The sequence below is a fragment of the Arthrobacter ginsengisoli genome, assembly GCF_031456935.1.
In the GTDB taxonomy this organism is placed as follows: Bacteria; Actinomycetota; Actinomycetes; order Actinomycetales; family Micrococcaceae; genus Arthrobacter; species Arthrobacter ginsengisoli.
This window is the reverse complement of record NZ_JAVDVQ010000002.1, coordinates 288120-343048: the sequence shown is the minus strand read 5'-3', so window position 1 is coordinate 343048 and position 54929 is coordinate 288120. Positions and strand designations below refer to the sequence as shown.

Annotated in this window: 56 protein-coding genes (2 of these 56 cut by a window edge); 16 read left to right on the top strand and 40 right to left on the bottom strand. The window is 66.5% G+C overall.

Translation table 11 applies throughout. The features are described from left to right. On the top strand, positions 1-99 hold the 3' end of the coding sequence (locus tag J2X01_RS03670) for a ScyD/ScyE family protein (protein WP_310050653.1). It extends 1050 nt beyond the left edge of the window; 99 of the gene's 1149 nt are visible here — the last part of the coding sequence; its start codon lies off the left edge, out of view; the stop codon is at positions 97-99. A gap of 75 nt (positions 100-174) precedes the next feature. Here the strand turns inward: J2X01_RS03670 and rbfA are convergent, their stop codons facing one another. The 5 genes from rbfA to rimP all read right to left on the bottom strand — a co-directional run bounded on the left by rbfA (position 175) and on the right by rimP (position 6199). Further along, on the bottom strand, positions 175-684 hold the full coding sequence (gene rbfA, locus J2X01_RS03665; RefSeq protein WP_310050651.1) for a 30S ribosome-binding factor RbfA: 510 nt from the start codon (positions 682-684) through the stop codon (positions 175-177). 244 nt (positions 685-928) lie between these two features. Then, the gene (gene infB / locus J2X01_RS03660) at positions 929-3853 is read right to left on the bottom strand and encodes a translation initiation factor IF-2 (protein ID WP_310050649.1); all 2925 of its coding nucleotides are present in this window, start codon (positions 3851-3853) and stop codon (positions 929-931) included. Positions 3854-4005: 152 nt separating this feature from the next. After that, positions 4006-4338 carry a YlxR family protein gene (locus J2X01_RS03655; protein WP_310050938.1) on the bottom strand — a complete coding sequence of 111 codons (333 nt, stop codon included), beginning with the start codon at positions 4336-4338 and terminating at the stop codon, positions 4006-4008. Positions 4339-4601: 263 nt separating this feature from the next. Beyond that, positions 4602-5582, bottom strand: a complete 981-nt coding sequence (nusA, locus tag J2X01_RS03650) for a transcription termination factor NusA (protein WP_310050647.1) — start codon at positions 5580-5582, stop codon at positions 4602-4604. Further along, positions 5582-6199, bottom strand: coding sequence for a ribosome maturation factor RimP (gene rimP, locus J2X01_RS03645; protein WP_310050645.1), 618 nt, complete (start codon positions 6197-6199; stop codon positions 5582-5584). Before rimP ends, nusA begins: the two co-directional genes overlap by 1 nt. Positions 6200-6305: 106 nt before the next feature. On the opposite strand from rimP, the gene J2X01_RS03640 reads away from it, so the two are divergent. From J2X01_RS03640 to J2X01_RS03630, 3 genes are all read left to right on the top strand, one after another. Then, positions 6306-7493: a DUF4439 domain-containing protein gene (locus J2X01_RS03640; protein WP_310050643.1), complete on the top strand. Its 1188-nt coding sequence runs from the start codon at positions 6306-6308 to the stop codon at positions 7491-7493. A 108-nt stretch (positions 7494-7601) separates the two neighbouring features. Further along, the gene (locus tag J2X01_RS03635; protein ID WP_310050641.1) at positions 7602-8333 is read left to right on the top strand and encodes a VIT1/CCC1 transporter family protein; all 732 of its coding nucleotides are present in this window, start codon (positions 7602-7604) and stop codon (positions 8331-8333) included. 711 nt (positions 8334-9044) lie between these two features. Beyond that, the gene (locus J2X01_RS03630) at positions 9045-10163 is read left to right on the top strand and encodes an aminoglycoside phosphotransferase family protein (RefSeq protein WP_310050638.1); all 1119 of its coding nucleotides are present in this window, start codon (positions 9045-9047) and stop codon (positions 10161-10163) included. Between the two features lie 37 nt (positions 10164-10200). Here the strand turns inward: J2X01_RS03630 and J2X01_RS03625 are convergent, their stop codons facing one another. From J2X01_RS03625 to J2X01_RS03590, 8 genes are all read right to left on the bottom strand, one after another. Beyond that, positions 10201-11628, bottom strand: a complete 1428-nt coding sequence (locus J2X01_RS03625; protein WP_310050636.1) for a pyridoxal phosphate-dependent decarboxylase family protein — start codon at positions 11626-11628, stop codon at positions 10201-10203. 91 nt (positions 11629-11719) lie between these two features. Further along, positions 11720-12514 (bottom strand): sulfite exporter TauE/SafE family protein, encoded by a 795-nt coding sequence (locus J2X01_RS03620; RefSeq protein ID WP_310050634.1) that lies wholly within the window; start codon positions 12512-12514, stop codon positions 11720-11722. A gap of 18 nt (positions 12515-12532) precedes the next feature. After that, positions 12533-14344 (bottom strand): proline--tRNA ligase, encoded by a 1812-nt coding sequence (locus J2X01_RS03615; protein WP_310050633.1) that lies wholly within the window; start codon positions 14342-14344, stop codon positions 12533-12535. Between the two features lie 379 nt (positions 14345-14723). After that, the gene (locus J2X01_RS03610; RefSeq protein WP_310050936.1) at positions 14724-15611 is read right to left on the bottom strand and encodes a GNAT family N-acetyltransferase; all 888 of its coding nucleotides are present in this window, start codon (positions 15609-15611) and stop codon (positions 14724-14726) included. Then, positions 15574-16740 carry a flavodoxin-dependent (E)-4-hydroxy-3-methylbut-2-enyl-diphosphate synthase gene (ispG, locus tag J2X01_RS03605; RefSeq protein WP_310050631.1) on the bottom strand — a complete coding sequence of 389 codons (1167 nt, stop codon included), beginning with the start codon at positions 16738-16740 and terminating at the stop codon, positions 15574-15576. The genes J2X01_RS03610 and ispG overlap by 38 nt, the downstream gene beginning before the upstream one ends. A 38-nt stretch (positions 16741-16778) precedes the next feature. Further along, positions 16779-17072 carry a YciI family protein gene (locus J2X01_RS03600; RefSeq protein WP_310050630.1) on the bottom strand — a complete coding sequence of 98 codons (294 nt, stop codon included), beginning with the start codon at positions 17070-17072 and terminating at the stop codon, positions 16779-16781. Between the two features lie 46 nt (positions 17073-17118). Continuing rightward, entirely contained in the window at positions 17119-17607 is a 489-nt protein-coding gene (locus J2X01_RS03595; RefSeq protein WP_310050628.1) for a hypothetical protein, read from the bottom strand. Then, positions 17604-18368, bottom strand: a complete 765-nt coding sequence (locus J2X01_RS03590; protein WP_310050627.1) for a MarR family transcriptional regulator — start codon at positions 18366-18368, stop codon at positions 17604-17606. Before J2X01_RS03590 ends, J2X01_RS03595 begins: the two co-directional genes overlap by 4 nt. Positions 18369-18625: 257 nt before the next feature. On the opposite strand from J2X01_RS03590, the gene J2X01_RS03585 reads away from it, so the two are divergent. The 3 genes from J2X01_RS03585 (at position 18626) to J2X01_RS03575 (ending at position 19739) form a co-directional block, all read left to right on the top strand. Beyond that, the gene (locus J2X01_RS03585) at positions 18626-18754 is read left to right on the top strand and encodes a hypothetical protein (RefSeq protein WP_310050624.1); all 129 of its coding nucleotides are present in this window, start codon (positions 18626-18628) and stop codon (positions 18752-18754) included. After that, positions 18751-18969 (top strand): hypothetical protein, encoded by a 219-nt coding sequence (locus tag J2X01_RS03580; protein WP_310050622.1) that lies wholly within the window; start codon positions 18751-18753, stop codon positions 18967-18969. The genes J2X01_RS03585 and J2X01_RS03580 overlap by 4 nt, the downstream gene beginning before the upstream one ends. Before the next feature lie 419 nt (positions 18970-19388). Further along, on the top strand, positions 19389-19739 hold the full coding sequence (locus J2X01_RS03575) for a hypothetical protein (protein ID WP_310050620.1): 351 nt from the start codon (positions 19389-19391) through the stop codon (positions 19737-19739). Between the two features lie 73 nt (positions 19740-19812). Here J2X01_RS03575 and J2X01_RS03570 read toward each other — a convergent pair whose 3' ends face one another. Beyond that, positions 19813-20232 carry a hypothetical protein gene (locus J2X01_RS03570; RefSeq protein WP_310050618.1) on the bottom strand — a complete coding sequence of 140 codons (420 nt, stop codon included), beginning with the start codon at positions 20230-20232 and terminating at the stop codon, positions 19813-19815. Positions 20233-20282: 50 nt separating this feature from the next. On the opposite strand from J2X01_RS03570, the gene J2X01_RS03565 reads away from it, so the two are divergent. After that, positions 20283-20432 (top strand): hypothetical protein, encoded by a 150-nt coding sequence (locus J2X01_RS03565; protein ID WP_310050617.1) that lies wholly within the window; start codon positions 20283-20285, stop codon positions 20430-20432. A 120-nt stretch (positions 20433-20552) separates the two neighbouring features. Here the strand turns inward: J2X01_RS03565 and J2X01_RS03560 are convergent, their stop codons facing one another. Beyond that, a complete protein-coding gene (locus J2X01_RS03560; RefSeq protein ID WP_310050615.1) occupies positions 20553-21002 on the bottom strand; it encodes a hypothetical protein in 450 nt (149 codons plus the stop codon). A 367-nt stretch (positions 21003-21369) separates the two neighbouring features. Here J2X01_RS03560 and J2X01_RS03555 point away from each other — a divergent pair, with 367 nt between their 5' ends. Then, on the top strand, positions 21370-21705 hold the full coding sequence (locus J2X01_RS03555; protein WP_310050614.1) for an SGNH/GDSL hydrolase family protein: 336 nt from the start codon (positions 21370-21372) through the stop codon (positions 21703-21705). Here J2X01_RS03555 and J2X01_RS03550 read toward each other — a convergent pair. The 11 genes from J2X01_RS03550 to dxr form a co-directional block, all read right to left on the bottom strand. Continuing rightward, on the bottom strand, positions 21702-22964 hold the full coding sequence (locus tag J2X01_RS03550; protein WP_310050613.1) for an SGNH/GDSL hydrolase family protein: 1263 nt from the start codon (positions 22962-22964) through the stop codon (positions 21702-21704). The two genes, J2X01_RS03555 and J2X01_RS03550, sit on opposite strands and share 4 nt — an antisense overlap. Positions 22965-22967: 3 nt before the next feature. Then, positions 22968-23111 (bottom strand): hypothetical protein, encoded by a 144-nt coding sequence (locus J2X01_RS03545; RefSeq protein WP_310050612.1) that lies wholly within the window; start codon positions 23109-23111, stop codon positions 22968-22970. Positions 23112-23396: 285 nt separating this feature from the next. Continuing rightward, positions 23397-23561 carry a hypothetical protein gene (locus J2X01_RS03540; RefSeq protein ID WP_310050611.1) on the bottom strand — a complete coding sequence of 55 codons (165 nt, stop codon included), beginning with the start codon at positions 23559-23561 and terminating at the stop codon, positions 23397-23399. Between the two features lie 16 nt (positions 23562-23577). Beyond that, positions 23578-24207 (bottom strand): hypothetical protein, encoded by a 630-nt coding sequence (locus J2X01_RS03535; protein WP_310050609.1) that lies wholly within the window; start codon positions 24205-24207, stop codon positions 23578-23580. Between the two features lie 3 nt (positions 24208-24210). Further along, positions 24211-24399 carry a hypothetical protein gene (locus J2X01_RS03530; protein WP_310050607.1) on the bottom strand — a complete coding sequence of 63 codons (189 nt, stop codon included), beginning with the start codon at positions 24397-24399 and terminating at the stop codon, positions 24211-24213. Further along, complete coding sequence (locus J2X01_RS03525) at positions 24396-24659, bottom strand: hypothetical protein (protein ID WP_310050605.1); 264 nt, start codon at positions 24657-24659, stop codon at positions 24396-24398. The genes J2X01_RS03530 and J2X01_RS03525 overlap by 4 nt, the downstream gene beginning before the upstream one ends. A gap of 357 nt (positions 24660-25016) precedes the next feature. Further along, entirely contained in the window at positions 25017-26405 is a 1389-nt protein-coding gene (locus J2X01_RS03520; RefSeq protein WP_310050603.1) for a DNA primase family protein, read from the bottom strand. A 315-nt stretch (positions 26406-26720) separates the two neighbouring features. Then, positions 26721-26912, bottom strand: coding sequence for a DNA-binding protein (locus tag J2X01_RS03515; RefSeq protein ID WP_310050602.1), 192 nt, complete (start codon positions 26910-26912; stop codon positions 26721-26723). A gap of 814 nt (positions 26913-27726) precedes the next feature. Then, a complete protein-coding gene (locus J2X01_RS03510; protein WP_310050600.1) occupies positions 27727-29073 on the bottom strand; it encodes a recombinase family protein in 1347 nt (448 codons plus the stop codon). Positions 29074-29087: 14 nt separating this feature from the next. After that, positions 29088-30419: a M50 family metallopeptidase gene (locus J2X01_RS03505; RefSeq protein ID WP_310050599.1), complete on the bottom strand. Its 1332-nt coding sequence runs from the start codon at positions 30417-30419 to the stop codon at positions 29088-29090. An 18-nt stretch (positions 30420-30437) separates the two neighbouring features. Next, positions 30438-31622 (bottom strand): 1-deoxy-D-xylulose-5-phosphate reductoisomerase, encoded by a 1185-nt coding sequence (gene dxr, locus J2X01_RS03500; protein ID WP_310050598.1) that lies wholly within the window; start codon positions 31620-31622, stop codon positions 30438-30440. 176 nt (positions 31623-31798) lie between these two features. On the opposite strand from dxr, the gene J2X01_RS03495 reads away from it, so the two are divergent. Further along, positions 31799-33286: a lipase maturation factor family protein gene (locus J2X01_RS03495; protein ID WP_310050596.1), complete on the top strand. Its 1488-nt coding sequence runs from the start codon at positions 31799-31801 to the stop codon at positions 33284-33286. A 674-nt stretch (positions 33287-33960) separates the two neighbouring features. Here the strand turns inward: J2X01_RS03495 and J2X01_RS03490 are convergent. From J2X01_RS03490 to J2X01_RS03460, 7 genes are all read right to left on the bottom strand, one after another. Beyond that, the gene (locus J2X01_RS03490; protein ID WP_310050594.1) at positions 33961-34794 is read right to left on the bottom strand and encodes an HpcH/HpaI aldolase/citrate lyase family protein; all 834 of its coding nucleotides are present in this window, start codon (positions 34792-34794) and stop codon (positions 33961-33963) included. Next, the gene (locus J2X01_RS03485) at positions 34791-35387 is read right to left on the bottom strand and encodes a MaoC family dehydratase (protein WP_310050592.1); all 597 of its coding nucleotides are present in this window, start codon (positions 35385-35387) and stop codon (positions 34791-34793) included. The genes J2X01_RS03490 and J2X01_RS03485 overlap by 4 nt, the downstream gene beginning before the upstream one ends. Further along, complete coding sequence (locus J2X01_RS03480; protein ID WP_310050590.1) at positions 35384-36145, bottom strand: CoA transferase subunit B; 762 nt, start codon at positions 36143-36145, stop codon at positions 35384-35386. Before J2X01_RS03480 ends, J2X01_RS03485 begins: the two co-directional genes overlap by 4 nt. Before the next feature lie 3 nt (positions 36146-36148). Continuing rightward, the gene (locus J2X01_RS03475; RefSeq protein WP_310050589.1) at positions 36149-36958 is read right to left on the bottom strand and encodes a CoA transferase subunit A; all 810 of its coding nucleotides are present in this window, start codon (positions 36956-36958) and stop codon (positions 36149-36151) included. 39 nt (positions 36959-36997) lie between these two features. Next, positions 36998-38161, bottom strand: a complete 1164-nt coding sequence (locus J2X01_RS03470) for an acyl-CoA dehydrogenase family protein (protein WP_310050588.1) — start codon at positions 38159-38161, stop codon at positions 36998-37000. A gap of 103 nt (positions 38162-38264) precedes the next feature. Continuing rightward, the gene (locus J2X01_RS03465) at positions 38265-40475 is read right to left on the bottom strand and encodes an ATP-binding protein (RefSeq protein ID WP_310050586.1); all 2211 of its coding nucleotides are present in this window, start codon (positions 40473-40475) and stop codon (positions 38265-38267) included. A 5-nt stretch (positions 40476-40480) separates the two neighbouring features. Then, positions 40481-42088 (bottom strand): carboxyl transferase domain-containing protein, encoded by a 1608-nt coding sequence (locus J2X01_RS03460; RefSeq protein WP_310050584.1) that lies wholly within the window; start codon positions 42086-42088, stop codon positions 40481-40483. 151 nt (positions 42089-42239) lie between these two features. Between J2X01_RS03460 and J2X01_RS03455 the strand changes: the two genes are divergently transcribed. After that, positions 42240-42872, top strand: a complete 633-nt coding sequence (locus J2X01_RS03455; protein WP_310050583.1) for an SACE_7040 family transcriptional regulator — start codon at positions 42240-42242, stop codon at positions 42870-42872. Between the two features lie 72 nt (positions 42873-42944). Here J2X01_RS03455 and J2X01_RS03450 read toward each other — a convergent pair whose 3' ends face one another. Genes J2X01_RS03450 through pdhA form a run of 3 tightly spaced genes read right to left on the bottom strand, consistent with a single transcriptional unit; the run spans position 42945 to position 46545 of the window. Beyond that, positions 42945-44360, bottom strand: coding sequence for a dihydrolipoamide acetyltransferase family protein (locus J2X01_RS03450; protein ID WP_310050582.1), 1416 nt, complete (start codon positions 44358-44360; stop codon positions 42945-42947). Beyond that, the gene (locus tag J2X01_RS03445; RefSeq protein ID WP_310050580.1) at positions 44357-45367 is read right to left on the bottom strand and encodes an alpha-ketoacid dehydrogenase subunit beta; all 1011 of its coding nucleotides are present in this window, start codon (positions 45365-45367) and stop codon (positions 44357-44359) included. Before J2X01_RS03445 ends, J2X01_RS03450 begins: the two co-directional genes overlap by 4 nt. After that, the gene (pdhA, locus tag J2X01_RS03440; RefSeq protein WP_310050578.1) at positions 45367-46545 is read right to left on the bottom strand and encodes a pyruvate dehydrogenase (acetyl-transferring) E1 component subunit alpha; all 1179 of its coding nucleotides are present in this window, start codon (positions 46543-46545) and stop codon (positions 45367-45369) included. The genes J2X01_RS03445 and pdhA overlap by 1 nt, the downstream gene beginning before the upstream one ends. Positions 46546-46739: 194 nt before the next feature. On the opposite strand from pdhA, the gene J2X01_RS03435 reads away from it, so the two are divergent. Then, complete coding sequence (locus J2X01_RS03435; RefSeq protein WP_310050577.1) at positions 46740-47213, top strand: Lrp/AsnC family transcriptional regulator; 474 nt, start codon at positions 46740-46742, stop codon at positions 47211-47213. A 99-nt stretch (positions 47214-47312) separates the two neighbouring features. Here the strand turns inward: J2X01_RS03435 and J2X01_RS03430 are convergent, their stop codons facing one another. Further along, positions 47313-48929, bottom strand: a complete 1617-nt coding sequence (locus J2X01_RS03430) for a monocarboxylic acid transporter (protein ID WP_310050576.1) — start codon at positions 48927-48929, stop codon at positions 47313-47315. Continuing rightward, positions 48926-49306 (bottom strand): DUF485 domain-containing protein, encoded by a 381-nt coding sequence (locus J2X01_RS03425; RefSeq protein ID WP_310050575.1) that lies wholly within the window; start codon positions 49304-49306, stop codon positions 48926-48928. The genes J2X01_RS03430 and J2X01_RS03425 overlap by 4 nt, the downstream gene beginning before the upstream one ends. A 230-nt stretch (positions 49307-49536) precedes the next feature. On the opposite strand from J2X01_RS03425, the gene J2X01_RS03420 reads away from it, so the two are divergent. Genes J2X01_RS03420 through J2X01_RS03405 form a run of 4 tightly spaced genes read left to right on the top strand, consistent with a single transcriptional unit; the run spans position 49537 to position 53356 of the window. Beyond that, positions 49537-50754, top strand: a complete 1218-nt coding sequence (locus J2X01_RS03420; protein WP_310050574.1) for a sensor histidine kinase — start codon at positions 49537-49539, stop codon at positions 50752-50754. 34 nt (positions 50755-50788) lie between these two features. Next, positions 50789-51508 carry a LytR/AlgR family response regulator transcription factor gene (locus tag J2X01_RS03415; protein WP_310050572.1) on the top strand — a complete coding sequence of 240 codons (720 nt, stop codon included), beginning with the start codon at positions 50789-50791 and terminating at the stop codon, positions 51506-51508. Beyond that, positions 51505-51882, top strand: coding sequence for a DUF485 domain-containing protein (locus J2X01_RS03410; protein WP_310050570.1), 378 nt, complete (start codon positions 51505-51507; stop codon positions 51880-51882). The genes J2X01_RS03415 and J2X01_RS03410 overlap by 4 nt, the downstream gene beginning before the upstream one ends. Before the next feature lie 7 nt (positions 51883-51889). Next, a complete protein-coding gene (locus J2X01_RS03405; RefSeq protein ID WP_310050569.1) occupies positions 51890-53356 on the top strand; it encodes a sodium/solute symporter in 1467 nt (488 codons plus the stop codon). An 8-nt stretch (positions 53357-53364) separates the two neighbouring features. On the opposite strand, the gene J2X01_RS03400 is transcribed toward J2X01_RS03405, so the two are convergent. After that, positions 53365-53943, bottom strand: a complete 579-nt coding sequence (locus J2X01_RS03400) for a DivIVA domain-containing protein (protein WP_310050568.1) — start codon at positions 53941-53943, stop codon at positions 53365-53367. A gap of 82 nt (positions 53944-54025) precedes the next feature. Beyond that, positions 54026-54929, bottom strand: the 3' portion of a protein-coding gene (locus J2X01_RS03395) for a phosphatidate cytidylyltransferase (RefSeq protein ID WP_310050566.1). The gene runs 17 nt beyond the window's last position; the window shows 904 of its 921 coding nt (coding positions 18-921); its start codon lies beyond the right edge, outside the window; its stop codon occupies positions 54026-54028.

The window sequence follows — 54929 nt, the reverse complement described above, 5'->3', positions numbered from 1 at the left end:
CCCGGACCGGGGGGTCCGCCGGACGGCCACGTCATGTATGTGGAGCTGAAGGACGGCCGGCCCAACAGCGTCCGGCCCGACATCGTATGGCACACCTGACCGGCACAACCGGACAGAAATGGCCGGTCCCCGCCGGGGCCGGCCATTTACCTGCAGTCCTGGGCTGTTGCCCGACTACTTGTTGCTGTCCTCGTCGACGTCGTCCTCGGCGATGAGGTCCAGGTCCTCTTCGTCGAAATCGTCCTCGTCCAGTTCCACGTCCTGCGGAGTGTCACTCTTGTACGGGTCGGCGTCGCCGGCGTGCTTCGCGCTGGCGGCGAGTGCGGCCACCTCGGCGTCGCGCTTCTTCGCAGCCCGGAGCAGTTCCTCCAGGTTGGAGGCGTTGACCGGGATCTGGTCCGCTACGAACTCCAGGGTCGGGGTCAGTCGGACAGTGATGTTCCGCCCGACTTCCTGACGCAGCACGCCCTTGGCTTTCTCAAGCCCTTTGGCGGCCTCGGCCTGGACCAGTTGGTCTCCGAACACGGTGTAGTAGATCGTGGCATGCTGAAGATCATTGGTCACACGCGCATCGGTAACAGTGACGCCCTCAAGCCGGGGATCCTTGACCTTCCGGCCCAGCGCCTCGGCAACAACAACCTTAATCCGCTGCGCCAACTTGGCAGCCCGTGCGGGATCAGCCATTTCCACTCCTAAAATTTGGATGTACGACGGCGCGTTAACGGCTCACGTACACACGTTTGGGTTTGTTGCCACGCGCCTAAAGCGAGTCTACGACGGACCCGTTGGATTCTTTCCGGCGGCCAGGGAGTGGCATCGGGCCTGTCGGAGCCGGGCGGTTTGCGATCGAAGATCGAAAACCGTCCGGCGAAGGGGCGGGGCCGCCGGAAAGAATCCAACGGCCCCGCACCTCTAACGCTAGGACACTTTAGACGCGCGGCTTTTCGCGCATCTCGAAGGTCTCGATGATGTCACCCTCGGTGATGTCGTTGAACGAGCCAAGACCAATACCACACTCGAAGTCCGTGCGGACCTCGGTGGCGTCGTCCTTGAAGCGCTTGAGCGTCTCAACGGTGAGGTTGTCGCCGATGACCTTGCCGTCGCGGCTGATCCGGGCCTTGACGTTGCGTCGGATAACACCCGAGCGAACGATCGAGCCTGCGATGTTGCCGAACTTGGAGGAACGGAACACTTCGCGGACCTCGGCGGTGCCAAGCTGGACCTCTTCGTACTCCGGCTTGAGCATGCCCTTGAGGGCTGCCTCAATGTCATCAATTGCTGCATAGATGACGGAGTAGAAGCGCATGTCCACGCCTTCGCGGTCTGCCAGTTCGGCAACACGCTCGGCGGGCTTGACGTTGAAGCCGATGATGACGGCGCTGTCGACCGTAGCCAGGTTGACGTCGTTCTGCGTGATCGCACCGACACCGCGGTGGATAACGCGGAGCTGGACACCCTCGCCGACGTCGATCTTGAGCAGCGCGTCCTCGAGGGCTTCCACGGCACCGGACACGTCACCCTTGAGGATGAGGTTGAGGGTGTCGATCTTGCCATCGGCGACGGCCTGGTCGAAGTCTTCCAGGCTGATGCGCTTGCGGCGCTTGGCCAGGGCTGCGTTGCGGTCCGCAGCTTCACGCTTCTCGGCGATCTGGCGGGCAGTGCGCTCGTCAGCGGTCACGAAGAAGGTGTCACCGGCACGCGGGACGTTGGACAGACCCAGTACCTGCACGGGGCGGGACGGGCCGGCCTCGGTCAGGGCGCTGCCGTCGTCGTCGAACATCGCACGGACGCGGCCGTGGGCCGTGCCTGCCACGATGGTGTCGCCGACGTGCAGGGTGCCGGACTGAACCAGGACGGTGGCAACGGAACCGCGGCCCTTGTCCAGATTGGCTTCAATCGCGATACCGCGGGCGTCCTTGTTCGGGTTGGCGCGCATGTCCAGGGCGGCGTCCGCGGTGAGCAGTACGGCCTCGAGCAGCTCGTCGATGTTCAGGTTCTGGCGGGCAGAGACCTCCACGAACATGGTGTCGCCACCGTATTCTTCCGGAACCAGTCCGTACTCGGTCAGCTGGCCGCGGACCTTTTCCGGGTTGGCGCCTTCCTTGTCGATCTTGTTCACGGCCACGACGATCGGCACGTTGGCCGCCTGGGCGTGGTTGAGGGCTTCAACGGTCTGCGGCATAACGCCGTCGTCCGCTGCGACCACGAGGATGGCGATGTCGGTGACCTTCGCACCACGGGCACGCATGGCGGTGAACGCCTCGTGGCCCGGAGTATCGATGAAGGTGATCTTGCGATCCGTGCCTTCGTGCTGGTGCGTGACCTGGTAGGCACCGATGTGCTGCGTGATGCCGCCGTGTTCGCCCGCCATAACGTCGGACTTGCGGATGGCATCCAGCAGGCGGGTCTTACCGTGGTCAACGTGACCCATGACGGTGACAACCGGAGGCCGTGCCTCGAGGTCTTCATCGCCTTCGGCTTCCAGCTCGGCCTCGAAGTCGATGTCGAAGCCGGAGAGCAGCTCGCGCTCCTCGTCCTCCGGGGACACGACCTGAAGCTTGTAGCCAAGCTCCTCGCCCAGCAGGGCAAACGTCTCTTCATCCAGCGACTGCGTGGCAGTAGCCATCTCGCCGAGGTGGAAGAGGACGGTCACCAGTGCGGCGGGGTTCGCCTCGATCTTGTCGGCAAAGTCCGTGATGGACGAGCCACGGCGAAGCCGGACCACGGTGTTGCCGTCGCCGCGGGGCACACTCACGCCACCCAGCGACGGGGCGCTCATCTGCTCGAGTTCCTGGCGCTTGGCACGCTTCGACTTGCGCTGCTTGCCACGGCCTGCGCCGCCCTTACCGAAGGCACCCTGGGTGCCACCGCGACCGCGGCCACCCTTGCCGAAGCCACCGCCGGCCGGAGCGCCGCCACCGGTACCGGGTGCACCGGTACCCGGAGCGCCGCCCGGACGGCCCGGGCCGCGGGCTCCGCCGCCGGGACGGCCTGCACCAGCGGGTGCGGGACGTTCTGTGCGGTTAGGCATCATGCCGGGCGTGGGACGGTTTCCACCGGCCCCTGCCGGACGGCCAGCGCCTGCAGCGCCGGCCGGACGCGGAGCACCCGGGCGTGCACCCGGAGCGCCGCCGGTGCGGGGAGCACCCGGACGGGGACCACCAGCGCCTGCTGCGGGACGGGGACCGCCGGGGCGTTCGCCCTCGGTGCGGCTTCCGCCCGGACGCGGCATGCCCTGGGAAGGCGCGAACGGGTTGTTACCCGGACGCGAGGGACGTTCGTTGTCGCCGCCGCGGCCTCGGGGCATGCCCTGGGACGTAGCAAACGGGTTGTTGCCGGGACGGGGACCGCCCGGACGGGGTGCCGAGCCACCCTGGCGTGCCGGAGCAGCCGGGGCTTCAGCCTTGGGCGCCGGACGCGCGCCGGGCTTGGCGCCCGTCGAAGGCGCAGCCGGAACCTGGGCGGCGGGAGCTGCGGGTGCTGCCGGAGCGGCGGGTGCTGCTGCCGTCGGGGCAGCGGGGGCGGCACTGGGTGCCGGAGCAGCTGCTGCCGGAGCCGGAGCTTCAGTCTTGGTTACTGCAGCCGCCGGCGCTGTGGGTGCAGCCGGAGCCGGCGCGGGCGCCGGACGGGTTGCGGAGGGGGTGGCGGGTGCCTCGGGGGCGGACGCGGGCGCTTCGGACTTCGAAGCTGCTGCTGCGTCGGGGAAGGCGTTGCGGAGTTTCCTCACAACGGGGGCCTCAATGGTGGAAGAGGCAGAGCGAACGAATTCGCCCAGTTCCTGCAGTTTGGTTACTGCATCTTTGGAAGTAATACCGAGCTCTTTAGCAAGCTCATGTACGCGGACCTTGGCCACATTTCTCCTGTCTCGGTCCGCACCGAGCCAGGCACGAACCGTCTACTTCTTACTGCGGACCTCCGCCGCGAGTGCAGCTGAAAGGTCCATTGCAGAGCGCAACAAATTTGTCATCGTTGCGCACTCATCGCTGGGAACTCATCGGGTTTCCATCAGTTTTCTGACCCGCTTTCAGGTTGGACGGTTGTTGCTGCGGCCACCGGAGTGTCCACGGCTTGCGTGCCTGCCATGATCCGGCGTTCGACGTCGGCCGTTACGGTAGCGCCGTTCAGGGCGCGTCCGAACGCCCGACGTTTGACCGCCAGTGCCAGGCACTTTTCGCTGGGGTGCAGCCATGCACCCCGGCCAGCCATCCGGCGTCGTTCATCCAGTACGACGGCGGATGAACCGCTGCCGTCGGCGACGAGCCGGAGTAGCTCTGACCGCGGGCCCTTTTTCCGGCATCCGATGCAGGTACGTTGCGGTTGATTCTCGAGGTGTTGCACGTGTGCCACTTACGAGTATCTTCCTGCCAGTACATATCTGCCGGCCCCGGGGCATCCGGAACCGTCTGGCCAAGGGTTGTCAACAACACCTTCGCCGGAACTCAAAACCGGACGCGTTAGGGACACGCGGATACCGGCCGTTAGGCGCGGTCATGTCTATTCTAGCCCCTCATGCGCCCGGCCCCCGAACTTTCGGGGACGCGGACGCTGACGGGCGAGTCTGAACTGCGGCCCTCTTTTCGGGCGCCGCTAACTTTGACCGACTATTTGTCGCGGTTGACGACTGCATCCGAGACGATGTCGATCCGCCAGCCGGTGAGCTTTGCGGCGAGGCGGGCGTTCTGGCCTTCCTTGCCGATCGCGAGGGAGAGCTGGTAGTCCGGCACCACAACGCGGGCCGACCTGGTTGCCTCGTCCGTGATGGTGACCGAATTCACCCGGGACGGGGACAGCGCGCTGGCGATGAACGTCGCCGGATCGTCGCTGTAGTCGACGATGTCGATCTTTTCGTCGTTGAGTTCGTTCATAACGGCACGGACGCGCGAACCCATTTCACCGATGCAGGCACCCTTGGCATTGATGCCGGGGTTGTTGGCTTTGACGGCCATCTTGGTGCGGTGACCGGCCTCGCGGGCCAGGGCGACTATTTCCACGGAGCGGTCCGCGATTTCCGGAACTTCCATTTCGAAGAGCTTCCGCACGAGACCCGGGTGTGACCGGGACAGCGTGATGGAGGGACCCTTGGTGCCGCGGTGCACGTCGATCACGAAGGCGCGGAGCCGGTTGCCGTGGGTGTACTTCTCCCCCGGCACCTGCTCGGGCGGCGGCAGCAGCGCCTCCACCGTGCCCAGGTTGACCTGGATCATGTGCGGGTTGTTGCCCTGCTGGATGGTTCCGGCCACCAGTTCACCCTCGCGGCCCTTGAACTCGCCGAGGACGTTGTCGTCCTCAACATCGCGCAGGCGCTGCAGGATGATCTGGCGGGCGGTGCTGGCGGCGATCCGGCCAAAGCCTGCCGGGGTGTCTTCGAATTCGCCGATGGGGGCGCCGTCGTCGTCGATCTCCGTGGCCCAGATGGTCACGTGCCCGCTCTTGCGGTCCAGCTCGGCACGGGCCTTTTCAAAGGCTCCGGGCGTCTTGTGGTAGGCCACCAGCAGGGCCTGTTCGATCGTCGGAATCAGGAGATCCAGCGGGATTTCACGCTCACGCTCCAGGAGTCTCAGTGCGCTCATGTCAATATCCATTAGGCCTCCTCAGAAGGTCCATTGTGTGCGTTCTCCAGGCCGGCCTCTTCGAGGCGGCTGAACTCAATCTCGACTTTTCCACTGCGGATCCTGTCGAAAGGAAGCTTGATGGGCTCGCCCTGCTTGGGCTTCATCCCCTTCTTCACCGTGATCTCCGGGACCAGGGTGACGCCGTCGTCGTCGACGGACTGGACCCGGCCGGTGACGTTCTCGCCCTGCAGGACATTCACCTGGACCATCCGTCCGCGGGCGCGGTGCCAGTGCCGCTCTTCGGTGAGGGGACGGCCGACGCCCGGCGAGGAAACCTCAAGCTCGTAGGGCCGCGCGTCGGTGCTGGGATCGTTGTCCAGGGTGTCGGAGAGGGTCTTGGAGATCTCAGCGATGACGTCGAGCCCGACGCCGCCCATCTCCTCCTGCGGCAGGTCCACCACCACGTGGACAACCCGGTTGGCACCGGCGACGTGAATGGAAACGTCCTCCAGGTACAGCCGGTTGGCCAGGACTTCGGGCTCCAGGAGGGCATGCAGCCGCTCGGCCTCGAAGTTGTGAGCGGGTGCGGCTTCAGCCTTACCCGTCCCGGTCCGGTCTGTTGAAGTCGTGGCTTCTGCGTTGGTCATGATGCCGGCCGCCTCCCGTTTAGATGATGTTGTGTGTACTAGCCTAGCGATTTTCCGGGCACCGTGGTGCACCGAGTTCCCCGCAGGCATGACAACATGGTCTGTTGTGAAAGACGACACCAGGGAAAAGCGGCGGCGGGAACTCCTTCCCCGCATCTCGCTCCTGGCATGCCTCGCCCTCGTGGTCGTCAGCCTCGGCATGGCCTTGAGTCCCGGGAGCCCCAAGGAGCCCGTCGAACCGCCGTTCTCCGAACAGGCGCGGTCCGCCGCCCTTGCCGAAACCCTGCGGCTGCGGGCGGCGGGAGAGCAACTCGGCCAGTCCCCCGCCGGCGATGGTCAGCCCGCAATCACGAGCACTGTGAGTTTGCTGACAAGCCACGCGCGGGCCCTCCTGGTGCCGGGGCAGGACGAGCCGGCGTTGACTCTTTCGCCGGGCCCGGCCACAGCTTCGGCTGCTGCTTCTGCGCCGGTTGCCGCTGCTGCATCGGTTGCCGCTTCGCCGTCTGCTGCCGCTCCCGGGCCCGCGTCGGCGGCCGCGCTGGCGACCGAGCTGGCTGCCAGCGCCTCGCAGCGGCTCAGCGATGCTGCCGTGGCCGACGGCGGAATGGCCCGGCTGCTCGCCGCCGTCGGAACCGCCCAGCTGCTCCAGGCATCCGCACTCGCCGCAGCCGTCGGCGCACCCGCCCCCGCAGTGCCCGACCCCGCGGCACCCCCGCTGTCCGGCGCGTGCCCAAGCCCGGCGGCCTCGCCGTCGTCCACCCCCGGGAGTGCGGCGGCGGGCACGGACGCTCCGGCTGCTTCCCCGTCCTCCTCTGGGCCCGCGTCCGCGCCCGTTGCTGTGCCCGCGTCCCTGTCCGCTGCGCTGGCAGCGACCGTGGCGGCTGAACTGGAAACCGTATACGGCTACCAGGTGGCCCTGACACGGCTCGACGGCGATGCGGCCGGTCCGGCGTCGGAGCAGCTCGCCCGGCACGAGGCTCTCGCCGCCGACGCCGAAGCGCTGAGCAGGATGCACTGCACTGTGGTTCCGCTGCGGGAAGCCGGATACAAAATGGATCAGAAGTTCCTGGTCTCGCCTGCCGCTGGCCTGGGAGCCCTGGAGGTTTCGGCCCTTCCTGTTTACGGCGACCTGGTGGCTCTTAGCGAGGGCGAAACCCGTCGGTGGGCGATCTCCGGCCTTGTCGGAGCCGCGCGCCGGACGGCTCTCTGGGGTGCCGAAGCCGGCGTCCTTCCCGGCTTGGCGGCGGACCAGGAGCAGTTCCCCGAGTTGCCCGCACCCAGCCCCAGTCCGTAGACCCTGTCTCCAGTTCCTGGGCCAGCTGGGACCGCTGGGCTGCAAAGCCATGGCTTACTTAGGCCCGTAATACTGGTGATGCGCCGGAGCCGGTGATTTGCTGTAGCAATGGACAGTCAAGCCGCCCCCATCCAGCATGAGAACGAGCCTCACCACAATGACATTGCGCACCGCCTCAACTGGCTACGCGCCGGCGTGCTGGGCGCCAACGATGGCATCGTCTCGGTGGCCGCGATTGTGGTCGGTGTCGCCGGCGTCACTACTGACTCGGGGCCCATCCTGGTCGCCGGCACCGCCGGTGTCGTGGGTGGCGCCATCTCGATGGCTCTGGGCGAATACGTCTCCGTGAGCAGCCAGAAGGACAGCCAGCGGGCCTTGATCGAGAAGGAACGCCGCGAACTGGAAGAGCAGCCCGAAGAGGAACTCGAGGAACTCGCGGCCATCTACCAGGGCAAGGGACTCAGCGCCGATACGGCCCGCACGGTGGCCAAGGAACTCACCGCGCACGACGCCCTCGGCGCCCACTTGTCCGCGGAACTGCACATTGACGAGACGGACATTGTCAGCCCGTGGCACGCCGCCTTCGCGTCCGCCGCCGCGTTCCTGATCGGCGCGATCCTCCCCATGCTTGCCATCCTGCTGCCGCCGGAGAACATCCGTGTTCCACTGACCTTCGTGGCGGTACTCGTGGCCCTGGCACTGACCGGGGCCATCGGCGCCTGGATCGGCGGCGGCTCCAAGACGAAGGCGGCCATCCGGGTGGTGATCGGCGGCGCTGCGGCGCTCATCGCGACCTTCCTGATCGGCAGCTGGCTCGGCGCCAGCGGCATCACCGTCTGACAGTCCTGTTGAGGCCCGTCGCGTTCAACGGCGTGCCGGCCGCGGTAGGTGGCCGCGTCGACCGCCGGTGGTCCGCGGCCGCCCGCGTCGGAGGCTCAGCAGGTAGACCGGGTCGCCGGTCCCGCGCCCCATCGAATCGCCACAGATGGCCGCCAAACCACCCCGCATAACGGCCAACCGTGTCAGATCGCCGCCAAACCACCCCGCATAACGGCCAACCGTGTCAGATGACCGCCAAACCACCCCCGCGCCCCATCGAATCGCCACAGATGGCCGCCAAACCACCCCGCATAACGGCCAACCGTGTCAGATCGCCGCCAAACCACCCCGCATACGGCCAACCGTGTCAGATGACCGCCAAACCACCCCGCATAACGGCCAACCGTGTCACATGGCAGCCAAACCACCACGCGCCCCCATCGAATCGCCACAGATGGCCGCCAAACCACCCCGCATAACGGCCAACCGTGTCAGATCGCCGCCAAACCACCCCGCGTAGCGGCCAACCGTGTCAGATCGCCGCCAAACCACCCCCGCGCCCCGTCGAATCGCCACACATGGCCGCCAAACCACCCCACGTAGCGGCCAACCGTGTCAGATGGCCGCGTCAAGTACCGCGACGCGTGTGGCTTGGCGGAGGAGCCGGACCGACCGTGTTCTGCGCCATCTCCCCTGCCGCGAGGTCGGCCGGAAGCAACTACGCTGGTTCCGATGAGCCAGTCCGCAGAAGTCCCGATCCCGCCCGACCTCAGCCGCCGCTGCGGCGCCAGCACGGCGGGCCGCGACTGGCTGGCGTCGCTCCCCCGGCTGATCCGGCACAGCCTGGACCGGTGGCAGCTCGAGCTTGACCTCGGGCCGGACGCGCTGCCGGGGAACGGCCACGGGGCGATTGTGGTCCCGGTGCGCCGCCGCCCCGGCGGGGACGCTGACGCAGACACCACCATCCCCGCCACCAGCACCAGCACCAATGCCGACACCGCCGCGACCACCGGTTCGGCTGCCGTCCTGAAGATCGCCTATCCGCACGATGAGGCCCTCCTTGAGCCGTCCGCCCTGGCCCTCTGGAACGGACACGGTGCGGTCCGGCTGCTGGCGTTCGACGCCAAGGCCGGGGCGCTGCTGCTCGAGCGCCTGGACGCCGCCCGCTCCCTCCGGGACGCGCCGATGGAACTGGCCGTTCCGGTGTGGGGAGGGCTGGTCAGGGGGCTGAGCCTGGTCCCGGACGGACGGCCGGAATGGCAGGAGTTCAGCCATGTGGCGGCCCGGGCCGAGCAATGGAGCGATGAACTGCCGGAGCGCTGGGAACAGCTGGGCCGCCCCTTTCCGCGCTGGCTGCTGGAAGCCGCCCTTGAGGTCTGCCAGACCCGCGGGGCCGTCGGCCGCCGCTCCGGACGGGACGTGCTGGTCCACACCGATCTGCACTACCTGAATATCCTGTCGAGGCTCCCGGGTGACGGACCGGATGGTGGCGGCCGGGAACCGGCCGCTGATTGGGCCGCGATCGATCCGCAGCCCATGATCGGCGAGGCTGAATTCGCCGTTGCGCCCTTGCTGTGGAACCGGATCCCTGAGCTGTCCCGGGCCGATCCGGAGCAAGGCCTGCGCGGGCGCTGCCGGGATTTCAGCCTTGCCGCCGGGCTCGACGCCGAAGTGGCCCGGCAGTGGAGCCTGGCCCGCGAGGTCGAAAATGCCCTCTCGTATGCCTCGAAGCCGCGCCACGAAGGCGACCTCGCCCGTTCGCTCTGGGTGGCCAGCACGCTCGCCGGCCGGACGCTGCCGGGCCTTGCCGCCCCGCACGAGTTGCCCGCACCGGGTCAATCGGGCAGCTGACCGCGGCAGGCCGGTAGCCGGCATGAAGGGACGTGCGCTAGCTCCCGCTCCCGCGGACTGCTGCCACGGCGTCCCGGACGGCGGCGACGGCGACTGCCACGTCGGCGTCGTCGGTGCTCCAGTTGCTCACGGAGATCCGCAGGACGTCTCTGTCCTGCCAGCGTGAACCGGACATCCAGACCCGGCCGTCAGCAATGATCCGTGCCGTCACGGCGCGGGTGGCGTCGTCGTCGCCAAAGGCCAGCGAGACCTGGGTGTAGTCGACGTCGTTAAGCACCTCGACGCCGTCCAGCGCGGACAAATTGTCCGCCAGCTCCCGCGCCCGCTGCACGAGTCCGCGGACCTGGGCGGCGACGCCGTCCCGGCCCAGTGACTTCAGCGCAGCCCACACCGGCACACCGCGGGCCCGGCGGGACAGTTCCGGAACCTTTTCGAAAGGGTCCGCCGCGCCGTCGGCGTCGTGGATCAGGTAGCTGGTCTGCACGCCCATGGCGGAGCGGAGCGCCTGGGCGTCACGGACCACGGCGATGCCGCAGTCGTAGGGGACGTTGAGCGTCTTGTGCGCGTCGGTACCCCAGGAATCGGCGCCCTGCAGCCCGGCGGTCAGCGCGGCGAGTTCCGGGACAGCGGCGGCCCAGAGCCCGAATGCGCCGTCCACATGGACCCAGGCGCCGTGTGCTTTTGCGATGGCGATTGCCTCCACGAACGGATCAAAGGCTCCGGAGTGGAGGTTTCCGGCCTGCAGGCAGACCAGCAACGGGGCCGGGCTCGATCCGGCGGCCGCTACCTGTTCAACGGCGCTGGCCAGGGCCCGGTCCAGCGCCCAGGGGTCGATGCGGCCCTGCCGGTCCGCGGGGACCACCGTGGGCCGGCCCAGACCAAGATAGCGCAGGCCGAGGTCGACCGTGTCGTGGCGTTCATGGCCCACGAAGCAGTGGATCCGGGGCGCACCGGAGAGGCCGTCGACGTCGAGATCCCAGCCGGCGTCGGCCATCAGGCGCCACCGCGCCGCCGCCAGTCCGGTGAAATTCGCCATCGTCGCACCTGTGGCGAATCCGACGTCGGACTCTGCGGGAAGCCCCAACAGCTCCAGCAGCCAGGCGCCGGCCGCCTCTTCGATGGCCGCCGTCGCCGGAGTTGCGAAGCGCAGTCCGGAGTTCTGGTCCCAGGCGCTGACCAGCCAGTCCGCGGCCAGCGCGGCCGGCAGGGTGCCACCGATGACCCAGCCGAAGAACCGTCCGGAGGGCATGGCCATCAGCCCCGGTTCTGCCTTCGCTGCGAGGTACTCCACGACCTCCGCGGCCGGCATCCCGTTCTGCGGAAGCGGACCTCCAAAGGCGGCTGCAAGGTCCGCGGCGGTCACGCGCGGGCCCACAGGCCGTGTTTCCTGGCTCTCCAGCCACTGCCGGGCGTGACGGGCCGCAGCCTCCAGGGCATCGCTGTAGCGTTCTTCAGGTGCTGACATAGCTTGCATGCTACGCCCGGGGCCGCCGTCCCGGGAGGGCCCGGCGGAAGGCCCGGGCGGAGGAGTCCGAAGGGGAACCCGACGGAGCGGGTCAGGCGAAGCTGTCCTGCCAGATGTCCGAGCCGAGCTTGACTATGAGAGCTCCGACCACGGCCAGGAACACGATGCGGATGAACTTGTTGCCCTGGTTGACGGCCGTCCGCGCTCCGAGGTACCCGCCGGCCATGTTCGCCAGGCCCAGGACCAGCCCGAGCCCCCACAGCACGGCACCGTGCGGCACAAAAAACAGCAGGGCGCCGGTGTTGGTGGCCACATTCACGATCTTCGCCTTGGCGCTCGCTTCGAGGAAGGCGTAACCCATCGCCGAGACCAGCGCGATAACCAGGAAGGACCCCGTGCCGGGGCCGATCAGGCCGTCATAGAAGCCGATCACCCCGCCGATCAGGCACGCCAGCAGGTAGTGCCGGTGGCCGGTGTGCCGCAGCCTGGTCCGCTCCCCCACGTTGGGGCGGAAGGCGGTGAACAGCGCGACGGCGACCAGCGCGACCACGATGATGGGTTTGAACACGCTCGCCGGAAGGTTCGCCGCGAGGACCGCCCCGCCGAAGCTGCCAGCCAGGGCGATCACGGCCATGGGCAGCGCGGTGCGCAGATCCGGCCCCACCCTGCCGTAGTACGTGACGGCGCTGGTCGTGGTGCCGAAAATCGACCCCATTTTGTTGGTCGCCAGGGCCTGCACCGGGCTGATACCCGGCACCAGCAGCATCGCCGGGAGCTGGATCAATCCCCCGCCGCCGACGACGGCATCGACCCAGCCCGCGGCGAAGCCGGCGACCACAATCAGGATGAGGGTACTGAGCTCGATCGACTCGAGTCCGGAAACCACGCCTGAACGTGCGCCGCGCTAGTTGCTGCGGACGGCGTCGACCACGTAGTCAACGGCCTTCTCAACGGCGATGTTTTCGGCGTTGCCGCTGCGTCGGTCCTTGATCTCAACCACGCCGTCCACCAGGCCGCGCCCGACGGCGAGGATGGTCGGCACCCCGACGAGTTCGGCGTCGCCGAACTTCACGCCCGGGGACACCTTGGGCCGGTCGTCGTAAATCACGTCCAGTCCCGCGGCCTCCAGTTCGAAGGCCAGCTTTTCCGCGGCGGCGAAGATCTCCTCGCCGCGGCCAACGGCCACCACGTGGACATCGGCCGGAGCGACGGCGCGCGGCCAGACGAGGCCCTTGTCGTCGTGGTTGGATTCGGCCAGGGCCGCGACCGCCCGGGTGACACCGACGCCGTAGGACCCCATCGTGACGACGACCTGCTTGCCGTTCTGGTCCAGGACCTTAAGTTCGAGGGCCTCGGCGTACTTGCGTCCGAGCTGGAAGATGTGTCCCATTTCAATGCCACGGGCGGTTTCCAGCGGGCCGGAGCCGTCCGGGGCCTCGTCGCCGGCGCGCACCTCGGTGCATTCGATGACGCCGTCCCAGCCGAAGTCGCGTCCGGCGACCAGGCCGAAGACGTGCTTGCCCGCCTCGTTGGCGCCGGTGACCCAGGCGGATCCGCTGACGACGCGCGGGTCCACGAGGTACAGGAGCTTGGCGGCACCCTCGGTGCCCAGCAGCGGTGCGTCCAGGGACAGGCCGGGTCCGAGGTAGCCCTTGACGATGAGGGGCTGCTTCTTGAGGTCCTCCTCGTTGGCGGCCTCAAGGGTGATTTCGCCGGCGATCGGCAGGAAGGATCCGATGTTCGCTTCGACCCGTTTGAGGTCGACGCCGCGGTCGCCCGGAACGCCGATGACGACGATCTGGCGTTCGCCGGTCGGCAGGGTGACGGCGAGCACGACGTTCTTGAGCGTGTCGGCGGCCGTCCAGGCTCCGCCGTCGGACTCGGTCCGGGGCACCAGGATGTTGGCGGCGTCCACGAGCGTCTCGATGGTCGGGGTGTCCGGGGTATCGCGGACCTCGGCGGCGGGGGCGTTGCTGAAGTCAATGTCCGCGGGGGCCACCGTGGTGACAGCCTCGACGTTGGCCGCATAGCCGCCCGCGGAACGGACGAAGGTGTCCTCGCCGATCTCGGTCGGGTGCAGGAATTCCTCGCTCTTGGAGCCGCCCATGGCGCCGGCCGTGGCCGCCACCGGAATGACCTCCAGGCCGAGGCGCTCGAAGATCTTCAGGTAGGCGCCGCGGTGCGCCGCGTAGCTGGCGTCCAGGCCGGCGTCGTCGACGTCGAAGGAGTAGGAGTCCTTCATGATGAATTCGCGGCCGCGCAGCAGGCCTGCCCGGGGGCGGGCCTCGTCGCGGTACTTGTTCTGGATCTGGTAGATGCTCAGCGGCAGGTCCTTGTACGAGGAGTACAGGTCCTTGACCAGGAGGGTGAACATTTCCTCGTGGGTGGGCGCCAGCAGGTAGTCGTTGCCCTTGCGGTCCTTGAGCCGGAAGATGCCGTCGCCGTACTCGGTCCAGCGGTTGGTGACCTCGTAGGGCTCCTTGGGAAGCAGGGCCGGGAAGTGCACTTCCTGGGCGCCGATGGCAGCCATCTCCTCGCGGATGACGGTCTCCACTTTCCGCAGCACGCTGAGCCCCAGCGGGAGCCACGTGTAGATGCCCGGGGCGGCCCGCCGGATGTACCCGGCGCGGACCAGGAGCCGGTGGCTGGCCACTTCGGCGTCGGCGGGATCTTCACGCAGGGTGCGCAGGAACAGCTTGGAAAGTCGAAGGACCACTGGGTATCTATCCGTTTCTGGGAAGTTGCAGGCAAAACAGTGAAACCGGAGAAACCGGCACACGCGTCTAGGTACTAATCTACCGTCAGCCCGGACGCGGAAGAGCCACGCCATAACTGACGGAAGCCCCTGGCCGTTGCCGGCTGGTCATCCTGTCATGGCGTGGCTCTGCGGCCCCAGCACCGCCAAAGACTTGGCTGTGAGTTCCGTTTGTTGCCCTCAGGGCGTCTGCATCCCCGGCTGCAGCTCCCGGGGAAACACGTGCCCATGCGACACGGTTAGCTCGAACCTATGTGACGCTGGGCACGAAAACAAGAGTCAGCATCCAGATATTTCTCCGGAGGACCGGTGAGACTGATGGGGCACAAGTGTGCTGGAGTTAAAAGAGCACCGTGGCGAACGTTCCGACCTGCCGGAAGCCGACCCGCTCGTAGGTGGCGCGGGCGCGGGTGTTGAAGTTGTTGACGTAGAGGCTTGTGACCGGGGCCAGGTTCTGCGCCAGGCCGACGACGGCGGCCATGTATCCGGCACTGAGCCCCTGGCCGCGGTACTCAGGGTTCATCCAGACCCCCTGGACCTGCGTCACCTCCGGGGTGACGGCGCCGAGCTCGGCCTTGAAGACCACCTCGCCGGAGGCGTCCAGGTGGACCATGGAATGGCCCGCGCGGATCAGCCCCTTGACCCGGCGGCTGTAGTACTCCCGGCCGCCGAGGAAGGGCGAATAGCCCACTTCCTCTTCGAACATCGCCGCGCACGCGGGCAGAATCCGGTCGAAGTCCGCCAGTTGGCCGAAGCCCAGGTGTTCATCCGGGGCGACGGCGGGCGGCCCGGCAATCGTCATCAGCGGCTGGTCCGAGCGGATCTCATGGGCGGACTGGCCGAACCGTTCCAGCCCGGCGTACAGGGCGAGGACCGTGTCGGCCGGGCCGAAAATCGAGGCGTAACGGCGCCCCGAGCGGTGCGCGGACGCAGCGACCGTGCCGGCGAGCTCCGGGTCCAGCTGCACCGGAACCAGGTTGGCGCCGGCCCAGCAGGCTCCCAGCAGGGTGCCGCCGTCGAACACCCCGAGGATGCTGGCGCCGCCGGTGGTGGGAGCGGCCGAACCGGCGATTGCCAGGTGGGACAGGATGAACACATTGGCGACGGCGTCCTGCCGGGCCAGGTCCATCAGCTGGGAAGTGTCCGATCCCCCCAGGGTCCGGACGGCGACGCCGGGAGCGGCGCCGTCCTTACGAGACGCTAACCACGGGGCTACCCTTGACAGCATCTTCGCCATCGGCCTCCCCCATCTCTTCAGCGATACGCATGGCCTCTTCGATCAGTGTCTCAACAATCTGGTCCTCCGGGACAGTCTTGATGACTTGGCCCTTCACAAAGATTTGTCCCTTGCCGTTGCCCGAGGCTACACCGAGGTCGGCTTCGCGCGCCTCGCCCGGCCCGTTGACGACACAGCCCATCACGGCCACGCGCAGCGGGATCTCCATGCCTTCCAGGCCGGCGGTGACCTGTTCGGCAAGCGTGTACACGTCCACCTGGGCGCGGCCGCAGGACGGGCAGGAGACAATCTCGAGCTTGCGCGGGCGCAGGTTGAGCGACTGAAGGATCTGGTTGCCAACCTTGATTTCCTCCACCGGCGGGGCGGAGAGGGAAACGCGGATGGTGTCGCCGATGCCGCGGGACAGCAGGGCGCCGAAGGCGGTGGCCGACTTGATGGTGCCTTGGAAAGCCGGGCCCGCCTCGGTGACGCCGAGGTGCAGCGGCCAGTCGCCCTGTTCGGCGAGCATCTCGTAGGCGGCGACCATAATGACCGGGTCGTTGTGCTTGACCGAGATCTTGAAGTCGTTGAAGCCGTGCTCTTCGAACAGCGAGGCTTCCCACACGGCGGACTCCACGAGGGCCTCCGGGGTGGCCTTGCCATACTTCTTCAGGATGCCCGGTTCCAGCGATCCGGCGTTGATGCCGATCCGGATCGAGGTGCCGTGGTCCTTCGCCGCGCGGGCGATTTCCTTGACCTGGTCATCGAACTTGCGGATGTTGCCCGGGTTGACGCGCACGGCGGCACAGCCGGCCTCGATCGCGGCGAAGACATACTTGGGCTGGAAGTGGATGTCGGCGATCACCGGGATCTGGGACTTCCGGGCGATGATCGGCAGGGCCTCGGCGTCGTCCGCGGACGGGCAGGCGACGCGCACAATGTCACAGCCGGAGGCCGTCAGTTCGGCGATCTGCTGCAGCGTGGCGTTGATGTCCGTGGTGGGGGTTGTGGTCATCGACTGCACGCTGATCGGCGAATCGGAGCCGACGCCGACCGAGCCCACCTTGATCTGGCGGGTCTTGCGGCGCGGCGCGAGGACGGGCGGCGGTGCGGACGGCATTCCCAGGCTGACCGAGGTCACATGGACTCCTTGTATCGAAGTAGGTCTGGCGGGGACGGTTAGGCTGCGTGACCGGCCAGCAGGCCGGTCAGGGGAGCCCAGGCCGTGGTTCGGGTGCCCGAGATGGCACCGGCCGCGGCGAAGGGGTCCTGCTTGAGGACCTCGTTCAGGGCCTGCTCGTCGGCGGCCTTGAAGATCAGCAGGGCGCCGGCGCCGTCACCGTAGGGGCCGCTGGCGAGCAGTGTTCCCTCCTGGGCAAGTCCTGCGGTCCATTCGCGGTGCGCGGGGCGGGCGGTGTCGCGGGCTTCGGAGGATTCGGCGTCGTATACATACTCAACAGCAAAAACAGTCATGGGGATACACTATCGCCCCGACGGCCCGGGACCCATCCGGGTGGCGTCAGCCGAGGACGAGCACCTTGGCCAGGGCGGCGACGCCGGCCGCCCACAGCAGGGAGGTCAGGGTACCGATGATGAACCGCTCCGCGGCGACCGGAGTCTCCTTCAGTTCGGCAAAGCGGCCCAGGCCCTTGATCGCGACCACGTAGGCGATCGCGACCGGTTCGCCGACGAGGATCGCGAGGCAGACGGCCAGCCGCTCCAGCACACCGATGATCGCGCCTCCCCGCAGGATCCGGACGCTGCTGACCGAGGTGGCCGCGGATCCTGCGGCGGGGCCACCTGCCGGCGCCGCGGTGCCGGCGGTGGTGCTGGCCGGGGCCGGGGAATCAACGGTGGCGTCCGCCGCGGGGTCATTCGCCGCGTCAGCGCCGGAACCGGCGTCCTGCCGGTCGTCGATGGTCCGGGCAAGCCGGAAGACCAGGGCCGTCACGGGCCAGCCGGCGAAGCCGGCAGTGAGCAGGGCCAGGGTGATCCAGAGGGCGTTCACCGGTCTCCTCCTGTGCTTTCCGCGGGGCGGGAATCCGTGCGCTGCGTCCGGTCCGGGATCCGGGCACCGTCCGCGGGCCCGCCGCCGTCGTTGTTGCCGGTTATTGTCCGGTGGGCGAAGTCCAGCAGCATTTCCGCCGCGGGCCTCGCGGCCCATTCTTCCTGCCAGCCGGAGCGCAACAGCGCACGGCTCACCGATTGTTCGGTGATTCCCAGTTTTTGGGCAGCGACTTTCTGCGTGCCGTGGGTACCGGCGTGCCCTTGCTGCAAGGGGCGCAGCACATCCACGACCTTCCATTGGGCGGCCGTCCGGTCCTGGACCAGAAGTCCGATCAGCCGCAACACCGCCTCGGCGTTGGCGCAGGCGCGGGCGCCGGCAGATCCCGCGGGCGAGGGCGCGGCCTCTCCCCTGCGCAGGCCCCCCGAGACGACGGCGATGGGCACATGGGCGGACCCGGACTTGGCCTTCTCGACAGCGGCGCGGGCCGCCACGAAGGCCGGGCCGGATCCTTCCCGCGGGCTGGCAGGCAGCGGGAGATCCACCGCCCCCACCCCGATGCCCACGTACCAGCGGCCGCTGCGCAGGGCGTGCAGGGCGATGTCCACGACTTCGTCCGGGCGCTCCACGACTCCCTGGACCTCGTCGCCCACGGATCGCTCAAATCTGCCGGCGGTGGACAGCCCGGCCAGCTCCGCGAGGAGGACCGGGACGCGGTCGACGTCGGCGCTGCTGCCGCGCTGGTCGATGGTCATCACGTACATAGCCCAACCCTACAAGAGCTGATCTTAGAGAATCAATCGTTTTCAACTGATTACTAAAAATCAGCCTAAATAAGCTGATACGTGAGAATCACCGCTATCCGGTTGCCCCGAACTGTTCATGCTGCCGGGGGCAGGCCAGAAGACCGCAGCGTCAGCCGAAGAGGTTGACCGGCTTGAGCTTATCGTTCCTGCATAAGTAAACCCCGGCACTGCGCTAACAGTCCGGGGCGTGGTTACCAGTGAATAGGACCGGCAACATGAACAAGCATATCGCCCGCGCCGTGCAAGTTACAGTGCAGCAGACCTTCTACACGATTATCGTGCTGAGCTTCTTCCTTATCCCCTCCATTCTTGAGGGTCTGCTCTTTGGGCCGGTGTCCGCATGAGCGCGGCACCCGTCTCTTACTACGACATGACGCTAGACCGGATCCGGGAACGCCTTCACGCTTCGGACGTATCTCCGGCCTATGCCGCCGTGGCCCTGCGGATCACGCGGGCCGAATTGGAGGACAAACTCTCCGGCGCCGTCGTGCTAACCGTCCGCGAGATTCACACGCTTGCTGAAACTTTCGGTTGCCCCATGTCGGAAATAGTGGCCTGACGTTTCCCGATCCCCCACGGCTCCATAGCGAGTTGTGGCGGCGGTCGGGATCCGGTCAAGGCGCGTTCCCGTTCCCTTGATCGGTTCCAGGCTTCCGCCTGCGTGTTCCAGCCCTTCGACGTACTCAATCGGGCGCGGCACTACCCCTCTTCAAGCCATGAACCGCCATGGCTGCCGTTCACTCGGGCCCTGTGATCGGATGCGCTACAGCCTGCTCCGGACACCGTGGCGGGCTAAAGGCGTGGAATGCAGCAGACAAGGGGCGGGGGCGGCGGGAGTTCGACGGGACGAGGGACTATGACAAGCCAGTTCTTTAGATCCGATTCATCTTTAAACGTACTACCCCTGCCTGTCATACGTACCCGCTACAATCACGGCGTCCGCTGGGGACGCGACAACCACAACAGAACGGTCTCACCATGAACAGCACCAAGATGCCCAAGACAGTCCGCGAGCTCGGAGAAATGGCAGAAGCGCAGGGCATAACTGCCGTGGAGCTCTTGGGTAAGCTCGGCCCCATCCCCACGCCGCCCGTGGGTTTCACCGAGGCGATGGACGCAATGCATCCAGAGTTGCCGGCGGGTTACTTCGACGGGCCGTCTGTGGCTGGCGATGGCTGGCGGATCGAGAGCACGTTCACCTTCGAGCACGGCGTGACTTTCGAGCTTCTGCCGCCGAACGGCGACTATCGAATGGTCGGGATGACGGCTCAACAGGCAATCGCGGCGGGAACTGCACTGGCTGCCCTTGGCCGTAAGTACGCCGCGTGACCGCCTGAGAGAGTTCTACGCGCCTAGGAACTGCCCCGGCACCCGTCATGGGTCCGGGGCTTTTCTGTGCCGTCTAGGCGGGCAGGAATCCTGGCAGACGGTTTCCCCAGCGGATCCCGCGTAGGTTGTCCGGGCAACGGCGGTACTCCTCTATATCCCATTCTGAATCGGTGACGCGTTCCACGTTGCCGGCGGGGATCCAGGCCCAGTGTGCGTGCCGCCCGTCGTCTGCCCAGCTCACTAGGATGTGTGAGGGGTTCCAGCGTTCCGCGACGGCGTAGACACTCACCGCGCCGCCGTCAGCGAGAGGCACACTCGCTAGCACCTTGGGATACTGCCCATAGGTCCAGGACTTAGCCTCTTCGGACTGGTGTCCCGGATCCGGTTTCAGATACTCGAACGTTTCGCCGTCGAGCGTGAAGCTTGCCATGCCGTAAACATACCTGCCCTTGGTCAGCATCCGGCCTACCGCGTCCACGTCGAGTTTCACCACAGGGCAGAGACTAGGCCGGGGGTCTGACGCCGGCATGTAAGACTGTGCCCATGAACTCAAAGATCGAGAAAGTCGGCAAGACGGGCTATGCGTTGCGTTGCCCGTTCCACGGCCTTGTTGCCCATGAGAACGACCGCAGCCTGATTGAGGACATGCTGCAGCGACACGATGCGTTTTGCACCGGTATTCCTAAAGATTGACGAGGAAACAAGAAAACCCCCGCCAGCATGGTTAGCTGGCGGGGGTTTTCTTCGTCTATTCAGTTAGGGCACTTAGCCGGTCTTATTTAGCCCCAGCACGTTCCGGTCGAAATCGATGACTCAGGTGTCCACATGGCCCTGAATGGTCTGGACGGTGGCGTTGGAATGGGTCGCAGTGATCGAACTCAAAACATGTGCATGCGACGCCCCGCCGAAGACGGCACGCCCGACAGCAACGAGGACCCAGATAGATCCCAGAACGGCCGCCAGAAGGAAGGCGCCCTTCCAGGTATCGGCTGGTATTCCGAGTAGTTTTTGGTTGAAGTCTGTGGACGCTAGGGCAATCCATAGACTGGCGGTGACGCCGACTGGCGCAACCCAACTCACCCTCCGCCTGAACTTCGGCAGGACCTCATGAAGCGCGTTGGCAATCTTGTCTTTCGTGGTGATGATGACGTCCTGGTCCAGATTCGTGGAAACTGTTAGTGACCGAGAGATGTGCGCGCTGATATCAATCGTGTGCGCCAGCGGTTGCGGCCGCGACGAGGGCGTTTGTTGGATCTCACTCATGGGCGGACGCCAGCCCATGCGGCGAAAGCGGGATGTTCCAGCAGTCCGAGCGCCCCCAACGCATGCATCGAGACAGCGCCGCAGTTATTGCAAATGATCAATGCTGCGGGAACCGCCACGCCTCCTAAGAGCGTGCCCTCGGTCGACCCAATGAGTTGTATGTGCGTGAGCGAGTTGTGCAGCGTGTGCGGAATGTGGCCGCAACGCGAGCATGGGTTCCCTGCACCTCGTGCCGTAAGCTCAGCGAGGATGACATCCATCTGATGATGGCTGATTTCTTGGTTGGCATGATTTGTGTCCACCAGCGTCATTATCCTGCCAACAGGTCATGGTGCAGGAACCGGGGACCATGTGATGAGGTCACTGCATGACAAAAAGCCTTGGGGGAATCTTGAAACGCCGCTCCGTGATCGTCTCTGCCGCGCTTGGCCTTGCCCTCGTGGGTGGTGGCGCGTACGCCGCCAAGGAAGTCCGCGACAACATCACCGCGCAGCAGCTTTGCACCACGCTGGAAACGCATCTGAAGGCCACGGGCGAGAGCGTTGACGTGAAGGCCGGCACCGAGCGTGCCGCCAAGGCGAAAGGGGCCCAGTACGTTTCCGCGCTGGACTGGGACCTTGAGTTCCTGCCCGACCGGCTGCACCTCACACCGGCCGGGCACGCCCGGTTCGCTTCCCTCGTCGCCGCAGAGCTCCCGAACTAGACGGACGTTCGCAGCGGTACTGCCTGCGCGAACTTGTCATAGCCCGCGGTGCTCATGTGGGTGCCGTCGCCGCCGTTGAAGTCCGCATCGATCAGCTTGAGATCAGCCGCCGAACGGACAGCCCGGTCGAAGTCCATCGTTCCCGTGACCCCGAACGGGAGCGTCCGCAGCCACGTGTTGTAGGCGACCCTGACGGCCTCCGGCCCGGCTCCGAAGTTCCGTGGCGGGACGATGCCGAGGTACACCGGGACGTTGCCGTAGGTGGTGCGGAGCTTGTCCAGGGCGATGCCCAGCCGAGTCTGCACCGTAGCGAGACTTGCGCCCGCGTTGATGTCGTTCGTCCCGAGGTGGACGTACATCGCATCGAATACCAGCCCCGCGTACTTGCCGTACTTGGGGCTCGTGATGTCCCAGCCCGGCGAGAGGGACGAACCGGAGAACGCGAGGGTCGCGGCTACGGCGCCCGTGCGGCGGGAGAACTGCTGCGGGTAGCTGTCCCTTGCCCCGTAGATCGCCATCTGCCCGTCCGTGAGAGAGTCGCCCACGTGCAGGTTGACCGGGTTGGTTGCGGCGAACTCGTACTCCAGCCAGATGTCCAGGTGCGGGGACTGGTTGGTGGTGACGGTGCCTACCATGTTCTGAAGGTTGGCTTTTGCGGCGTCGCCCGTGATGTTGGACCACCAGTGAAAGCCGGTGGCACGGTGGGTACTCTGCCCGGCCGTGCAGGTATATCCGTAGGACAGGGCGTAGTCGGTCTTCGCGTCGATGATCGCGGAGGTGTCGAACCAGGCGGACACGTACTCGCTGCCATCAGCCGGGGTGCTGAACGCGCCAATGACATTCGTGGGGGCGGCGGTGAAGTTGGCCGTCAGGCCGCCGACTGAGTCCAAAACGGGCTTGCCGATCCACAATCCGGTGAAGGCGAACGCGCCGGGGGTCAGCCCGAGGTTGTCCTTCAGGTTCCGGTTCTGCACATGCAGCCGTGCGCGGGTGGGCTTGACCGGCAGCCGGAACGGGGTGCGGACGATCATTTCGGAGACGGAAGTAGTTGCGCTGGCGCCACCGCCGCCGCCGAACGAGAAGGCTCCAACCTTCGTCCCGAAGCCCACCGCCGTCTTGTCAAGCTTGGGCCAAACTTGCTCACCAATCGTGGCATTAAGTGCCGCGTCCGCGAGACGCGCCGGGAGGTTAGCATCGTTGATTTTAACGGAGTCGGGGACGTTGAACGTGTCGTCAACGGAAATGATTCTGCGGGGCATGGGTCAGGATCCAATCAGGTAGAACTTGGGGTTGTTAGGGTCTTCGCCTAATTCGGCGGTTTCGGCCACGAGGTAGAGCTGCGGGTGGCTAGGGTCTTCAACCACATGCAGGCCTGCGGGCAGCGGGTGTGTTGTTCCTTCGGACATGTTTGTTTCCTTGTCTGATCAGTTACTGTGCTATCCCACGCGCGTGAGAAAGGTTTGGGTTTCGTACAAACAGTCAGGCCCTATGGCGCTAGTGCCAGCGAAAACACCTAGGCCGGGGGGCTACCCCCCCTATATGAATCGCGCCCGACGTGGAATCCGCGACTCGGGGGGATATTGCGATCGCACGCGGATGCGACCGGCTGGAGGGGGGTTCGGGGCTTGCCCCCCACTGCCGCCGGCCCTCGTGAGTGAGGACCGGCGGCGGGTGGTCATGTTCGGCAGGGCTTAGGCGTTGCCCTGTGCTTCGGCCTTGATGAGTCGGCCCATGTCGTCGTAGGTGAAGACGCTCGTGGTTAGCGGCTTGCCCTGGCTGTCGACCTTGGGGCGTGCTGCTTCGGCGGCGAGGAGGTTAGCGCGGGTGATGCGGCGGAGTTCGGCGATGTCAGTCATTGTGTGTGTCCTTGTCTTAGTTGGTGAGGGTGTCGGCGAGGGCGTTGAACAGCTCGGAGGTCGGCGCGGTGTTGTACCGCTGGGCACCTGACCATGCAGCGAGGGCGGGTAGCAGGTCCTGAGGGTTGTAATTGGTGCGGCTCAGGTAGATCCCCCGGGTGTTCCATTCGTGAACGGCTTCGGCGGTAAGGAACGCGGCGTGTTCGGTCTTGAGCGTTTCGACCATGGCGCGGATGTTTTCGCGGCGGGCTTCGAGGTCTGCCGTTGATGGGGTGATGCTGTCGCGGAGTGCTTCGGCTTCGGCTTCCACGGTCTGGATAGCCAGGGCGTATCCGGCGAGGTTCAGGCCGGACTGCTTCCGGTCTGCTGCGAGCTTGTGCTCGTTGTCGCGGTCGGGTGCGTTCTTGCCTTTTGCGATGGCTTCGGCGGCCGCGGTGTCGTCGGCGTTGGTGGCTTCGGCGTCGCGGGCGGGCTGTGCCAGGTGATTGACCAGCTCTTCCGCTGCGGAACGGTTTTCCTTGAGCTTGTCGAGGCGGGCGAAGATCGGGGCGAACCGCTTGTCGATCTTGTCAGCCGGCGGGCGTCCGTGGGGTGCGTAGCCGGTGGTGGTCTTGAAGCTGAAGGTGTCGATGGTGGGACGGGTCATGATTTAGTTCTCCTTTTCGAGGGATTCAACGAGATCGACTATGTGATTAGAAAGCGAGATGGCTTCGGCCGGTGTGAGGTGTGCGCTGAGCCCGCCGCGGCCGATGAACGCTATTCCGGGGGTACTTGGGCGTCCGGGCGTGGCCCAGTCGTGCGCGATTACTTTTGCGAAGTAGGGGCGGCGGTCAGTCATTCTGCGGTCTCCCGCGTGGGGTTTGTTGGGAGGGTGATCCAGTAGCCCGTGACGCGGGCTTCCTGGCTGGAGTGAAGTCCGCAACCGGCGGCGCGGCGTGTTCGGCCCTGGCTGGGCAGGTTCTTCCGGTCGTGGCGGTGCAAGTGGGCGCAGTACGGGCAATTGACGATGATGGCGCGGTGGTCGAATCCGGCGACTTGGGCTTCTGGTGCCTCGGTTGGTGTGGGCATGTCAGTCTTCCTGGCAGTTGTGGTCAGCATGTCGGTTCCATTCCTTCGGGTGTGGCGGGGTGGTCGTCGCCTGGTTCGTAGATGGCTAGGCGGCTCTCGGCCTCTAGTGCCCGGTTGGCCCATGCTCGGGCGTTGTGGTGAGCCTCCTGGGCCCTGTGGCGGAGGGTGTCGCATAGTTCGATGTACTGGGCTTTTGAGAGCTTCATAGCGGCTACTGAGGGCTGCGGGGTGGTGGTCATTTCGCGGCCTCCAGTGCTGAGTTTCGAGGTTTGGGGACGCGTGGGACGCGTTTTCCGCTTACTTCCCTAGATTCAATTCCCGTGAGAATCGAGCGGAGAACGTGTCCCACCTGTCCCACTTCGATGTTTTCCCTAGTCAGAGGCATGTTTAGAACTCCTCCAGCTTCGCCGCGAGCCCGATACCGCTATACCCGCGGGACCTGGCTACCTTGCCCGGCACTACGCCGGGGATCCGCTTCAACAGGGCACCAAACGCCGTAGAACTGAGCTGGGGATCGCCGTTGCGGCGGGCCCAATCTGCGTACGCCTCAAACAAAACTGAGGACGCTGCGGATGCCGCCGGGGATACGATGCATTCCTCAGACACAAACACGCTAACGGGGTCGTTACTCTGCCTGTACTCTGCATCCGCGGCTAGGACGGCTTTAGGTGCCGCTAGCCCGATCTTCTGGTACTCCCTGAGCCCTTCGACTGCCCATGCAAGGACGGCGCTGGATTCGGCGGCTATGCGGGGTTCGATGGTGTGATCCTCACGCCCGATGAATGACTCAGTGAAGGGCACGACGCGTATACGCGCCCATACGGCTTCGGAGTCGGCGTCAATGGCCGGCAGGTCGTTGGTGAGCATGTAGAACGAGTGGCTGGGCTCAAAGTTGATTCGGTCCTTGCCCATGAGCTTTGCCGGCACGACGTCGCCGCCTACCAAGTGCTTGGTGTTGGCTTCGTCAAGTTTTGCGCCCTTGGGTATCTCTGACATTTCAACCCACCGAGCCCCGCGGAGGTCCATCATGGCGGATAGTTCAGAGGCGCTTTTCTTCTCACCCTTGCGGCCCGCTATGAGCAGGTCGTTCGCTCCCGATATGGCGTAGTCCCCAAGTGCGGGCTTCATTGCGCGGGCAATAACTCCCTTGCCGTTGCGTCCGGATCCGGTAGCTATGACCATGACGTGATCAATCACTTTGCCGATGAGGGCGAGCCCGGCGTAACGCTGGAAGAATCCCCGTACTTCGGGATCCGGGAGACTTGAGGCAAGGAACTGCCGCCATGCTTCCCCTGGTGCGGATGGATCGTACGCCGCCCCGGTGATCTTGGTTATGAGGTCTTTAGGGTCATGCGGGCGCAACTCCAGGCTGTGCAGGTCCAGCGTGCCGTTTTTACAGTTCAGCAACCACGGATCCACGTCCACCGTTGCGGCGAAAAGCTTACGTGCCGCGAGGCTGAGGACGCCGGCGGATCCGGTGGCCGTCATACTGGCTTTCACGTCGGCGGCTAGGTCCCGGTCTGACTGGGCTTCCATCCAGCTAACTTTGAGCATCTCTGTAAGGATCTGGTTTACCCGCGCCTGGCTGGCGTCGGGTGCCCACCGGGCCCCGTCCCAGTAGTGCCAGCCGGTGCCGTCCACGTAAAGGGCCCTACCGGCGGCAAAAGTGGCGAACCGTGCCGCTATGCGCTGGTGTGATCTAAGTCCGGCGTCGTCCCACGTGGCCGGCGCTTCGGGCTCGAAAGCATCGGCGCGGAACCATTCAGCAACGGTCATTTGCTTCCCCCGTCGATTGTGAAGAATCCGAACCTGCCTGGCGTCTCGGTTTCCAGGAGGTATCTGGCGATTTCCCAGCGTTGCCAAGTGGCTGTTGAGATGAGCGCGGGGCCGTTGAAGCGGACCTGGCGCCGGCGGTGTGTAAACTGGTTGCAATCTCCCCACGAGATTTCAACGGTTCGGCTTCCCGCTGGGCCGTTGTTTTTTGCGGTCATTTAGGTGTCCTGTCCTTGAATGATGGTGGTCACTCGGTCGATCTGTTCGCGGGTGAGTTTCGGCCATGAGTTGGCTACTTGCTGAATGTGAGCGCGGGTTTCAGCGTTCATCGTCAGCCGTTGCGGTGAAGATCCGGTCCGCTTCCCGAATGTCGATGCGAATGAGCTTCGGGCCCACGCGGTAGGCGGTCAGCTCGTCGCGGGCGATCATTCGCCGGAGGGTGCGGGAACTGCACTTATAGCGGTCTCCGGCTTCGGTCAGCGTGGCGAGCCAGGGGGCGTCCGTGGTCATGGTTTCTCCTTAAATGGGAAAGGCCCCGGAGTGATCCAGGGCCTTCGAGGGTGACGGTTAAACAGAAAAACCGACCACGGATTGTGATCGGTTCAGGTAGTGACAGGTATTCAGATTTTGAGCATAAAAAAGCCCTCATCTCCCAGCAACTTCATGGGGTGATTCGGGCGTGACTATCTATCAGCTTTCGGCCCTTATCCAAGGGACCGGACGTTATACCGCACCGGGCGGGACTACGCGCTCTGATTTTTTCGGATTTGTTTGTGTTGCCCCTAAGCCGATGATCGGGAGTGTTCGGCCTGCCGCTGTCGCGGGCTTACTGGATGGGGGCTGGTGCTCTCCTAGTCTTTACTCCGAGGGGCGGACCCAAGGGTGATTACCTCTACTCCCGAAAAACTACCTCGGGGTGCTCAAACCGCGAACGGTAAGAGGTTCTGTCTGCATTTTCAGACGGTGCTGTACAGACGGGACTAAGCCTAACCCAGTGTCCGGGAAATCACAAGCGTGTCATTCAATGTCCGCTTCAGGCGTCGGCTGTAGAACTTTCTGCGGCTGGTGGGCCTGCCGTCAAACGACGGACTTTGCGCTGTCTCTTCGTCCGAGGCGAACCTTGGAGCGGTGGGGACTTCAAACACTTGTCCCCCGGGGATTACTCCTGCGGCAAACCACAGGGAGTCCGCTAGCCGTGGGCCTGTCGGGGTTCTCAGTCTCCGGAAAGAAGGAGGGTGCGACTAATAAGCCACTTTGCCACACTTTACCTTACTTGTCCCCCACGGGCAACACCTGTCACTTTGGGGCGCGTTATGCCCCTCCCCTAGTCTTGGCGCGGCGCTACCTCCACTGAGCCAGGTTCCGGGTTCCGGCGATTCTTAACGGGGTGAACCGTGACAACGGCGAGGGCGTCAATGATGGAACGGCGGCGGGCAACGCTTAGGCCCTCCCACGCTTTCCGCATGTCCTGGGCCCCGGCTAGGGGCGCAAGGGCGGCGCTAGTGGAACGCTTCGTCATGGCCTGCTCAATGTCGGCAATTCGCTCTTGCATCCGATCCGTGGCGGCGCGTAGTTGGGATGCCGTCAGATCGCCGTCCGCAAATTCGACCGCGAGGGAATCCAGCCGCCGGCGCAGCGTGTCGGCCTGCTTCGATAGCTCGCTGTATTTCGGGGCCTTTTTGTCTGCCGTGAGACTCGGGAGCGGCGAGGATTCGAGCACGGCGAGGATGGTTTCAGTTACCTGCTGTTCGATGGTTTCGGCGTTCCTGGCCACGTGCTTACCGCTGGTGCACGCGTAGGTCCGAACCTTGCCGGGCAGATATGCCGTGACCATGTTTGCACCGCAGACGCCGCATTTAGCGATACCGGCCAGCAGGTGCTTACGCGGCCCCCCGCCGTTACTGCCGCCGGTCATCCGCTGGGCGGCTACGCGCCAGGTTTCTTCACTGACGATGGGTTCCCAGTCGCCCTTACCGATGATTTCGCCCTTGTATCGTCGCAGTCCAGCGTTTCGCGGGTTCCGCAGCAACTCCCGAACGGTGGACTGTACCCATTCCCCGCCGCGCGTGGTTTGGATCCCACGGGCGTTCAGATTTCGGGCTATCTCGTGCTGTGAAACGCCAGCCAGCAAGTCCGCATACATGCCCCGGATAACGTCCGACTCTTCCGGCCGGTGAGTGGTCTTGTCATCCTCGAAACCAAACGGGCGATGTGGGCCCCAAGGTTTACCGGCTTCGGCGCGTTGCAAACCGGCGCGGCGCTGGCGGGCGCTCTTGCGCTCCACTTCGGCGCGGGCAACGCTGCCTTTGATACGGGCATACAGTCGCCCGTTGTCCGTGGATAGGTCCACGTCCCCAGTCACGGTAGCCAGCGCCAAGCTGTGCTTGTCCGCTAAGTCGATGAAGTGCTCCAGCTCGATAGGCCGGCGGTGCAATCTGTCCAGATCCCATGCAACTACGCCCTGAATGCGGCCCGCTGAAATGTCCTCCAGCATCCGAGCATAAGCCGGGCGAACCTTGCCGGTGCTGGCGCTGATGCTGTTGTCTACGTATTCGATGGAATCCCAGCCGCGAGCCTTGCACAGGGCGGTGCAGTCCTGGCGCTGGCGCTCGACGGCTAAGCCCTGCCCGTCGCGGTCGAGGGACTGGCGCAGATATACGGCGGCTTTCATGGGCCGATTCTAGCCTAGTTTGACAAGGACACCGGCTTCACAATGTCCGCGTAGATCAGCAGGGCGCCCATGCCCATCAGCAGCACCGCCACCACGTAGGTGACCGGGAGCAGCTTGGCGATGTCGAACGCGCCGGGGTCCGGGCGGCCGAAGAGCTTGGCGACCCTGCGGCGGGCCCCTTCGTACAACGCACCGGCCACATGGCCGCCGTCGAGCGGCAGCAGCGGAATGAGGTTGAAGACGGCCAGGGCGAAGTTGAGTCCGGCCAGCAGCCCGACCAGGGTCGCCACCCGGGACTGCATCGGTACTTCCTCCATCGCGGCGACCTCGCCTGCCACCCGCCCCACGCCGACCACGCTGATGGGTCCGTTGGGGTCGCGGGGCTCTTCGCTGAAGGCTGCCTGCGCCACGCCGGCCACCCGGGCCGGCAGGTTCACGACGACGCCGGCGATCTGCTTGATGTTCTCGCCCGCCATCGGCAGAACGGTCGACGCCGGCTGCGGCACGAGCGCGGTCTGCGCTCCGATGCCCAGGAAGCCGACGTCCTGGTAGAGCAGGGTGCCGTCGGCACTCTTGGCCTGGCGGCCGTCGTCGCCGACGACGGGACGCGCGGAGAGGACGGGTGTCACGGTGGTGGTGACCGGGACGCCGTCGCGCTCCACGGTGATGCTGACCTGCCGGTCCGCGGAGGTGCGGATCCAGCCGGTGAGTTCATCCCAGCTGGTCACGGACTTGCCGTCGAAGGAGGTGATGACGTCGTTGGGCAGCAGTCCCGCGGCGGCGGCGGGCGTGAGCCGGCAGTCGGCGGAGTTCGGGTCCACGGTTTCGCCGGCCTTGACCTGGCATTTGGAGACGTCGGCGATGGTGGTGGTCTGGGTGGCGGTGCCGAAGCCCATCAGCAGCACGGCCGTCAGCGCGAGTCCGATCAGCATGTTCATGGCCGGGCCGCCGAGCATAACGACGATCTTCTTCCAGACCGGCAGTTTGTAGAAGACGCGGTTACCGTCGGCCGGGCCGACTTCCTCGTGGGCCAGGGAGCGGGCATCCGAGGCGAGGGACTGGAACATGCCCGTGCTGGAGGGGCGCACGGTGCCGTCCTCCTTGTTCGGCGGGTACATGCCGATCATGGAGACGAAGCCGCCCAGCGGGATGGCCTTGAAGCCGTATTCGGTCTCACCCTTTTTGCGGGACCAGAGGGTGGGCCCGAAACCGATCATGTACTTGGTGACGCGGACCTTGAACAGCTTGGCCGGCAGCAGGTGGCCCACCTCGTGGAGGGCAATGGACACGGCGATGCCGATCGCCACAAAGACGACACCGAGGATAAAGAGGAGGACGGGACTCATGCTTGGATCTGCTGCTTCCTAGACGCTTCTGACGGCTAAACGTTCGTGGGTGCGGGCGCGTGCCCATCTTTCAGCATCCAGCACGGACTCCACCGTCAGCCCGGAGGACCCTGTGTGTTCGCTGAGAACTGCTTCGATGGTATCGACGATGTCGGTGAACCGGATCCGGCCGGCGTGGAACGCCATCACAGCCTCTTCATTCGCGGCGTTGAAGACCGCCGGGTAAGTGCTGCCCTGCCGGGCGGCGTCCTTGGCCAGACCGACGGCGGGGAACGCCTCGGTGTCCAGCGGCTCAAACGTCCAGCTGGTGGCTTTGCTCCAGTCGCAGGGCCGGGCCGCCTTCGCCACCCGGTCCGGCCAGCCCAGGCCCAGGGCGATGGGCAGGCGCATGTCCGGCGGCGAAGCCTGGGCGATCGTGGACCCGTCGTTGAACTGGACCATCGAGTGGACCACGGACTGCGGGTGGACGACGACGTCGATCTTTTCCAGCGGAATGTCGAAGAGCAGGTGCGCCTCGATCACTTCCAGGCCCTTGTTGACCAGGCTGGCGGAGTTGGTGGTGACCATGAGGCCCATGTCCCAGGTGGGGTGGGCGAGGGCGTCCTGCGGGGACACCTCGTGCAGCTCCTCCCGGGTCTTGCCGCGGAAGGGGCCGCCGGACGCCGTGAGGATCAGCCGGTCCACCTCGGCCGCGGTGCCGGAGCGCAGGCACTGGGCGATGGCGGAATGCTCGGAGTCCACCGGGACGATCTGGCCGTCGCGGGCCGCGGCCTTGACCAGGGCGCCGCCGACAATCAGGGACTCCTTGTTGGCCAGGGCCAGGGTGGCGCCGGATTTGAGCGCGGCCAGGGTGGGTGCCAGGCCGATGGAGCCGGTGATGCCGTTGAGCACGACGTCGGCCTCGATCTCCGCGATCCGGGTGGACGCGTCCGGCCCGGTGATGATCTCGGGACGGTAGCCGGTTACGCCGGCCGCGCCGGCGGCGTCGTCAATCAGCGTCTGGAGGGCGCTCGCGTCGCCGGACGCCACACCGATGGCCCGGGCCCTGGTGTGGACCGCCTGCCGGGCCAGAAGTTCGGGGTAGCCTCCGCCCGCGCTGAGCGCCACGACTTCGAAAAGGTGCGGGGCGCCGTCGACGACGTCAATCGCCTGTGTGCCGATGGAACCGGTGGACCCGAGGAGGACGATCTTGCGCGGCTGCATGGTTCCAGTATCCCGCACCGCGTCCTGTGCTCGGGTTTGCCCGACGAGTTGGCATTTCACGGCAGTGTCGGAGCGAGACACTGCCGTGAAATGCCTTCTCGACGCCCGCCTGGACCGAACGTGGCGCAGGTTGCCCCAGCATTGACGCGGCCGGCCGCGGGCGTAACGTGGGGAACGTGGAGTGGACGGCCTGGTTTGACGCGCCGGAGTACGAGTTCGCCCGGCAGGTGCTGCAGCGCGGCATCGCCACGATCTACTTCGTAGCCTTCCTGTCCTCGCACAACCAGTTTCCGGCCCTTCTCGGCGAGCGCGGACTGTTGCCGGTGCCGGACTTCCTGGCAGGCTTCGGCCGGCTGCGCAGGCCCACCCTGTTCAGCTGGCGCTACTCGGACCGGCTGCTGCGGGCCGTCTGTTGGGCCGGGATGGGGATCGCCGCCACGATCGTGCTGGGCCTGCCGCAGCTGGGCCCGCCATGGGTACCCCTGCTGGCGTTCCTGGCGCTGTGGCTGCTGTACATGTCGATCGTCAATGTCGGGCAGACGTTCTATGGCTTCGGCTGGGAGATGCTGTTGCTTGAGGCCGGGTTTATTGTGGCCTTCCTCGGTTCCGACCAGACTCCCCCGCCGCGCACCATCCTGATCCTGCTGGCCTGGCTGGTGTTCCGCCTGGAGTTTGGCGCCGGCATGATCAAGATCCGCGGCGGTCGGGAGTGGCGTGACCTGACAGCCCTGTACTACCACCATGAGACCCAGCCGATGCCCGGGCCGCTCAGCCGGCAGGCGCATCTGCTGCCCAAACCGTGGCACCGGGTGGAGGTCCTGGGCAATCACTTCGCCCAACTGGTGGTGCCGTTCTTCCTCTTCGCCCCGCAGCCCCTGTCCAGTGTGGCCGCGGGCATCGTCATCTTCACGCAGCTCTGGCTGGTGGCGACCGGAAACTTCGCCTGGCTCAACTGGATGGCGATCCTGCTCGCCTTCGCCGCGGTCAGCGACCCGGTGGTGCATGCCGTCATCCCGGCGATCCCGCTGGACTGGCACCCCGCCGCCGCGGGCACCAGCCCGGATGCGGGTGCCGCGGCGACAGGCAGCCAGGCGCAGACGGCGTGGCTGGTGGTGGTCCTGCTCGCCACGGTGCTGCTCGTGGTGCTCAGCTACCGCCCGATCGAGAACCTGTTTTCCCATTACCAGCTGATGAACGCCAGCTTCAACCGCTGGCAGCTGGGGAACACGTATGGAGCGTTCGGCACGGTCACCAAGCGGCGGATCGAAATCGCGGTGGAAGGAACCCTCGATGCCGACCCCGACGACACGGCTGACTGGCGGGAATACGGCTTCCGCGGAAAGCCCGGAGAGGTCCGCCGGATCCCGCGGCAGTGGGCGCCGTACCACCTGCGCCTCGACTGGCTGATGTGGTTCCTACCGCTGCGCACCGTGCACGAGGAGTGGTTCTACGCCTTCCTGGCCAAGCTCTTGGAGGCCGACCGCCCCACCCTGCGCCTGCTGCGGCATGATCCGTTCGACGGCGCGCGGCCCCGCTGGGTGCGGGCCCGCAGCTACCTGTACCGCTTCGCCACCCGGAAGGAATTCCGCGCCACGGGCCAGCGCTGGATCCGGATCCCGCTGCACGAGTCCATTCCGCCGCTGTCCCTGCCGCCGGGGGGCTGAGAGCCGTTGGACGCATATGGTCGGAAAGGTCAGGCCAAGGCCGTGGAGTACTTGGGCCCCAGCCGCAGCGACGCCGCCTTGGTCAACCGCCCGGCTGCGGATCCCGTGGCCTCTTCGCCAGCCTCACCCCCCCCGGTACGGTGCTGCAGGGCGTCCGGAGAGCAGGTACCTGTGGCAGCCCTGAGCATGTCCCGTTTTCATGGCTGGCGCGGAGCATGCCTATGCGTCGCGGTTCAGCACGCGAGCAGGGCTGCGAACGATGAGGACCCATATGACGTAAATGGCCGCAATCGGGCCCGCCAAAGCGGCCATTCGTGGAGAATCGACGCGAGCCACGCCCGCAGGCCCCTCCATCCGAGGCTGCGGAGCACCCATATGACGCAAATGGCCACCACCGAGCACCCATCCGACGCAAATGGCCGCAATCGGGCCCGCCAAAGCGGCCATTCGTGGAGAATCGACGCGCCCCAAGCCCGCAGGCCCCTCCATCCGAGGCTGCGGAGCACCCATATGACGCAAATGGCCACCACCGGGCACCCAGGTGACGCAAATGGCCGCTATGGGACCCGCCAAAGTGGCCATTCGTGACGAATCGACGGGGCTGGCACCGCGGAGCCCGGGCGCCGCCCGAGCCCCTCCCCCAGCCAGCAAAACGAGTGTCGAACCGCCCGCGGCTAGTGCACGGCGCGGCGGAGCGTGGATTCGGCGTGCTTGAGGATGGGGCCGTCGATCATCTTTCCCTCATGCTGGAACACGCCGGAGCCTGCCGCCGCGGCGGCGGCCAGCAGCTGGGTGGCTTCCGCGACCTCGGACTCGGACGGTGCGTAGGCTCCGCGGACCGCGGCCACCTGGTTCGGGTGGATGCAGGCCTTGGAACTGAAGCCGGAGGCGACGGCGTCGCGGGCTTCGACGGCGAGGCCGTCCAGGTCCGGGATGTTGACGTAGACCGAGTCAACCGCATCCTTGCCAAAGGCACGGGCGGCCAGCAGCACCGTCGAGCGGGCGTGCAGCGCGACCGCGCGGTAGGCGCCGTCGTCGGTCCTGCTGGAGGTGCCGCCGAGCGAGGCGAGCAGGTCCTCGGCGCCCCACATCAGCCCGACCACGTTCGGGGCGGCCGCGATCGCGGCGGCGTTCACGATCCCCAGCGCCGTTTCGCACAGCGCGATCACGCTGTAGCCCTCAAGCTCCTCGAGCTGGGCGGCGCTTTCGGCCTTGGCCAGCATCACGTGACGGTACGGCGTGTGCTTGAGGCAATGCAGGTCCTTCTCAAACTCCTCCGTGCCGGCGGGGTTGATCCGGATGATGGTGCGGCTCGGGTCCAGCTCGGGGCCGTCCCCGGTGGCACCAAGCTGGGCGAGGATGGCGCCGCGGGCGCGCTGCTTGTCCGCCGGCGCGACGGCGTCCTCGAGGTCCACGATGACCGCATCGGAGCGCTCGGCCGCCTTCTGGTAGCGCTCGGGGCGGTCGGCGGGGCAAAACAGCAGGGCGGGACCCATCAGGAAACTCATGTCTCTATTCTGCCCTTTTGTGCGCGTTCTTTCTGGGCAGAGTTTGCCGGCTGCGCAGAGTTTGCCGGCGGCACGGCGGTGTGCGCGTCCCGTGTCCACATCAGGCAGCTGCGCGTGGCGAGGGCCACCACCTCGCCGTGCTGGTTCCGCCCGGTGTGCTGCATCGTCACAATCCCCTGGCCGGGCCGGGAGGAGGACAGCCGTTTCCCGGTCACCACAGTCTCGGTATAGAGGGTGTCGCCGTGGTACATCGGGTGCGGGAAGGACACTTCGGTGAGGCCCAGCTGCGCGATGATGGTGCCCTGGGTCAGCTGCGGAACGGACTGGCCGACCACCGTGGCCAGGGTGAACATGGAGTTCACCAGGCGCTGGCCGAACGGCTGGTCCGCGCTCCAGGCCGCGTCGAGGTGCAGGGCCTGGGTGTTCATGGTCATGGTGGTGAAGAGGACGTTGTCCGCCTCGGTGACGGTCCGGCCGGGGCGGTGCGCGTAGACCACGTCCTCCTCGAGCTCATCGAAGTAGAGCCCGCGCTGTTCAATGACGCGGGGTTCAATGATCCGGGGTCCGGCCGCGTGCTGGGGGTTCGCCGTCATACCGTCAGTTCCTGGTCTTCCTCGAAAACGTCGGCTCCGGTGGCCGCGGCCACGTCTTCGGCCGTCACGTTGGGGGCGAGTTCGCGCAGCACCAGCCGGGACTGTCCGTTCTCAGTCACCACGTCGATCACCGCAAGGTCGGTGATGATCCGGTCCACGCAGGCCTTGCCGGTCAGCGGCAGAGTGCACTGTTCCACGATCTTGGGCCTGCCGTTCCGGTCCACGTGCTCCATCATCACGATCACCTTCTTGGCGCCGAACACCAGGTCCATGGCGCCGCCCATGCCCTTGACCATCTTGCCCGGGATCATCCAGTTGGCCAGGTCACCGTTCCGGGCCACCTCCATCGCGCCAAGCACGGCAACGTCCACATGCCCGCCGCGGATCATGCCAAAGGAGGTGGCGGAGTCGAAAAACGCCGCGCCCTTGTTGACCGTCACGGTCTCCTTGCCCGCGTTGATCAGGTCCGGATCGACTTCGTCCTCCCCCGGGTACGGTCCGACGCCGAGGATACCGTTCTCGGAGTGCAGGACCACCTCGACGCCGGCGGGGATGTAGTTGGGGATCAGCGTGGGCATGCCGATGCCGAGGTTGACGTACTGCCCGTTGTGCAGTTCCTTCGCTACCCGCGCGGCAAGTTCGTTGCGCGTCCAGCCTTTGCTCTCAACACCGGCGGGATGCTCGACGGCGGCCGGCCGGTATTCGTGGCGGACCGCTTCGGGACGCGGCGGCGCACCCTGCACGCTGTTGGATTCCATGGCCTAGGCTCCTGACGTGTTTGTTGCTGTGGCTGGGGCTGCAGCGCCGGCGGCGGACGCTGCAGCCAGCGCCACCGTGCGCTTCTCGATCCGCTTCTCGACGTCGGGGGCGAGCACCACGCGCTGCACGAAGATGCCGGGAATGTGGACGTGTTCGGGGTCCAGCTCTCCCGGCTCCACAAGTTCCTCGACCTCGGCGATGGTGATCCGTCCCGCCATGGCGCAGAGCGGGTTGAAGTTCATCGCGGTGGCGTGGAAGACGAGGTTGCCGTGGCGGTCGCCCTTCCAGGCGTGCACCAGGCCGAAGTCGGGGGTCAGCGATTCCTCGAGGACGTAGTCGGCGCCGTTGAAGCTGCGCACCTCCTTCGCCGCGGAGGCGATCGCGATGCCACCGTCGGCGTCGTACTTTTGCGGCAGGCCGCCGTCGGACACCTGGGTGCCTACGCCGGCCGGCGTGTAAAAGGCCGGGATGCCGGCGCCGCCGGCACGCAGCTTCTCGGCGAGCGTGCCTTGCGGGGTGAGGACCACTTCGAGCTCACCGGCGAGATACTGCCGGGCGAATTCCTTGTTCTCCCCCACGTAGGAGCTGACCGTGCGGCGGATCCGGCCGTCCTTCAGCAGGATCCCGAGTCCCCAGTCGTCTACGCCGCAGTTGTTGCTCACGGTTTCCAGGTTCCTGGCTCCGCTCTGGTGCAGGGCATCGATCAGGGCCACCGGAATGCCGCAGAGCCCAAAACCGCCGACGGCGAGCGAGGCGCCGTCGTGGATGTCCGCGACGGCCTCGGCGGCGCTGGCAACAACTTTGTTAATCATCGTTGATCCTTCGTTCGACGGTTGCGGCCAGCGGGCCCGCTAGAGCCCCAGTTCGCGGGCGATCAGCATCAACTGGACCTCCGTGGTGCCCTCGCCGACTTCAAGGATCTTGGAGTCGCGGTAGTGGCGCGCCACGGTGAATTCGTTGATGAAGCCATAGCCGCCGAACACCTGGGTGGCGTCCCGCGCGTTGTCCATGGCTGCCTCGCCTGCGACCATCTTAGCGATGGCCGCCTGCGTCTTGAACGGCTTTCCGGCGAGCATCCGGGCGGCAGCGTCGTAGTAGGCCAGGCGGGCCGTGTGGGCCCGTGCTTCCATCCGGGCGATCTTGAACGCGATGGCCTGGTACTTGCCGATGTTCTGCCCGAACGCGCTGCGTTCCTTGGCGTACTTCACCGACTGGTCCACGCAGCCCTGGGCCGCGCCGACGGCCAGGGCCGCGATCGCGATCCGGCCCTCGTCGAGGATGGAGAGGAAGTTGGCGTAGCCGCGGCCCTGTTCGCCGAGCAGGTTTTCCTCGGGGACGTGGACGTTGTTCAGCGTCAGCGGGTGCGTGTCCGAAGCGTTCCAGCCGACCTTGTTGTAGGCCTTCTCGGCTGTGAAGCCCGGAGTGTTGGTGGGGACCAGGATGGTGGAGATTTCCTTCTTGATGCTGCCGTCCGGGCGTTCCTCCTGGCCGGTCACCGCGGTGACGGTGACGAGCCTGGTGATGTCCGTGCCGGAGTTGGTGATGAACTCCTTGTTGCCGTTGATGACCCACTCTCCGCCGCCGAGTTTGGCGGTGGTCTTCGTGCCGCCGGCGTCCGATCCGGCTTCCGGCTCGGTCAGTCCGAAGCCGGCGAGCGCCTTGCCGGAGGCCAGCAGCGGCAGCCATTCCTCCTTCTGGGCGTCGTTGCCGAAGCGGTGGATCGGCATGGCACCGAGGGAGACGCCGGCCTCGAGGGTGATGGCGACGGACTGGTCCACGCGGCCGAGCTGTTCCAGGGCGAGGGCCAGGGCGAAGTAGTCGCCGCCCATGCCGCCGAACTCTTCCGGGAACGGCAGGCCGAACAGGCCCATGTCGGCCATCTGGGCGACGATTTCGTAGGGGAAGCTGTGTTCCTCGTCGTGCTTGGCGGAGACCGGGGCCACCACCTCGTCGGCGAATTCGCGGACGGTGTTGCTGAGGTCCTGGTAATCCTCGCTGAGTTCAAAATCTGCCATGGGGGTGACTCCTGTGTCTGAGGTACTTCTGTGGTCTGTTGAAACGGCGTGTTGGCTGGGGTTGGCCAGCTAGGGCTGGTCGGCCTGCGTCAGTACGGTGCGGTCATTCGGCCGCGCCCATCGCGATGACGGCTTCCTCGATGGTGTCCTCGGCCTTGGAAGGTTCGGTCGGGACAGCGGGGTGGATGGTGGCGAGGACCTGGTCTGCCTTTACGAGGTCGCCGGAGGCGATGCTGATGTGGACGGTTCCGTCGAGGGGCGCCACGAGCTGGTGCTCCATCTTCATCGCCTCCACCGAGAGCAGCACCTGGCCGGCTTCCACGGTGTCGCCGTTGCTGACGGAGACAGAGACGACGGTGCCCGGCATCGGCGAGCGCACCGCCGGGTCGGCGGCGCCTTCCTCGCGTTCGATCGCGGCCAGCACCCGGGCGAGCCGGGTCTCCCGTGTGAGCACCTCAAGGCGGCAGGACCATCCCTCGTTGCCGACATGGACGAACTGGGGCCTACCGCCCTTGGAGAAGTCCTGCAAGGCGGGAGCCTGCGCGAACCGGAGTTCTTCGCCGTCGAGTTCCAGGTAGACATCGTCACTGGCCAGTCCAAGGACTTTCACGTGGTGCACCGGGCCGTTGTCGACCCGGACGGTGGCGTGACCGAGGTCCAGATCGTTCAGCCAGGTGGCCGCCACGGTGGCCAGTCCCCCGCCGGGCACACCGAAACTCAGGGTCCAGGCCGCCGGTGCGCCCAGCCGCCAGCCGGTGACGGTGTCCCACGGCGAGCCGACCGTTTCCGGCTCCTCGGCCAGGACCCAGAACGGCATGGCCGCGGCGATCAGCTCGGCATCCCGGGCCCGGCGGAAAGTGAAACCAGGCATCTTCCGCTCGATGAGGCCGGTGTCGAGCCGGCCCGCCCGGACGTCGGCGTCATTGATCAGCAGGCGCAGGTATTCGACGTTGGTATCGATGCCCAGCGCGGTGTAGCGGGAGAGTGCGGTGTCGAGTTTGTCGAGGGCGGCCGTGCGGTCCTGGCCCCAGGTGATGACCTTGGCGACCATGGGATCGTAGTCACTGGAGATTTCCAGGCCCGCCAGCAGCGAGGAATCGATCCGGATGTCCGGATCGGCGGAGGCCGGGGTGAGGGCGTCCAGGTCATCCATCGCGGTGAAGATCGTGCCGCGTTCATCCAGGAGCAGCACCTCGCCGCCTGAGGGCATGAAGTTCCGCTCCGGGACCTCCGCGTAGACGCGCGCCTCCACCGAGTGTCCGGTGAGCACGACGTCGTCCTGCCGGACGGTGAGTTCCTCGCCCGCGGCGATCCGGACCTGCCATTCGACCAGGTCGACGCCGGTGACCATCTCGGTGACCGGGTGTTCGACCTGCAGGCGGGTGTTCATCTCCATGAAGAAGAACTCGTCCGGGGCGTTGTCGGAGACGAGGAATTCCACGGTACCGGCCCCGCTGTAGTTCACGCTGCGCGCGGCGTTGCAGGCGGCCTCGCCGAGGCGGGCCCGGATGGCTGCGCCGTCGGGCAGGGATTCCAGCAGCGGGGACGGGGCTTCCTCAATGACCTTCTGGTGCCGGCGCTGCAGCGAGCACTCGCGTTCGCCGAGGTGGATGACGTTGCCGTGGTTGTCCGCGAGGACCTGGACCTCGATGTGGCGCGGGGTCAGGACGAGCCGCTCCAGGAAGAGGGTGTCGTCGCCGAAGGCGCTGGCCGCGACCCGGCGGGCGGTCACCAGGGTGTCAGCCAGGTCTTCGGGGCGCTCGACGATGTGCATGCCCTTCCCGCCGCCGCCGGCGGAGGGCTTGATCAGCAGCGGGAACCCGACGCCGGCCGCGGCCTCAAGGAGCTGGGCGTCCGTCATGCCTGGTTCGGCGATGCCCGGGACCACGGGGACGCCGTAGCCGGTGACGTGGTTCTTGGAGCGGATCTTGTCGCCCATAACGTTGAGGGACTCGACGCCGGGGCCGATGAAGGTGATCTCCGCCTTTTCCAGGGCGCGGGCGAAGTCCACGTTCTCGCTCAGGAAACCGTAGCCCGGGTGCACGGCTTCGGCACCGGTGTCGCGGCAGGCCTGGATGATGGCCTCGATCTTGAGGTAGCTTTCCGCGGCGGCGGCGGGACCGATCCGCACGGCGAGGTCGGCCTCGCGCACGTGCCGGGCCCCGGCGTCGGCGTCGGAATAGACGGCGACCGAGCGGATGCCCAGCGCGCGCAGGGTGCGGATGACGCGGCAGGCGATCTCGCCGCGGTTGGCGACGAGCACGGTGCCGAAGAGGGGCTTCGGGGAGGCTGTAGTCGGCGAAGAAAGAGTCATGGCTGTCACATCCGGAAAAGGCCGAAGGAGGTCTCCGGCAGCGGGGTGCGGGAGACGACGTCGAGCGCCAGTCCCAGGACGGTGCGGGTGTCCGCGGGGTCGATCACGCCGTCGTCCCAAAGGCGGGCGGTGGAATAGTAGGGGCTGCCCTGGTCCTCATATTGCTGCTTGATCGGGGCCTTGAACGCTTCCTCGTCCGCGGCGGACCAGTCCTCGCCGCGGGCCTCGTACTGGTCCCGCTTCACGGTGGCGAGCACGCTGGAGGCCTGGTTTCCGCCCATCACGGAGATCCGGCTGGCCGGCCACATCCACAGGAAACGCGGCGAGTAGGCCCGCCCGCACATCGAGTAGTTGCCGGCGCCGAAGGACCCGCCGATCACCACAGTCAGTTTGGGCACCCGGGCGGTGGCGACGGCGGTGACCATCTTGGCGCCGTTTTTGGCGATGCCGCCCTGTTCGTAGTCCTTGCCGACCATAAAGCCGGAGAGGTTCTGCAGGAAGATCAGCGGGATGCCGCGCTGGTCGCAGAGCTCAATGAAGTGGGCGCCCTTGAGCGAGGATTCGCTGAAGAGCACCCCGTTGTTCGCGACGATGCCCACGGGGTGGCCGTGCAGCTTCGCGAAACCCGTGACGAGGGTGGTGCCGTAGTTCTTCTTGAATTCGTGGAAGCGGCTGCCGTCCACCAGCCGGGCGATGACCTCGCGGACGTCGTACTGGGCGTTGACGTCCGTGGGAACGGCGCCGTAGAGCTCCTCCGGGTCGGCAACGGGTTCGACGGCGGTGTCCACGTCCCAGACGGGGGCGGCCGGGCGGGGCAGGGTGGAGACGATGTCGCGGACGATCTGGAGGGCATGCTCATCGTTCTCGGCCAGATGGTCGGTGACACCGGAGATCTTGGCGTGCACGTCGCCGCCGCCGAGCTCCTCGGCCGTGACGATCTCGCCGATGGCCGCCTTCACCAGCGGCGGGCCGCCCAGGAAGATGGTGCCCTGGTTGCGGACGATGACGGTCTCGTCGCTCATCGCGGGGACGTAGGCGCCGCCGGCCGTGCAGGAGCCCATCACGGAGGCGATCTGCGGGATCCGGGCCGCGGACATCCTGGCCTGGTTGAAGAAAATCCGGCCGAAGTGTTCCTTGTCCGGGAAGACCTCGTCCTGTTTGGGCAGGAACGCGCCGCCGGAATCCACGAGGTAGATGCAGGGCAGCCGGTTCTCGAGGGCGATTTCCTGTGCGCGGAGGTGCTTCTTCACCGTCATCGGGTAGTAGGTGCCGCCCTTGACGGTGGCGTCGTTGGAGATGACCAGGACCTGGCGGCCGTGGACCAGTCCGATCCCGGCAATGACACCGGCACCGGGTGAGTCGTCGTTGTACATGCCGTTGGCGGCCAGCGGCGCGATTTCCAGGAACGGGCTGCCGTCATCCAGCAGCCGGTCGATGCGTTCGCGCGGCAGGAGTTTGCCGCGGGCCACATGGCGTTCCCGGGACTTCTCGGGCCCGCCGAGCGCGGCCGCGGCGAGCCGTTCCTTCAGCTCGCGGGCCAGTCCCAGCTGGGCCTCGCAGTTCGCGGCAAAGGCGGCGCTGTTCGCGTCCACCTGGCTGGCGATTGTCTCCATTGACTGCTTCCGTTCTCGCACCTTCATGCCGGGACGTGCATTGCCCCCGCCCCGGCCACTTCGGTTAGTACCGCATAACTGAGATTTAGGTTAGTCTCTATTAACTGTGATGTCCAACACAGGGCTGGATTGTTGAGATGAGGATGTGCCGGTGACAGAACCCAGCGAGGCGAGCCAGACCGGCACGCAGCGCAGCCAGGCCAAGGAGAACCGCCGCCAGGCGCTGCTGTCCGCGGCGGCCGCATTGTTCGCCGCCGACGGGTTCAACCGCGTGTCCCTTGAAGACCTCGGTGCCGCCGCCGGCGTCAGCGGCCCGGCGGTCTACCGTCATTTCGCCGGCAAGCAAGCCGTCCTGGGGGCGCTGCTGCTGACCGTCAGCCAGGACCTGCTCGACGGTGGCCGGCAGGTGATTGCCACTTCCGACGGCGCCGGCGTCGCCCTGCGCCGGCTGGTCGAGTTCCACGTGGACTTCGCGCTCAGCAACCCCGACGTCATCAGGGTCCAGGATCAGGACTTCAGCAACCTCGCCGACGATGACCAGGCCGAGGTCCGCACGCTGCAGAGAAACTATGTGGAGCTCTGGGTCGAGGTCCTGGCCGGCCTGCACCCCGACACCGAGGCCGCCGAACTCCGGATGCGCGCACACGCCACCTTCGGCCTGATCAACTCGACTCCGCACTCAGTGCGCAGCCACGGGCGGCGGATCGCGGTCAAGCGGGCCCGGCCGTTGCTGCAGAGCATGGCCCTCGCGGCACTGGCGGCCCCCGCCGCCCCGCTCGGCTAGCTCGCCCCCGCATCGACAAAGCTGCCGGCCGCGCCTGCTGTTGGGACGACGCAGCCGGCAGCCCAGGGTTCCCTAGACCATCGCGAGGGCCATACCCGGATCGGACAGGACGGCGCCGAGGTCCTGCAGGAAGCGAGAGCCCTGCTCGCCGTCGACCAGGCGGTGGTCGAAGGACAGGCTAAGCGTCATGACCTGGCGCAGCGCCACCTCATCCTGGTACTCCCAGGGCATCTTCCGCACCGCGCCCAGGGCCAGGATGGCGGCCTCGCCTCGGTTGAGGATGGGCGTCCCCGCATCGATGCCGAAGACGCCGATGTTCGTGATGGAGATGGTGCCCCCGGAGAGCTCTGCCGGGCTTGTCCTGCCCGCGCGCGCCGTGTCCGTCAGGTCGGTGAGCGCCGTGGAGAGCTGCATCAGGGACATCCGGTCGGCGTCCTTGATGTTCGGCACGGTCAGTCCGCGCGGTGTGGCGGCCGCGATGCCCAGGTTCACGTAGTTGTACTGGACGATCTCCTGCTTGGCTTCATCCCAGCGGGTGTTGAGCGTGGGGTGGTTCTTCAGCGCGATGAGCACGGCCTTGGAAACAAGGGTCAGCGGCGTGAGCTTGTAGCCGGCAAATGCGCGGCTGACCTTCAGCTTCGCCAGCAGCTCCATGGTCGGGGTGACGTCGACGGTCAGGAACTCCGTGACGTGCGGCGCGGTGAACGCACTGGCGACCATGGCCGCGGCGGTGAACTTGCGTACGCCCTTGATCGGCGTCCGAGTCTCGCGCTCACCCGGCGCGGGGGCGGAGGCTTGCGCGGACACACCGGCAAGGTCCCGGGGTGCGGCCGGCAGGTCTCCCCCGCCGACGAAGCTGCGGACGTCGTCCCGGGTGATGAGCCCGAACTCCCCGGTGCCGGTGATCAGAGCGAGGTCGACGCCGAGGTCCTTGGCCAGCTTGCGGACCGGCGGCGTGGACCGCGGGCGTTCCGCGGAATCGGGCACGGGCGCGGTTGTGACGCGCCCCGGCACGGGAATCACCGGGGCGTCTGCGGAACGCTCTGCCGGCGGAGCAGCCACGGGCTCCGTCGCGGCCGTCCCGGCCACCGGAACCGCCGGGGCAGCAAAGCTGCGGGCGCGGCGGGCCGGGCGGCCGGAATCCTCGAGGACGGCGCCGTAACCGACGAGGTTCGGTTCGCGCTTGGCTGGCACGGCCCCGTCCACACCGGCACCGGAGCCGGAACCGCCGTCGTCGCCCGCCACCTCGAAGGAAACGATCGGTTTGCCGACCTCGACCACTGTGCCGGGCTGTTCGTGCAGGGCCGCGACCACACCGGCGAACGGCGAGGGAAGCTCGACGACGGCCTTGGCCGTTTCCACCTCGGCGATGATCTGGTTGAGCGCGACGGTATCCCCCACCGCAACCTTCCACGCGACGATTTCCGATTCAGTGAGACCTTCACCAAGGTCCGGCAGCCTGAATTCCTTGATCATGGTGGCGGTCATCCTTCCAGCCCGCTCAGGGAGTTCGGGCGGCCCAGGGCGCGGTCGACGCCGTCCAGGATCCGGTCCAGACCCGGGAGGTGGTGCATTTCCAGCTTGGAGTACGGGTAGGGGACGTCGAAGCCGGTGACCCTCACCGGGGCTGCCTCGAGATGGTAGAAGCAGCGTTCGGTGATGCTGGCGGCAATTTCGGCGCCGAGGCCGCCGGTCTGGGAGGCTTCGTGCGTGATCACGAGCCGGCCGGTCTTCCGGACCGAGGCCTCCACAGTCGCGAAGTCCAGCGGGGCGAGCGAGCGCAGGTCGATGACCTCGATCGAAATGCCCTCGTCGGCGGCGGCGAGTGCGGCGTCCCTGGCCGTTTTGACGAGCGGGCCGTACGCCAGCAGCGTCACGTCCTTGCCTTCGGTGACGACGCGGGCCTTCTCCAGCGACAGTGCGGTGCTGAGGTCCAGGGACTCGTCCACCTCGCCCTTGTCGTGGTAGCGGCGCTTGGGTTCGAAGTAGAGCACTGGATCATCCGAGGCGATGGCCTGCTGGATCATCGTGTGGGCGTCCTGCGGGTTGGAGACGCTGACGACGCGCAGTCCCGACGTATGGGTGAAGTAGGCCTCGGGTGATTCGGAGTGGTGTTCCGGGGAGCCGATGCCGCCGCCGAAGGGCACGCGGATGGTGATGGGCATCTTGACGGCACCCTGGGTGCGGTAGTGCATCTTGGCGACCTGGCTGACGATCTGGTCGAACGCCGGGTAGATGAACCCGTCAAACTGGATCTCCACGACGGGGCGGTAACCCCGGTAGGCGAGCCCGACGGCCGTCCCGATAATGCCGGACTCCGCCAGCGGCGTGTCCACGACGCGGTGCTTGCCAAAGTCCTTCTGCAGGCCGTCGGTGACGCGGAAGACGCCGCCGAGGGCGCCGATGTCCTCCCCCATCAGGATCACTTTGGGATCATTCTCCAAGGACTTGCGCAGACCCGAATTGATGGCTCGGGCAAAGGTCATCTGTGTCATCAGCGTGCACCTTCTTCAGAAGCGGCTTCCGCGGGATCGCCGAAGGAGGCCAGGTAACGGGAATAGTGGTCCTGCTGGCGGTCCAGCGGGGCATGAGGCGTGCTGTAGACGTGCTTGAAGACGTCGAGCGGCTGCGGCTCGGGCATGTTGATGGTGCCGGCCCGCAGCGCCTTGGCGACTGCGTCCGCTTTGGCGGCGACGGCGGTTTCGAGTTCCTCCGTGAGCAGTCCCTTGCGTTCGAGCAGGGACTTCAGCCTCGCGATCGGGTCCTTGGCGGCCCAGTCCTCGAGTTCGTTCGCGTCGCGGTAGCGGGTGGGATCATCGGCCGTGGTGTGCGGACCCATGCGGTAGGTGACGGCCTCGATGAAGGTCGGGCCGCCGCCGTGGCGTGCCCGGTTGGTGGCGATGCGGGTCGCTGCCATCACGGCCAGGACATCGTTGCCGTCCACCCGCATGCTGGGGATGCCGAAGCCTGCCGCGCGGTCCGCGATCTGGATGTGGGACTGCAGCCGGACGGGCTCGGAAATTGCCCAGTGGTTGTTCTGGCAGAAGAAGACCACCGGGGCCTGGAAGCTGGCGGCGAATACGAGGGCTTCACTGACGTCGCCCTCACTCGTGGCGCCGTCGCCGAAGTAGGCCACGGCGACCGAATCGGCGCCGTCGTTCTGGATTCCCATCGCGTAACCGGTGGCGTGCAGCGTCTGGGACCCGATGATGATCTGCTGGGTCGCGACGTTGACCGTGAAGGGGTCCCAGCCAGCCAGGGCGTTGCCGCGCCAGGCTTTGACGATGGACTCCGGCTGGACGCCGCGGCAGTAGGCCACACCGTTGTCGCGGTAGCTGGGGAAGACGAAATCGTCGTCACGGAGGGCCCGCGCCGAACCGATCTGGGCGGCCTCCTGGCCCAGCAGCGGTGGCCAGAGGGCAAGTTCACCCTGGCGCTGCAGGGCAGTGGCCTCGGCGTCGATCCGGCGGATGACCACCATGTCTTCGTAGAGTGCGCCAAGCTGCTCGTCGTTGACGTCCTGGACCCAGGGGTCGAACTCGGGATGGCTTACGCGTTCACCCTTGGGGGTGATGAGTTGGACGAGATCCCCGCCCGACCGCCTGTTTGATTCTGCACTGTTCCCGGGGCCGCCGGCGGCAATGCCGCCCTTGCCCGCGTCGTCGGTAAACACAGTTTCCGCACCTTCTGACGTCGTCTGACCGGAACTCGCAGGACTCGTGATCCCGGTGCGCGCCAGCCGCCCGGGCGCCGTTGCCCCGGATAATTGTGACCCTACTCACAATGCCCATTGGGTACAACCACCTGCGAAAAAATTGAGCATTCTGCCCTGTTTCAAACCCCGGCACCGTGCTAATCTTGCGCATTATGCAACCCTTGGATGGCACCGACACCCGCCTGCTTTCGGCCATGGCCCGGGACCCCCGCCGGACGGTGGTGGCACTGGCCCAGAAGCTGGGTTTGTCGCGGAATACCGTGCAGGCCCGGATGGCCCAGTTGGAGAAGAAACACGTATTCCTGTCCTTTGAGCGCCGCATCAATCCGGCCTCGCTGGGCTACCCACTGATGGCCTTTATCTCGGTGCATGTCCAGCAGCAGAAGCTCGGCACGCTGGCGGTGGAACTGGCCGGCATCCCGGAGATCCTGGAAGGCTACGGGCTGACCGGCTCGGCGGACCTGCTGCTCCGGGTCGTGGCGCTCGACGCCGAGGATCTGTTCCGGATCAACGGCAAGATCCTGGCCTGCGACGGCGTGGACCGTACCGACACCGCGCTGGCCATGGGCGAGCTGATCCCGTTCCGGGTCCAGCCGCTGCTGGAACGCGGCTCCACCGAAGGCTGACCTCCACCGAATGCTCACGCAGACGGCAGGAGCCCCCGTGCGCTTGCACGGGAGCTCCTGCCGAATGTGTCAGCCGGCGTGGATCACCGGCGGCTGGTGCTAGTGGTCGGTGGCCTTTTCGGCGCCCACACCCGTCAGGGAACGGACTTCCATTTCGGCCTGCTTGGTGGTGTCTTCCAGCTTCTTGTCCAGAGTCGAACCGAGCCAGCCCAGCAGGAACGCGAGCGGGATGGAGACGATGCCCGGGTTGCTGAGCGGGAAGATCGCGAAGTTGGCGCCCGGAATCATGGACGTCTTGGCACCCGAGACCACCGGGGACAGCGCGATCAGGATGATCGCCGAGCCCAGCCCGCCGTACATGCTCCAGAGGGCGCCCTGGGTGGTGAACTTGCGCCAGTACAGCGAGTACACGATGGTCGGCAGGTTGGCCGAAGCCGCGACCGCGAAGGCGAGCGCCACGAGGAACGCCACGTTCTGCCCATTGGCCAGGATGCCGCCGGCGATGGCCAGGATGCCGATCACGATCACTGTCTTGCGGGCCACCTTCACTTCGGTGTCCGGGTCGGCCTTGCCCTTGGCGATGACGCTGGCGTAGATGTCGTGGGCAAACGACGCCGCCGCGGTGATGGTAAGACCGGCGACGACGGCCAGGATGGTCGCGAAGGCCACCGCCGAGATGAAGCCCAGAAGCAACGGCCCGCCGAGGTGGAACGCCAGCAGCGGTGCGGCCGAGTTGACGCCGCCCGGGGCGGCCTTGATGGTCTCAGCACCCACCAGCGCCGCGGCACCGTAACCCAGAACCAGGGTGAACACGTAGAACAGTCCGATCAGCCCGATCGACCAGACGACGGACTTACGGGCTTCCTTGGCGGTCGGAACCGTGTAGAAGCGCATCAGCACGTGCGGCAGGGCCGCGGTGCCGAGCACGAGGGCCAGGCCCAGGGACATGAAGTCGAGCTTGGAGGTTTCGGTCTTGCCGTACTGCAGGCCCGGGTTCAGTATGTTCGGGTTGCCTGAGGTTTCCACCGCGCCGCCCAGCAGGTCCGAAAGGTTGAAACCGTAGATGGCGAGGACCCAGAAGGTCATCACCGCGGCGCCGGCAATCAGCAGCATGGCCTTGATGATCTGGACCCAGGTGGTGCCCTTCATGCCGCCGATCAGTACGTACATGATCATCAGGGCGCCGACGACGATGATCACCAGGGCCTGTCCGCCCCAGTCGCTGATGCCGAGGAGCAGCGAGATCAGGCTGCCGGCTCCGGCCATCTGCGCCAGGAGGTAGAAGAAGCAGACCGCGAGGGTGGAGATGGCTGCCGCGATGCGCACGGGACGCTGCTTGAGCCGGAAGGAGAGCACATCGGCCATGGTGAACTTGCCGGTGTTGCGAAGCAGTTCGGCGACCAGCAACAGGGCGACGAGCCAGGCGACCAGGAAGCCGATGGAGTACATAAAGCCGTCGTACCCGTTGATGGCGATGGCGCCGGTGATCCCGAGGAACGAGGCCGCCGAGAGGTAGTCGCCGGCGATGGCGGTGCCGTTCTGCGGGCCGGTGAAGGACCGTCCGGCAGCGTAGTAATCGGCGGCCGTTTTGTTGTTGCGGCTGGCCCTGATCACGATAACCATGGTGACTGCAACGAACAGCGCGAAGATGCCCATGTTCAGCAGGGTGGTTTCCTTGAGATCCGCCACGTTGACTGCGGGAACCATAAACGTCATTTCTCTACCCCGCTGATTTGGTTGCCATGCTTGTCGAATTCGTGGCCTTCGATTTCGTGACGGATTTCCGCCGCGATCGGGTCAAGCTTCCGGTTCGAGTAGCTGACGTACCAGCCGGTGATGGCGAACGTGGTCACGAACTGAAGCAGGCCCATGATCAGGCCGACATTGATGTTGCCCCATACCTTGGTGGACATGAACTCCACCGCGTAATCGGCCAGCAGGACATAAGCGAAATACCAGAGCAGGAATGCAATGGTCATCGGAAAGACAAAGCTGCGGTGACGTGTGCGCAGTTGCTGGAACCGCTCCGTCGACTGGACTTCCTTGAAGTCCACGGCCGCCGTGGCGTCCGTTTCTTGGGCTTCGTGACCCATTGTTCCTCCTCATTGAGACTTTTGAGTCCACACCGGCTGCCCTGGCCTGCTCCCAACAGCCCGCGGGCCAATGTGACTACAGTCACTGTCTCCTGTGATGCGGCCTACATGCCACAACCGCCGGGGCCTGCAGCGCTCAACGGTCGCGATGCTGCGCTCAACGGTGCCTGTGGCGCGGCGGACGCACCCGTGGGCCGTTGCCCCCGCAAGCGCCGCGATACGCTGGGCCCATGCCCGACTCTCCCCTGTTCATCGCCGCCGCCATCGCCGTGATCGCGGCGGCAATCGCCGTCGTCGTCGCCGTCGGACTCAAGGTGCTCCGCTCCTTCCGCGAGCTTGGCACCGACGCTGAACGGGCCACGTACAAAACCCTGCACACTGCGTCGCGCGCCGGACAGCATCTGCGGACGGGCCTCAATCCGGCCGGTGCCGCCAAAGCCAGCCGGCAGCTGCGCAGCCTGCTGGGCTGCGACGCCCTGGCGATCACCGACTCCACCGGCGTGCTCGCCTGGGACGGTGCCGGGGAGGAGCTGAAACCGCTGCTGATGCAGCTCGCTGCCGGCGTGCTCGACGGCGGCCACACCGCAGTGATCCCGGCCGGCGAAGTGCAGGAACTCGCCCAGGGCAACGGCGCCGTGGCGACCCGCGCGGACGTGGAACGCGCCGCGGTGATCGCCCCGATCAGGGCCGGGGCGCGTGTGGTGGGCGTCGTGGCCGCCTTCGCCCCGGCGGCCGGCGCCGGGCTGGTCCGTGCCACCAGCGAGGTGGCCGACTGGGTGGCGACGCAGGTGGAACTCGCCGAGCTTGACGCGTCCCGGACGCTCCTGATGGAGGCCGAGGTGCGTGCGCTCCGGGCCCAGATCAGCCCGCACTTCATCTACAACTCCCTGAACGCGATCGCCTCCTTCATCAACACCGACCCGGTCCGGGCCCGGGAGCTCGTGGTGGAGTTCGCCGACTTCACCCGCTACTCCTTCCGCCGCCACGGCGACTTCACCACCCTGGCCGAGGAGCTGCGCTGCATCGACCGGTACCTGCTGCTGGAACGGGCCCGCTTCGGCGACCGCGTGCAGGTGAGCCTCCGGATTGCCCCCGAGGTGCTCAGTACCGTGATCCCGTTCCTGAGCCTGCAGCCGCTGGTGGAAAACGCCGTCCGGCACGGCCTCGAAGCCAAGGAGGGCCCCGGCCACATCTCCATCACGGCCAACGATTCCGGCGCCTTCGCCGAAGTGACCATCGAGGACGACGGCGTGGGGATGGATCCGGAACAGCTGCGGGCCGTTCTCGCCGGACACAGCGACGGCGAGCACGTCGGGCTGCGCAACGTCGATGCCCGGCTGCGGCAGGTCTACGGCGATGAGCACGGGCTGGTGATCGAGACGGCTCCCGGGGAAGGCACCCTGATCACAATGCGTGTCCCCAAGTCGCAGCCACGCCATGACGCCTGATGGGGACCAAGGCCTCCGGCGTTAGTCTTGATCCATGATTAACGTCCTCGTCGCCGACGACGAGCTGCCCGCCGTCGAGGAACTGGCCTTCCTGCTCGGCCGGGATGACCGGATCGGCACCATCCACCGGGCCTCCTCGGGGGCCGAAGCGCTGCGCGCCCTCGAGGCCGAGGACGTCGACGCCGTCTTCCTCGACATCCACATGCCCGCGCTCTCCGGCCTGGACATCGCCCGTGTGATCGCGCGCAGCTCCAGGCCGCCCGCCGTCGTTTTCGTCACCGCCGATGAGGAGTGCGCACTGGAAGCCTTTGAACTGGCCGCCGTGGACTACCTGCTGAAACCTGTCCGCGCCGAGCGCCTGGCCCGGTCCATTGGCCGGATCAGCGAGCTGCTCAAGGACGGCGCCCCGCGCCCGGAAATGATCACTGTGGACCTGGGCGGGACCACGAAGATGATCCGCCGCGAAGACGTCACCTATGTCCAGGCGCAGGGCGACTACGCCAGGCTGCACACCGCCGATGCGAGCTACCTGATCCGCGTTCCGCTGGCCGATCTGGAACAGCAGTGGGCCGAAGCCGGGTTCATCCGGATCCACCGCTCCTACCTGATCGCGCTGGACCACGTCAGCCACATGAAACTTGCCGCGGCCCGGCCAAGCGTCACCGTGACCGGTGCGGAACTGCCCATCAGCCGGCGGCACCTGCCCTCGGTGCGGGAGAAGCTTGAGGCGACCCGGATCCGGCCACAGGCATGACGCGGGTCCGTGTCACCGCCCCGCGCAGCATCACGCCGGGCATTACCGGGCTTCCCGCCGCCCGGTCCGCCGCCGATTTGCGCGAAGCCGCGGAGGAATCCGACGCCGGGCAGGTGTTTATCCGCTCGCTGATCCGCACGCAGCTGCGGCTGGGTATTGTCGTTGCCGCGGGGTTCCTGCTGATCCTGGCTGCGTTCCCGCTCATGCTGGGGCTTGTCCCCGGCCTCGCGGAGTCCACGATTGCGGGTCTGCCATTCGACTGGGTGATGCTGGGCGCCGGGATCTATCCGGTGGTCGGGCTCAGCGCCTGGCTCTATGTCCGGACGGCGACCCGGAACGAGGCCCGGTACCGGGACCTCGCCGGGGACAAGTGAGGCGCCGGTGAACCCGGTCGTCGGCGTCGCCGCCTTCGCCGCCGTCTCGGTGGCTACCGCCGTCATCGGTTTCTACGGGCTCCGGATCTCGCGCACGACCGGGGATTTCTACGTGGCCTCGCGGACCGTCAGGCCGTGGTGGAACGCGTCGGCGATCGGCGGCGAGTACCTTTCCGCCGCCAGCTTCCTCGGCGTCGCCGGGCTCATCCTGCTTTCCGGCACGGACGCCCTGTGGTTCCCAGTGGGGTACACCGCCGGCTACCTGATGCTGCTGCTCTTCGTTGCAGCGCCCCTCCGCCGCTCCGGTGCCTACACAATTCCCGACTTCACCGAAGCGCGGCTCGACTCCCGGACGGTCCGCAGTGTCACGAGCGTCGTCGTCGTGATGGTCGGCTGGCTCTACATCGTCCCGCAACTCCACGGCGCGGCGCTAACCATCAGGATCACCACCGGGCTGCCGGCGTGGGTGGGGCAGGTGGCGGTGGTCGCCGTCGTCTGCGTCACCGTGGTGGCCGGCGGCATGCGGTCCATTACGTTCGTCCAGGCCTTCCAGTACTGGCTGAAGCTGACGGCACTGGCCCTGCCGATCCTGTTCATCGCGTTCACGCTCGTGGGATCAGGGACTCCTTCCGTGGCGGAGGCGTCAGTGAATCCGACGGCCGCGGCGCCGGCCGGGCTGTACCAGAACATCTCGCTGCTGGTGGCCCTGCTGTTCGGCACCCTGGGGCTGCCGCACGTGCTGGTGCGGTTCTACACGAACCCGGACGGGCAGTCGGCCCGCCGGACCACCCTGATTGTGCTGGGCCTGCTCTCCGTCTTTTACCTGTTCCCGACGGCCTACGGGCTGATCGGCCGGATGTTCGCTCCCGAGCTGGCGCAAAGCGGGCAGGCCGATGCGCTGGTGCTGCTGCTTCCCGGACAGCTGATTGGCGGGATCGCCGGTGACCTGCTGTCCGCCCTGGTGGTGGCCGGGGCCTTCGCCGCCTTCCTGTCCACGACCTCCGGGCTGGTGGTCTCGCTCGCCGGGGTAATCAGCCAGGACCTCTTCGGCGGCAGTGTGCGCGGCTTCCGGTGGGCGGCCGTGATCTCCGCGGTGGTTCCGCTGGGGATCGCGTCCATGACGGGTTCGCTCGCGCTGGCGGGCAGCGTGGGCATGGTGTTTGCGTTTACTGCATCGACGATCTGCCCGGTGCTGCTGCTGGGCATCTGGTGGCGCGGGCTGACCGACACCGGGGCGATCGCCGGCATGGCGACGGGGGCGGTGCTGTGCGGCGGGGCGATGGTGGCCGGAGCCGTGCTGGGTGCCGGCGGTCCGCCGTCGTGGCTGGCGCAGCCCGCCGCATGGACGGTGCCGGCGGCGTTTACCGTGATGGTCCTGGTTTCCCGGGCCACCAGGACCCGGGTGCCGCACACCGTCAGCCGGGTCATGACGCGGCTGCACACACCGGAACGGCCGCTGGTCACCGAACGCTGACGCGCCGCTCAGTCGATGGCAGCCATAAGTTCGACGACGCGGTCCAGGAAGGCATCCACCTGGCTTTCCTCGTAGCCGTCCTTGCCGACGGCGGGACGGAAGACAGCGCGGCGGACGTTGTCCACGCTCAACGGCTTGTCCTCCTCGAGGTAGCCGATCAGGTCGTGGCACAGGTCATCCACGTCCGTGGTGTTGTAGCTGCGCGCCTTGGCTTTGGCCGGGCGCCGGAAGCGCTGGCCGTCGGGGCGGTGCAGCCGCCCGCGCAGCATGCCGGCGAGCCGGCCGATTTCGCGGAGCCAAACGTCCTCACCGCGTTCAGCTACAAGTTCGTCGCGTTCCCGCCGGGCGAGGGCATCCTCCAGGCGGTCCAGCGCCGCGTCCACACCGGCGGCGGCGTAGCCGCCCTTGATCGGGTCGAAGGACACTGCCCTGACGTCAGCGCTCTTGACCGCCCGCGCGGCGGACTGCGGAGATTCGAACGACACTCGTGCACGCTGCATGAACTCGTCGACTTGCTTGGCGTTATAGCCGTACTGGGTCCGCTGCACGCGGTCAAAAGAAGCAGGAATCTGCCGTTGAATGTCCACTGTAACTGTTGTTTCCTTCGATGCCGTTCGGCTGGTTTGTCCGGCCCCATTCTAGGGGCCGGAGGGTGGGTCCGGCGCTGCCTCAGGCGCCGGCGACGATCGAGTAGAGAATAAACGCCACCGGGGAGGCGAAGACGATCGAGTCCAGCCGGTCCATGACCCCGCCGTGGCCGGGGAGGATGCTGCTCATGTCCTTGATTCCGAGTTCGCGTTTCACCATGGATTCGGAGAGGTCTCCGGCGGTGGCTGCTGCGACCATGCCCACGGCCAGCGCCACGCCGACCCACCAGGGCTTGTCCAGCACGAAGATGGCGGCGAGCACTCCGACCGCCGTGGCCCCGGCAATGGAACCGGCGAAGCCTTCCCAGCTCTTCTTGGGGCTGATCTTCGGCGCCATCGGGTGCTTGCCGAGCGAGGCGCCGACGAGGTACCCGAAAGTGTCGTTGGCGACCACCAGCAGCAGGAGCGTGGCAATCTGCCACGCTCCCGGGGGGACCACGCCGTCTGGCCAGGGCCCTATCGGGGTCTGGCCCACCACGGTGTGCAGCGGCAGCACCGCGAAGCTGATCAGGAACGGGATCCAGGACAGCGTGAAGACACCGGCGAAAATGCTGCGTGCGGATCCGGCCGCGCCCTCCAGGGACCGCCAGATCAGCACCGCCACACTGCTGAGCATGATGGCGAACAGGAGGCTTTCGAGACCGCCGAAGTAGGCCGCGATCGGCATGGCGACGGTGCCGGTCATCACCGGAATGATCGGCAGTCTGGTGCCGGACGTTTCCAGGGCGCGGAAGACCTCCCAGACGCCGAATACCGCAAAAGTGGTGACTATGAGCACGAACCCCAGCGGGAGGAGCAGCAGTCCGCCCAAGACGATAATGAGCATGCCCAGACCCACCGCAATGGCGGCGGGGAGATTCCTGCCGGCCTTGGGCGTCGGATTCCTCCGCTGCCTCCCCCGCACCCGGATGTCTGCTCCGGGGTCC

What these genes read in the sequence shown, in the direction of transcription:
- J2X01_RS03480 (WP_310050590.1), bottom strand. Translation starts at nt 36,145, where the DNA reads ATGGAATCCAACAGCGTGCAGGGTGCGCCGCCGCGTCCCGAAGCGGTC.
- J2X01_RS03490 (WP_310050594.1), bottom strand. Translation starts at nt 34,794, where the DNA reads ATGAGTTTCCTGATGGGTCCCGCCCTGCTGTTTTGCCCCGCCGACCGC.
- J2X01_RS03610 (WP_310050936.1), bottom strand. Translation starts at nt 15,611, where the DNA reads ATGCTGTCAAGGGTAGCCCCGTGGTTAGCGTCTCGTAAGGACGGCGCC.
- J2X01_RS03470 (WP_310050588.1), bottom strand. Translation starts at nt 38,161, where the DNA reads ATGGCAGATTTTGAACTCAGCGAGGATTACCAGGACCTCAGCAACACC.
- J2X01_RS03600 (WP_310050630.1), bottom strand. Translation starts at nt 17,072, where the DNA reads ATGACTGTTTTTGCTGTTGAGTATGTATACGACGCCGAATCCTCCGAA.
- J2X01_RS03575 (WP_310050620.1), top strand. Translation starts at nt 19,389, where the DNA reads ATGAACAGCACCAAGATGCCCAAGACAGTCCGCGAGCTCGGAGAAATG.
- J2X01_RS03535 (WP_310050609.1), bottom strand. Translation starts at nt 24,207, where the DNA reads ATGACCCGTCCCACCATCGACACCTTCAGCTTCAAGACCACCACCGGC.
- J2X01_RS03550 (WP_310050613.1), bottom strand. Translation starts at nt 22,964, where the DNA reads ATGCCCCGCAGAATCATTTCCGTTGACGACACGTTCAACGTCCCCGAC.
- J2X01_RS03465 (WP_310050586.1), bottom strand. Translation starts at nt 40,475, where the DNA reads ATGACTCTTTCTTCGCCGACTACAGCCTCCCCGAAGCCCCTCTTCGGC.
- J2X01_RS03630 (WP_310050638.1), top strand. Translation starts at nt 9,045, where the DNA reads ATGAGCCAGTCCGCAGAAGTCCCGATCCCGCCCGACCTCAGCCGCCGC.
- J2X01_RS03520 (WP_310050603.1), bottom strand. Translation starts at nt 26,405, where the DNA reads ATGACCGTTGCTGAATGGTTCCGCGCCGATGCTTTCGAGCCCGAAGCG.
- J2X01_RS03425 (WP_310050575.1), bottom strand. Translation starts at nt 49,306, where the DNA reads ATGGGTCACGAAGCCCAAGAAACGGACGCCACGGCGGCCGTGGACTTC.
- J2X01_RS03420 (WP_310050574.1), top strand. Translation starts at nt 49,537, where the DNA reads ATGCCCGACTCTCCCCTGTTCATCGCCGCCGCCATCGCCGTGATCGCG.
- J2X01_RS03515 (WP_310050602.1), bottom strand. Translation starts at nt 26,912, where the DNA reads ATGACCACGGACGCCCCCTGGCTCGCCACGCTGACCGAAGCCGGAGAC.
- J2X01_RS03525 (WP_310050605.1), bottom strand. Translation starts at nt 24,659, where the DNA reads ATGCTGACCACAACTGCCAGGAAGACTGACATGCCCACACCAACCGAG.
- J2X01_RS03505 (WP_310050599.1), bottom strand. Translation starts at nt 30,419, where the DNA reads ATGAGTCCCGTCCTCCTCTTTATCCTCGGTGTCGTCTTTGTGGCGATC.
- dxr (WP_310050598.1), bottom strand. Translation starts at nt 31,622, where the DNA reads ATGCAGCCGCGCAAGATCGTCCTCCTCGGGTCCACCGGTTCCATCGGC.
- J2X01_RS03540 (WP_310050611.1), bottom strand. Translation starts at nt 23,561, where the DNA reads ATGACTGACATCGCCGAACTCCGCCGCATCACCCGCGCTAACCTCCTC.
- J2X01_RS03580 (WP_310050622.1), top strand. Translation starts at nt 18,751, where the DNA reads ATGAGCGCGGCACCCGTCTCTTACTACGACATGACGCTAGACCGGATC.
- J2X01_RS03590 (WP_310050627.1), bottom strand. Translation starts at nt 18,368, where the DNA reads ATGTACGTGATGACCATCGACCAGCGCGGCAGCAGCGCCGACGTCGAC.
- J2X01_RS03530 (WP_310050607.1), bottom strand. Translation starts at nt 24,399, where the DNA reads ATGACTGACCGCCGCCCCTACTTCGCAAAAGTAATCGCGCACGACTGG.
- J2X01_RS03545 (WP_310050612.1), bottom strand. Translation starts at nt 23,111, where the DNA reads ATGTCCGAAGGAACAACACACCCGCTGCCCGCAGGCCTGCATGTGGTT.
- J2X01_RS03415 (WP_310050572.1), top strand. Translation starts at nt 50,789, where the DNA reads ATGATTAACGTCCTCGTCGCCGACGACGAGCTGCCCGCCGTCGAGGAA.
- J2X01_RS03565 (WP_310050617.1), top strand. Translation starts at nt 20,283, where the DNA reads ATGAACTCAAAGATCGAGAAAGTCGGCAAGACGGGCTATGCGTTGCGT.
- rimP (WP_310050645.1), bottom strand. Translation starts at nt 6,199, where the DNA reads ATGACCAACGCAGAAGCCACGACTTCAACAGACCGGACCGGGACGGGT.
- J2X01_RS03445 (WP_310050580.1), bottom strand. Translation starts at nt 45,367, where the DNA reads ATGACACAGATGACCTTTGCCCGAGCCATCAATTCGGGTCTGCGCAAG.
- J2X01_RS03585 (WP_310050624.1), top strand. Translation starts at nt 18,626, where the DNA reads ATGAACAAGCATATCGCCCGCGCCGTGCAAGTTACAGTGCAGCAGACC.
- J2X01_RS03435 (WP_310050577.1), top strand. Translation starts at nt 46,740, where the DNA reads ATGCAACCCTTGGATGGCACCGACACCCGCCTGCTTTCGGCCATGGCC.
- J2X01_RS03635 (WP_310050641.1), top strand. Translation starts at nt 7,602, where the DNA reads ATGGACAGTCAAGCCGCCCCCATCCAGCATGAGAACGAGCCTCACCAC.
- nusA (WP_310050647.1), bottom strand. Translation starts at nt 5,582, where the DNA reads ATGGATATTGACATGAGCGCACTGAGACTCCTGGAGCGTGAGCGTGAA.
- rbfA (WP_310050651.1), bottom strand. Translation starts at nt 684, where the DNA reads ATGGCTGATCCCGCACGGGCTGCCAAGTTGGCGCAGCGGATTAAGGTT.
- J2X01_RS03555 (WP_310050614.1), top strand. Translation starts at nt 21,370, where the DNA reads ATGACAAAAAGCCTTGGGGGAATCTTGAAACGCCGCTCCGTGATCGTC.
- J2X01_RS03625 (WP_310050636.1), bottom strand. Translation starts at nt 11,628, where the DNA reads ATGTCAGCACCTGAAGAACGCTACAGCGATGCCCTGGAGGCTGCGGCC.
- J2X01_RS03485 (WP_310050592.1), bottom strand. Translation starts at nt 35,387, where the DNA reads ATGACGGCGAACCCCCAGCACGCGGCCGGACCCCGGATCATTGAACCC.
- J2X01_RS03460 (WP_310050584.1), bottom strand. Translation starts at nt 42,088, where the DNA reads ATGGAGACAATCGCCAGCCAGGTGGACGCGAACAGCGCCGCCTTTGCC.
- J2X01_RS03430 (WP_310050576.1), bottom strand. Translation starts at nt 48,929, where the DNA reads ATGACGTTTATGGTTCCCGCAGTCAACGTGGCGGATCTCAAGGAAACC.
- J2X01_RS03510 (WP_310050600.1), bottom strand. Translation starts at nt 29,073, where the DNA reads ATGAAAGCCGCCGTATATCTGCGCCAGTCCCTCGACCGCGACGGGCAG.
- J2X01_RS03410 (WP_310050570.1), top strand. Translation starts at nt 51,505, where the DNA reads ATGACGCGGGTCCGTGTCACCGCCCCGCGCAGCATCACGCCGGGCATT.
- J2X01_RS03475 (WP_310050589.1), bottom strand. Translation starts at nt 36,958, where the DNA reads ATGATTAACAAAGTTGTTGCCAGCGCCGCCGAGGCCGTCGCGGACATC.
- J2X01_RS03560 (WP_310050615.1), bottom strand. Translation starts at nt 21,002, where the DNA reads ATGAGTGAGATCCAACAAACGCCCTCGTCGCGGCCGCAACCGCTGGCG.
- J2X01_RS03450 (WP_310050582.1), bottom strand. Translation starts at nt 44,360, where the DNA reads ATGACCGCCACCATGATCAAGGAATTCAGGCTGCCGGACCTTGGTGAA.